The 56,923-nt window shown below is 63.4% G+C and carries 48 protein-coding genes (1 of these 48 running past the window's edge); 23 read left to right on the forward strand and 25 right to left on the reverse strand.

Annotated features, from left to right (window positions below; all coding sequences use genetic code 11):
* From AC1RT2_RS26575 to AC1RT2_RS26600, 6 genes are all read left to right on the forward strand, one after another.
* On the forward strand, nt 1-162 hold the final stretch of the coding sequence (locus tag AC1RT2_RS26575) for a LytR/AlgR family response regulator transcription factor (protein WP_493106824.1). Its footprint begins 618 nt before the window's first position; the window shows 162 of its 780 coding nt (coding positions 619-780); its start codon lies off the left edge, out of view; it ends in the stop codon at nt 160-162.
* On the forward strand, nt 138-1,178 hold the full coding sequence (gene bcsN / locus AC1RT2_RS26580; RefSeq protein ID WP_493106826.1) for a cellulose biosynthesis protein BcsN: 1,041 nt from the start codon (nt 138-140) through the stop codon (nt 1,176-1,178). The genes AC1RT2_RS26575 and bcsN overlap by 25 nt, the downstream gene beginning before the upstream one ends.
* 85 nt (nt 1,179-1,263) lie before the next feature.
* Nucleotides 1,264-3,432, forward strand: coding sequence for a UDP-forming cellulose synthase catalytic subunit (gene bcsA, locus AC1RT2_RS26585; protein WP_493106828.1), 2,169 nt, complete (start codon nt 1,264-1,266; stop codon nt 3,430-3,432).
* Nucleotides 3,432-5,792, forward strand: coding sequence for a cellulose biosynthesis cyclic di-GMP-binding regulatory protein BcsB (locus AC1RT2_RS26590; protein WP_493106830.1), 2,361 nt, complete (start codon nt 3,432-3,434; stop codon nt 5,790-5,792). Before bcsA ends, AC1RT2_RS26590 begins: the two co-directional genes overlap by 1 nt.
* 158 nt (nt 5,793-5,950) lie before the next feature.
* Entirely contained in the window at nt 5,951-8,101 is a 2,151-nt protein-coding gene (locus AC1RT2_RS26595) for a cellulose synthase (protein ID WP_493106831.1), read from the forward strand.
* A gap of 36 nt (nt 8,102-8,137) precedes the next feature.
* On the forward strand, nt 8,138-8,491 hold the full coding sequence (locus tag AC1RT2_RS26600) for a hypothetical protein (RefSeq protein ID WP_493106833.1): 354 nt from the start codon (nt 8,138-8,140) through the stop codon (nt 8,489-8,491).
* On the opposite strand, the gene AC1RT2_RS26605 is transcribed toward AC1RT2_RS26600, so the two are convergent.
* The gene (locus AC1RT2_RS26605; protein WP_069061329.1) at nt 8,488-9,147 is read right to left on the reverse strand and encodes a glutathione S-transferase family protein; all 660 of its coding nucleotides are present in this window, start codon (nt 9,145-9,147) and stop codon (nt 8,488-8,490) included. The two genes, AC1RT2_RS26600 and AC1RT2_RS26605, sit on opposite strands and share 4 nt — an antisense overlap.
* A gap of 295 nt (nt 9,148-9,442) precedes the next feature.
* On the opposite strand from AC1RT2_RS26605, the gene AC1RT2_RS26610 reads away from it, so the two are divergent.
* The 10 genes from AC1RT2_RS26610 to AC1RT2_RS26655 all read left to right on the forward strand — a co-directional run bounded on the left by AC1RT2_RS26610 (nt 9,443) and on the right by AC1RT2_RS26655 (nt 21,602).
* The gene (locus tag AC1RT2_RS26610; RefSeq protein WP_493106835.1) at nt 9,443-10,468 is read left to right on the forward strand and encodes a sulfate ABC transporter substrate-binding protein; all 1,026 of its coding nucleotides are present in this window, start codon (nt 9,443-9,445) and stop codon (nt 10,466-10,468) included.
* 5 nt (nt 10,469-10,473) lie between these two features.
* Nucleotides 10,474-11,337 (forward strand): sulfate ABC transporter permease subunit CysT, encoded by an 864-nt coding sequence (gene cysT, locus AC1RT2_RS26615; RefSeq protein ID WP_069058215.1) that lies wholly within the window; start codon nt 10,474-10,476, stop codon nt 11,335-11,337.
* Nucleotides 11,327-12,187, forward strand: a complete 861-nt coding sequence (cysW, locus tag AC1RT2_RS26620; RefSeq protein ID WP_069058216.1) for a sulfate ABC transporter permease subunit CysW — start codon at nt 11,327-11,329, stop codon at nt 12,185-12,187. The genes cysT and cysW overlap by 11 nt, the downstream gene beginning before the upstream one ends.
* Nucleotides 12,188-12,207: 20 nt before the next feature.
* A complete protein-coding gene (locus tag AC1RT2_RS26625) occupies nt 12,208-13,260 on the forward strand; it encodes a sulfate/molybdate ABC transporter ATP-binding protein (protein WP_493106838.1) in 1,053 nt (350 codons plus the stop codon).
* A gap of 406 nt (nt 13,261-13,666) precedes the next feature.
* A complete protein-coding gene (locus AC1RT2_RS26630; RefSeq protein WP_150129853.1) occupies nt 13,667-13,888 on the forward strand; it encodes a hypothetical protein in 222 nt (73 codons plus the stop codon).
* 92 nt (nt 13,889-13,980) lie between these two features.
* Nucleotides 13,981-15,372, forward strand: coding sequence for a sigma-54-dependent transcriptional regulator (locus tag AC1RT2_RS26635; protein WP_493106840.1), 1,392 nt, complete (start codon nt 13,981-13,983; stop codon nt 15,370-15,372).
* Nucleotides 15,365-17,380, forward strand: a complete 2,016-nt coding sequence (locus tag AC1RT2_RS26640; RefSeq protein ID WP_493106842.1) for a sensor histidine kinase — start codon at nt 15,365-15,367, stop codon at nt 17,378-17,380. The genes AC1RT2_RS26635 and AC1RT2_RS26640 overlap by 8 nt, the downstream gene beginning before the upstream one ends.
* A 240-nt stretch (nt 17,381-17,620) precedes the next feature.
* The gene (locus AC1RT2_RS26645; RefSeq protein WP_493106844.1) at nt 17,621-19,270 is read left to right on the forward strand and encodes an OFA family MFS transporter; all 1,650 of its coding nucleotides are present in this window, start codon (nt 17,621-17,623) and stop codon (nt 19,268-19,270) included.
* A 203-nt stretch (nt 19,271-19,473) separates the two neighbouring features.
* On the forward strand, nt 19,474-20,757 hold the full coding sequence (locus AC1RT2_RS26650) for an NAD(P)/FAD-dependent oxidoreductase (protein WP_493106846.1): 1,284 nt from the start codon (nt 19,474-19,476) through the stop codon (nt 20,755-20,757).
* A gap of 68 nt (nt 20,758-20,825) precedes the next feature.
* A complete protein-coding gene (locus tag AC1RT2_RS26655; protein WP_493106848.1) occupies nt 20,826-21,602 on the forward strand; it encodes an SDR family oxidoreductase in 777 nt (258 codons plus the stop codon).
* A 149-nt stretch (nt 21,603-21,751) separates the two neighbouring features.
* Here the strand turns inward: AC1RT2_RS26655 and AC1RT2_RS26660 are convergent, their stop codons facing one another.
* Nucleotides 21,752-22,006, reverse strand: coding sequence for a hypothetical protein (locus AC1RT2_RS26660; RefSeq protein WP_444796979.1), 255 nt, complete (start codon nt 22,004-22,006; stop codon nt 21,752-21,754).
* Between the two features lie 57 nt (nt 22,007-22,063).
* Entirely contained in the window at nt 22,064-22,921 is an 858-nt protein-coding gene (locus tag AC1RT2_RS26665) for a LysR family transcriptional regulator (protein ID WP_493106849.1), read from the reverse strand.
* A gap of 128 nt (nt 22,922-23,049) precedes the next feature.
* Here AC1RT2_RS26665 and AC1RT2_RS26670 point away from each other — a divergent pair, with 128 nt between their 5' ends.
* From AC1RT2_RS26670 to AC1RT2_RS26680, 3 genes are read left to right on the forward strand one after another with little or no spacing between them, the layout of a single operon-like run.
* Complete coding sequence (locus tag AC1RT2_RS26670; RefSeq protein ID WP_493106851.1) at nt 23,050-25,500, forward strand: GcvT family protein; 2,451 nt, start codon at nt 23,050-23,052, stop codon at nt 25,498-25,500.
* Entirely contained in the window at nt 25,497-27,944 is a 2,448-nt protein-coding gene (locus tag AC1RT2_RS26675; RefSeq protein WP_493106853.1) for a GcvT family protein, read from the forward strand. The genes AC1RT2_RS26670 and AC1RT2_RS26675 overlap by 4 nt, the downstream gene beginning before the upstream one ends.
* Nucleotides 27,941-28,786, forward strand: a complete 846-nt coding sequence (locus AC1RT2_RS26680; protein WP_493106855.1) for an isocitrate lyase/PEP mutase family protein — start codon at nt 27,941-27,943, stop codon at nt 28,784-28,786. The genes AC1RT2_RS26675 and AC1RT2_RS26680 overlap by 4 nt, the downstream gene beginning before the upstream one ends.
* Nucleotides 28,787-28,905: 119 nt before the next feature.
* On the opposite strand, the gene AC1RT2_RS26685 is transcribed toward AC1RT2_RS26680, so the two are convergent.
* Entirely contained in the window at nt 28,906-29,352 is a 447-nt protein-coding gene (locus AC1RT2_RS26685; protein ID WP_493106857.1) for an Lrp/AsnC family transcriptional regulator, read from the reverse strand.
* A gap of 110 nt (nt 29,353-29,462) precedes the next feature.
* Between AC1RT2_RS26685 and AC1RT2_RS26690 the strand changes: the two genes are divergently transcribed.
* A complete protein-coding gene (locus AC1RT2_RS26690) occupies nt 29,463-30,023 on the forward strand; it encodes a cysteine hydrolase family protein (RefSeq protein ID WP_493106859.1) in 561 nt (186 codons plus the stop codon).
* Here AC1RT2_RS26690 and AC1RT2_RS26695 read toward each other — a convergent pair.
* From AC1RT2_RS26695 to AC1RT2_RS26750, 12 genes are all read right to left on the reverse strand, one after another.
* The gene (locus tag AC1RT2_RS26695; protein ID WP_493106861.1) at nt 30,020-30,535 is read right to left on the reverse strand and encodes a hypothetical protein; all 516 of its coding nucleotides are present in this window, start codon (nt 30,533-30,535) and stop codon (nt 30,020-30,022) included. The genes AC1RT2_RS26690 and AC1RT2_RS26695 overlap by 4 nt on opposite strands.
* A gap of 58 nt (nt 30,536-30,593) precedes the next feature.
* Entirely contained in the window at nt 30,594-31,700 is a 1,107-nt protein-coding gene (locus AC1RT2_RS26700; RefSeq protein ID WP_493106863.1) for an ABC transporter substrate-binding protein, read from the reverse strand.
* Entirely contained in the window at nt 31,697-32,359 is a 663-nt protein-coding gene (gene fhuF / locus AC1RT2_RS26705; protein WP_493106950.1) for a siderophore-iron reductase FhuF, read from the reverse strand. Before fhuF ends, AC1RT2_RS26700 begins: the two co-directional genes overlap by 4 nt.
* A 100-nt stretch (nt 32,360-32,459) precedes the next feature.
* A complete protein-coding gene (locus AC1RT2_RS26710) occupies nt 32,460-34,640 on the reverse strand; it encodes a TonB-dependent siderophore receptor (RefSeq protein ID WP_493106865.1) in 2,181 nt (726 codons plus the stop codon).
* Nucleotides 34,641-34,782: 142 nt separating this feature from the next.
* Nucleotides 34,783-34,956: a DUF1328 domain-containing protein gene (locus tag AC1RT2_RS26715; protein ID WP_069058234.1), complete on the reverse strand. Its 174-nt coding sequence runs from the start codon at nt 34,954-34,956 to the stop codon at nt 34,783-34,785.
* A 125-nt stretch (nt 34,957-35,081) separates the two neighbouring features.
* Nucleotides 35,082-36,509 carry a gamma-aminobutyraldehyde dehydrogenase gene (locus AC1RT2_RS26720; protein ID WP_069058235.1) on the reverse strand — a complete coding sequence of 476 codons (1,428 nt, stop codon included), beginning with the start codon at nt 36,507-36,509 and terminating at the stop codon, nt 35,082-35,084.
* A 22-nt stretch (nt 36,510-36,531) separates the two neighbouring features.
* Entirely contained in the window at nt 36,532-37,347 is an 816-nt protein-coding gene (locus AC1RT2_RS26725; protein WP_069058236.1) for an ABC transporter permease, read from the reverse strand.
* Nucleotides 37,337-38,287: an ABC transporter permease gene (locus AC1RT2_RS26730; RefSeq protein WP_493106868.1), complete on the reverse strand. Its 951-nt coding sequence runs from the start codon at nt 38,285-38,287 to the stop codon at nt 37,337-37,339. Before AC1RT2_RS26730 ends, AC1RT2_RS26725 begins: the two co-directional genes overlap by 11 nt.
* Entirely contained in the window at nt 38,284-39,279 is a 996-nt protein-coding gene (locus AC1RT2_RS26735) for an ABC transporter ATP-binding protein (protein WP_493106870.1), read from the reverse strand. Before AC1RT2_RS26735 ends, AC1RT2_RS26730 begins: the two co-directional genes overlap by 4 nt.
* Nucleotides 39,280-39,528: 249 nt before the next feature.
* Nucleotides 39,529-40,689 (reverse strand): ABC transporter substrate-binding protein, encoded by a 1,161-nt coding sequence (locus AC1RT2_RS26740; protein ID WP_069058239.1) that lies wholly within the window; start codon nt 40,687-40,689, stop codon nt 39,529-39,531.
* 216 nt (nt 40,690-40,905) lie between these two features.
* Entirely contained in the window at nt 40,906-41,745 is an 840-nt protein-coding gene (locus tag AC1RT2_RS26745; protein WP_493106873.1) for a hypothetical protein, read from the reverse strand.
* Nucleotides 41,746-41,969: 224 nt separating this feature from the next.
* Nucleotides 41,970-42,878: a LysR family transcriptional regulator gene (locus tag AC1RT2_RS26750; protein WP_069058241.1), complete on the reverse strand. Its 909-nt coding sequence runs from the start codon at nt 42,876-42,878 to the stop codon at nt 41,970-41,972.
* A gap of 123 nt (nt 42,879-43,001) precedes the next feature.
* On the opposite strand from AC1RT2_RS26750, the gene AC1RT2_RS26755 reads away from it, so the two are divergent.
* From AC1RT2_RS26755 to AC1RT2_RS26765, 3 genes are all read left to right on the forward strand, one after another.
* Complete coding sequence (locus AC1RT2_RS26755) at nt 43,002-43,913, forward strand: alpha/beta hydrolase (RefSeq protein WP_493106875.1); 912 nt, start codon at nt 43,002-43,004, stop codon at nt 43,911-43,913.
* Nucleotides 43,910-44,326, forward strand: a complete 417-nt coding sequence (locus tag AC1RT2_RS26760; protein WP_493106877.1) for an ACT domain-containing protein — start codon at nt 43,910-43,912, stop codon at nt 44,324-44,326. Before AC1RT2_RS26755 ends, AC1RT2_RS26760 begins: the two co-directional genes overlap by 4 nt.
* A 62-nt stretch (nt 44,327-44,388) precedes the next feature.
* Nucleotides 44,389-44,676, forward strand: coding sequence for a PAAR domain-containing protein (locus tag AC1RT2_RS26765; protein WP_493106879.1), 288 nt, complete (start codon nt 44,389-44,391; stop codon nt 44,674-44,676).
* Between the two features lie 192 nt (nt 44,677-44,868).
* Here the strand turns inward: AC1RT2_RS26765 and AC1RT2_RS26770 are convergent, their stop codons facing one another.
* From AC1RT2_RS26770 to bcoG, 9 genes are all read right to left on the reverse strand, one after another.
* Nucleotides 44,869-46,500, reverse strand: a complete 1,632-nt coding sequence (locus tag AC1RT2_RS26770) for an ABC transporter ATP-binding protein (RefSeq protein ID WP_069058245.1) — start codon at nt 46,498-46,500, stop codon at nt 44,869-44,871.
* Nucleotides 46,493-47,320, reverse strand: coding sequence for an ABC transporter permease (locus tag AC1RT2_RS26775; RefSeq protein ID WP_069058246.1), 828 nt, complete (start codon nt 47,318-47,320; stop codon nt 46,493-46,495). The genes AC1RT2_RS26770 and AC1RT2_RS26775 overlap by 8 nt, the downstream gene beginning before the upstream one ends.
* Nucleotides 47,317-48,426 carry an ABC transporter permease gene (locus AC1RT2_RS26780; RefSeq protein WP_493106882.1) on the reverse strand — a complete coding sequence of 370 codons (1,110 nt, stop codon included), beginning with the start codon at nt 48,424-48,426 and terminating at the stop codon, nt 47,317-47,319. The genes AC1RT2_RS26775 and AC1RT2_RS26780 overlap by 4 nt, the downstream gene beginning before the upstream one ends.
* The gene (locus tag AC1RT2_RS26785) at nt 48,426-50,015 is read right to left on the reverse strand and encodes an ABC transporter substrate-binding protein (RefSeq protein ID WP_069058248.1); all 1,590 of its coding nucleotides are present in this window, start codon (nt 50,013-50,015) and stop codon (nt 48,426-48,428) included. The genes AC1RT2_RS26780 and AC1RT2_RS26785 overlap by 1 nt, the downstream gene beginning before the upstream one ends.
* Before the next feature lie 275 nt (nt 50,016-50,290).
* Nucleotides 50,291-51,073 (reverse strand): carnitinyl-CoA dehydratase, encoded by a 783-nt coding sequence (locus AC1RT2_RS26790; protein ID WP_493106884.1) that lies wholly within the window; start codon nt 51,071-51,073, stop codon nt 50,291-50,293.
* Nucleotides 51,070-53,130 carry an acetate--CoA ligase family protein gene (locus AC1RT2_RS26795; RefSeq protein ID WP_493106886.1) on the reverse strand — a complete coding sequence of 687 codons (2,061 nt, stop codon included), beginning with the start codon at nt 53,128-53,130 and terminating at the stop codon, nt 51,070-51,072. Before AC1RT2_RS26795 ends, AC1RT2_RS26790 begins: the two co-directional genes overlap by 4 nt.
* A gap of 7 nt (nt 53,131-53,137) precedes the next feature.
* Nucleotides 53,138-54,298, reverse strand: coding sequence for an acyl-CoA dehydrogenase family protein (locus AC1RT2_RS26800; protein ID WP_493106888.1), 1,161 nt, complete (start codon nt 54,296-54,298; stop codon nt 53,138-53,140).
* A gap of 130 nt (nt 54,299-54,428) precedes the next feature.
* Nucleotides 54,429-55,922, reverse strand: a complete 1,494-nt coding sequence (locus AC1RT2_RS26805; RefSeq protein WP_493106890.1) for a carnitine 3-dehydrogenase — start codon at nt 55,920-55,922, stop codon at nt 54,429-54,431.
* Nucleotides 55,919-56,830 carry a 3-dehydrocarnitine:acetyl-CoA trimethylamine transferase BcoG gene (gene bcoG, locus AC1RT2_RS26810; RefSeq protein ID WP_493106892.1) on the reverse strand — a complete coding sequence of 304 codons (912 nt, stop codon included), beginning with the start codon at nt 56,828-56,830 and terminating at the stop codon, nt 55,919-55,921. Before bcoG ends, AC1RT2_RS26805 begins: the two co-directional genes overlap by 4 nt.
* Nucleotides 56,831-56,923: the final 93 nt, after the last annotated feature.

Below are 56,923 nucleotides of genomic sequence, written 5' to 3' on the forward strand. Positions count from 1 at the left end.
GAGCAGTTCATCCGCGTGCATCGCAGCACGATCCTGCGCACAGAGGCGATCAAGGGGTTTCGCCGGGGGCGGCACGGAGCATGGGCGGCGGAGCTTCGAGACGGCAGCGAGGTGCGCATCGGTCGCAGCTATCTGTCTTGCATGAAGCTGGTGGCACCGTAGACTCGTTATTTCTGGGCATTCCTATTCGCGTCAGTGCGAAATATGAGTGCTGTATGGATGATTCGGCGGCGATTCGTTTTTTTGATCGTGGCGGCAGGGCGTTCCGTAGGGCGGCCCTTGTTGCAGCGACCGCGGCGGCGGCATTGGCCGGCGGCTGTGCAGCACGGCCGGGTGTCGGCGTTGCGACACAGTCTACGACGGTTCCGGCCACCAGCGCCCTGGTGCTTCCCGCGCCAGGGACGCTGTCGATCGTCAACGTGATCCAGCGCCAGTACACCAACGCGATCGAGCAGCAGGTCGCGCTTTCCACGTCGGCGGCGACATCGGGGCAGAATTTCCTGAGCATCCAGGCCTTCGGTCCGGCGGAGACGGTGGCGATGTCGGGCGGTACGCTTGCCTTCAAACCGGTCTTGCATTCAGCGATTCGGTCGGAAATCCGGCGCTATTTCGGGGGGCGTCCGATTGCGATCTCGTCCAATTTCGTGCGCAACAGCTACGGACCGTTCGGCTATGCCTACGGGCGCGGCGCCGGCGATGACGGCTGCCTCTACGGCTGGCAGCAGGTCCGCTCGGACGAGGCGGAACGCAACCGGATGAACAGTTCCGGGACGCTTCAGATTCGTCTGAGGGTCTGCCAGTCGGGCGCTTCGGAAAAAGACCTGGTCGAACTGATGTATGGCTACACCATCGTCGGCGGCTTTGCCGGCAAGACCTGGAACCCCTATGGCACGCCGGCTTCAGTCGATCGCCAGATCGGCGGCGGAGAACCGCTGCGGGTTGCTGTCGAGGACCGCAAGGTTCCGGTCGCCGTGCGCGTGGAGACGCCGCAGCGCAGTGTCAGGGAACGGCGGTTGCCGGAAGAAAAGCCTGTGCGGGCGGTGGACACAATCGATACGGACAAGGCCGTTCTGGTTCCCTCGCCATCCGGCGGCACAGCGGTGACGGGGGATGAAGCAGTGGTCGTGCCGTCACCCGTTTGTGTTGCTGATGCATCCGGATCGGCAACCTGTAATTGATTTTTTGGGCGCGGCGCCCTAATTTTTGCTTAACATAATGGTGCGTAAGGTTCCGGACAGGCGCTATGACGGCGAAGGACGGCATATGAGACATACCGGTACGATCATTCTTTGGGCGCTTGTCTCCGCCCTCGTGATCCTTGTGATCACCCTGCCGATCAATTTGCAGACGCAGCTCATTGCCAGCATTGCGGTTGTCACCTTCATGGCGGTGATCAAGGTGCTGCGCGCCGAGGGCATCTGGCGGCTGATTGCGCTCGCCTTCGGCACGGCCGTCGTGCTGCGCTACGTCTACTGGCGCACCACCAGCACGCTGCCGCCGTTGAACCAGCTCGAAAACTTCATTCCCGGTTTCCTGCTCTACCTCGCCGAAATGTACAGCGTGATGATGCTGGCGCTCAGCCTTTTCGTGGTCGCGATGCCGCTGCCACCGCGCAAAAGCCGGGCGGCAGGCGAGGGGCCACTTCCTTCGGTCGATGTCTTCGTGCCGAGCTACAACGAGGATACGGCCCTTCTCGCCAACACGCTCGCCGCTGCCAAGGCGATGGACTATCCGGCGGACAAGCTGACGATCTGGCTGCTCGACGATGGTGGCACGGAGCAGAAGCGCAATGCGGCCGCAGTGATTGAGGCGCAGACGGCGACCGCCCGCCATCGGGAACTTCAGGCGCTGTGCCGTGACCTCGACGTCAACTATCTCACCCGCGCCCGCAATGAGCATGCCAAGGCCGGAAACATGAACAACGGCATGCAACATTCGACGGGCGAGCTGATCGCCGTGTTCGATGCGGACCATGCCCCGGCACGGGATTTCCTGCGTGAAACGGTCGGCTACTATGCCGATGATCCCAAATTGTTCCTCGTCCAGACGCCGCATTTCTTCCTGAACCCGGATCCGCTGGAGCGCAATCTGCGTACGTTCGAGACGATGCCGAGCGAGAACGAGATGTTCTACGGCATCATCCAGCGCGGCCTCGACAAGTGGAATGCTGCCTTTTTCTGCGGTTCGGCCGCTTTGCTCAGCCGCCGTGCGCTGAACGAGGCCGGCGGCTTCAGCGGTCTTTCGATCACCGAGGACTGCGAAACGGCGCTGGCGCTGCATTCCCGCGGCTGGAACAGCGTCTATGTCGACAAGCCGCTGATCGCCGGCCTGCAGCCCGCGACCTTCGCCAGCTTCATCGGCCAGCGCAGCCGCTGGGCGCAGGGCATGATGCAGATCCTGCGTTTCCGTTTCCCGCTGTTCAAGCGCGGGCTCTCGCTGCCGCAGCGGCTCTGCTACATGTCGTCGATGCTGTTCTGGCTGTTTCCGTTTCCGCGCACGATCTTCCTGTTTGCGCCACTCTTCTACCTGTTCTTCGATCTGGAAATCTTCACGGCGTCGGGCGGCGAGTTCCTCGGCTATACGCTCGCCTACATGCTCGTGAACCTGATGATGCAGAACTATCTCTACGGTTCGTTCCGCTGGCCATGGATTTCCGAGCTCTACGAATATGTGCAGAGCGTGCACCTGTTGCCGGCCGTCGTCTCGGTCATGCTCAATCCGACCAAGCCGACCTTCAAGGTCACGGCGAAGGACGAGTCGATCAAGGTGGCGCGCCTGTCGGAGATCAGCCGACCGTTCTTCGTCATCTTCGGCATTCTGTTCATCGCCTTCCTGATGAGCATCTATCGTTTCTATTCCGAACCCTACAAGGCGGACGTCACCTTCGTCGTCGGCGGCTGGAACCTGCTGAATCTCATCATTGCGGGCTGTGCCCTCGGCGTCGTCTCGGAGCGCAGCGAGAAAGCATCCAGCCGACGCGTGACGGTCAAGCGCCGCTGCACCTTCGTGGCCGGCGAGCGCGAATATCCTTCGACATTGGAAAATGTCTCGGCGAATGGCGCGCGCGTGCAGGTCTTCGGGCTGGAGCCGGACATCGCGGTCGGTGAAAACTGTTTCCTCCGCTTCACGCCCTATGGCTCCGAACACGAAGAGGCGCTGCCGGTCGATGTGCGCAATGTCGAGGCGCTTGGCAGTGTCGTCGCCGTCGGCTGCCGCTTCATGCCGCAGGCTGCGCGGCACCATTCGCTCGTTGCCGACCTGATTTTTGCGAATTCCAACCAGTGGAGCGATTTCCAGGTGTCGCGGCGCTACAATCCCGGTCTCTTCCGCGGTTCACTGTGGTTTCTCGGCATTGCAGTCTTCCAGACCAGCCGCGGGCTTCTCTATCTGGTGCGCAGCATGCGAGGCGGGCGCAAGGGGGAGGCGGCGTGATGCCCGTGAGCGCAAAGGCCGTGCTCTTCGGCCTCGCCCTGTCTCTTTCCGCCTCGGTCGCCTTCGCACAGGAGGGATCGACGCCCTTCGACATGTCGGGGGAGCGCGGCCCGAGCGTTGAAAAGACGCCGGAGCAAGGTGGCGCCGGTGTCACGGCGAAGGATGTCGCCAAGGACGTAAAGGTGTCGGAAAAGAAGGCGGCCACGCCCGACCTTGCCACCCGGCGTTACATCATTCCCGCGAAGTCGCTGCTTCTCGAAGGCGAAACTGCCGGCCAGTCCTTCCCGGTCTTTCTGACCCCGCAACAGGCGGCCGGCGCGACGTCGATCAGCCTCGGCTACTCCAACGCCGTCGTGATCGCGCCCGAATCCTCCAGGCTCACCGTCATCGTCAACGACGTCATGGTGGGGGAGATGCCGGTGCAATCGGCGGAGGGGACGAAGGATGTCCGCTTCGACCTTCCGCCCGGCTTGCTGCGGCCGGGCGTCAACCGGGTCAGCTTCAACGCCATCCACCGTCATCGCACCGACTGCACGATCCGCTCGACCTATGACCTGTGGACGGCGCTCGATCCCGCGCGCACCTATCTCACCGTGCCGGCGGACACCAGTGGCCGGTTGCTGACGACGGACGATATCGCCGCCATCGGCCTCGGCCCGACCGGGCAAACGAAATTTGTCATGGTCGTGCCGGAAATGGGCCAGCCCGCCAGCACCAATGCGTTGATGCGTCTCAGCCAGGGCCTGGCGCTGATGGCAAAGATGCCGAACCAGACGTTTTCCGTCGTCAATGCACTGCCGGCGACGGCCGCCGCCGGCGAACTGACGGTGCTGGTCGGCACGGCCGGCGATCTCGCACCCCTTCTGCCGGGCCTGCCTGCCACGGCACGGACATCGGCCGTCGCCACCTTCGTGGATGCGCCGGCCGGCGACCGCAAGGTCTTCGTCGTCAGCGGCCCGGACTGGCCGTCGATCGAAGGGGCGGTGGAGGGCATGGTCTCGCCGATCGACCGTCCGCTTGGGGTTTCGCGCGAGGCCTTGAGCGTGCGCCAGCGCAATGCCAGCGAGATGCCGCTCCTGACCGGTGCCACCACGCGCACGCTGGCCTCCTTCGGCGCGCGCACCAGCGAATTCAGCGGGCGCCGTTTCCGCACCGGTTTCGATCTCGGCATTCCATCGGATTTCTACGCCGACGCCTATGGCGAGGCGACGCTGCTGCTCGATGCGGCCTATTCGCCAGAGGTGCTGCCCGGCAGCCATGTGGACATCTATGTCAATGGCAACATCGCCTCGACGGTGCCGATCACCAACCGCAATGGCGGCATCTTCCGCCACCTGCCGATCCGCGTGACCATGCGGCATTTCCGGCCCGGCCCGAACCGTATCGATATCGAGGCGGTTCTTATGACCCAGGCGGACACGGTCTGCGCGCCCGGCGCCAGCGCGCTGGCGGAGCCGCGCTTTGCGCTTTTCGATACGTCCGAGTTCAGGACGCCGCGCTTTGCCCGCATCGGGCAATTGCCGAACCTCGCCGCACTTTCGGGAACCGGCTTTCCCTACAATGGCCAGGCCGATCCGACCGCGCTCTATCTCGATCGCCTCGACGCCGCGACGCTGTCGACGGGCGCCACCTTCCTCGGCAAGATGGCGGTTGCGAGCGGGCGCGCGCTGCTGGTCCGGCCGGAAGCGTCGGCGCTGGCGATCGGTGAGCGCAACGCGGTCCTGATCGGCACCATTTCCCAGCTTCCGCCGCTGGTGCTCAGCCAGACCCATATCGCTGCCGAAAGCGCCTCCTCCTGGGGGGCACAGGTCGCGGGCGAGGGGCGCAAGGAAGCGACACGGGAGACGTTCGATTCGTGGCAATCACGGGTGCGGGAAGGCTCGTGGAACGGACAGATTACCGCGCTCGAAACCTGGTTGCAGGAGACGCTCGATATTTCGATTTCCTCGCTTCGCCTGCTGCCGGGCGAGGAGGCGCCGATCGAGCCTGACGATACCGCACGCTTCTTCATCGCACAGGGCGACAGTCCCGAGCGTACGGCGACTTGGACGGTGCTGTCGGCGCCGACCGGTGCGGATCTTGAGGCCGGCATGGCCGCCGTGGCGCAGGATCTTCGCTGGCAGCAACTCGACGGCCATGTCAGCCTGGACAGCAAGAGTTCGGAAGCGCTCGACACGCGGGCGGTAAGCCGCACCCGATTCGTCGCCACCCAGCCCTGGAGCTTTGCCAACATGCGGCTTGTCGCCGCGAACTGGCTCTCCTCCAACATTCTCGCCTATGCGGCGGTGTTCTGTGTCCTGTCGATCCTGCTCGGTATCGCCACGTCGGGGCTTTTGCGGCGCTTCGGACGAGAATCCTGATCGGCTTGTTTACCGGCGGTTAACCCTATCGCGCTTTTATCAGGGCTGGTTGGCTCTTCTTGGGGGACATGGCGACATGTCCCGGCGTTCCTGACGCATGGTGTCGTCGCGGTCCAAGCCGGAGTCGAATGTGAGTGATGTACCGAAGGAAATTCGGGATGAAGTCGATCCTTATGGCGCTCGTCCTCGTCTCCGCCGGCGCGGCCAGCGTCGCAGGCGTGTCCTTCGGCGTGCCTGACGATCTGGTGAAGGGCCTGCCGCGTCTCGGACCGGACACCCACGGCGTCGCCACCGGCGAGGACGATAAGCAACCCCTGTCGGCAAAGCGGCCGCGCGTGGAGCTGGCCCAGGCCGGAGCCGGGCAGGCGCAGACGACACCTGCGGTCGAGACCACGCAGAACAAGCCCGTCGTTGACGAAAGCGCGCTACGCTACTTCGCGGCGCGCGGCGATACGGCCCGGCTCAATGCCGAGATCGCCCGGCTGCGCACGCTCTATCCCACCTGGATACCGCCGGAAAACCCGCTCGCCGTGCCTGTCAACGAGGACAAGCAGCTTGAGGACATGTGGGCGCTGTACAGCCAGTCGCGTTATGCGGACGTGCGCGCGGCCATCGCCAAGCGCCAGCAGGAAGACCCGCAATGGACGCCGCCTGCTGACCTTGTCGACCGCCTCGCCGTGGCGGAAAAGCGTGCCGAGCTGGTGGCGGCCTCCAATGCCGGCCGCAGCGAGGACGTCGTGCGCCTTGGTGCTGAAACGCCAAGCCTGCTGACCTGCTCGGACGCGGATGTGCTGTGGCGCGTGGCCGAGGCTTTCGTGAAGACCGATCGTGTCCAGCGTGCGAAAGACGCCTACGGCTACATGCTGGCCAATTGCACGGATGGGCCGATCCGGCTTGCAAGCGTGCAGAAGGCCTCGACCTTGCTCAATTATGCGGACATGCAGGACCTGCTTGCCCTTGAACGGACCGGCGCTGACGGCGTCAAGGAATTCGACGCCATCCGTGCCGACCTCGCCCGCCGTTTCGTCGGCGACGGGGATGAGGACGCGACACTCACCGTAGCGCCCGCCTATCTGAAAATCGTCGAAAAGCTGGTGGCGGACGAGGGGCTTGCTTCCGACGCGCTTCTGCTCGGCTGGTATCATTTGCGCCGTGATCAGAATGCAGCGGCCGAACCGTTCTTCCGCAAGGCGCGTGCCGTCGAGGACTCCGCTTCGGCCTCGCAGGGCCTGGCGCTGATCCTGCTGGCGCGAAAAATGCCGGCCGAGGCCGAGGACGTGATGTATGCCTGGCGCACCAGCTCCGACCAGGCAATGCAGACCTACCTTGCCGCCACCACCAACCTCCTGGCGCTCGATCCGCCAAAGAAGATCGACGGCAAGGTGCTGAACCGCATCGCGCAGGTCACGCTCGAGGAAAAACATCCGGAGACCGGCGAGCAATTCGGCTGGTATGCACTCGCCATGGACCAGCCGGCCACGGCCGAGGAATGGTTCGCGCTGGTGCTGAAATGGAAGGCGGATTACGAACCGGCCGCCTATGGTCTCGGTGTCGCGCGGCTGCGGCTTGAGGACGAGGCCGGCCTCGCCGCGGTCAAGCAGGCATGGGCCGGGCGGTCGGAGCGCATCGCCCGGCTTGGCGAACGCGACACGACCGATGACACGGCGCCCGTCCTGCGTGAGCGTGAGCCGCGCATTGTCCGCACCCAACGCCACGTTCCCGTGCGGGAAATGGTCGAGGAAGTCTCCGAAAGGCCACAGCGCGCGGCGCGCACGACACGACGGGCCGGCGGCTCGACGGATTGCCGCAGCACGCGTGATCCGCGCGGCCTGGCGCCGGCAAGCGCATTGTCGCTCGGCTGGTGCCTGATGGAGATCAACCGGCCGCTGGAGGCAGCACAGGCCTTCGAGGCGGCATTGTCGGGGGAAGGGCGCACGCGCAGCGATGCCGCCTACGGCCAGAGCCTTGCCTACCTTCGCGCCGGCTTGACCAGCGATGCAGCCGTGGCTGCCACCAGGGCCAAGCTTGATCGCAGCCGCGGCGCCGAATTGCAGCTGGCGATCCTGTCCGACCGCGCGGTCAGCAGCTTCCGGGCCGGCCGTTATCGTGAAGCGCTGGTCTACCTGGATCAGCGGGCACACCTGCGTGCCGAGCCGACAGACCTTATGGTGATGCGCGGCTACGCCTACAAGAATCTCGGCCTGCGCGACGATGCGCTTCGCCTCTTCGAGGCCCTTGGCGAGACCGGCCAGCGGGATGCGGTCCGCGCACTTGCCGAAATGCGCAATGAGCGAGACGGCCGCAAGTAACGGCGATTTGGCCACAATTCCTGCGGAGGATGCCGCATGCGCCTGAAGCCTGTCATCGCCCTCCTGTTCCTGCTCGCTTCACCGCTTGCCGCGGCTGAAGGCAGATACATCGTCTGTGACAACGGCCTTCGGTGCTTCAAGGCGCCATGCCCATCCTCGACCGTATGGGAGCTGGCGACCGGGCAGGCGTTCAAAGGCAGTTACCCCGACATCAGCCGGCTTTCCGAGGCGGACCAGCAGCGCATCCGCGACACGGACGCGCTCTATTTCGGCCGTCTGGTTCTGGCCGGCCGTGTCGAACGTCGCGAGCAAAGCGGGTCGTCGCTCATCGTGACCGGCATCGAGCGCGCGGCAACAAAGGCCGAGCGCCGGCACTGCCCGGCGGGCTAATCCCGGTCGGGAGCCCCCAGCGGAAAGAACGATCGATAGGGCCGGCCCTCGTCCACGGCGCGGGCAAAGGATGGCCGCGCCAGCAGGCGTCTGCGATAGGCGTGCACGTGGGTGAAGGCCGGGTCGATGGCGTGCGTCCAGTCCGCGTAGAACAGGAAAGGGGCGGCGGCGCAGTCGGCGAGGGTGAAGGCATCACCGCAGGCCCAGAGCCGGTTTTCCATATGCCGGTCCAGCCAGGCATAGGCGCGCGCCAGCATTTCGCGTGCCTCGTTGTCGCCATAGGGGTCACGGTCCGTTTCCGGCCGGATCGAGTTGAAGACGATCCGCTGTTGCGGCGTCGAAATGTAGTTGTCGAAGAAGCGGTCGAGCATGCGCACCTCGATTGCCGCCTTCGGGTCGTCCGGAATGAGCTTGACCGGGCCGGGATAATACAGCCCGAGATATTCGATGAGGACGGTTGCCTCCATGAGCGTGCGATCGCCATCGACGAGAATGGGAAAGCGCTTGATCGGCCAGCGCGTCTCGAACTCGGCGAGCGTGTCGGGGTCATTGTGGTCGAGCATGCGATACTCGAATTCGGTGCCGTTTTCATAAAGCGCCGTCAGAACCTTCTGGCAGTAGCTCGAAAATGGGTGGGCATACAGAACGGGCTTCATGGTGATCTCCTCCATCCGGTTGGCCCTTTATCGCAATACCGATTGCATTTTGCAATCGGTTATTTCAGCGGAAACAGCGCCGCCACCGGACGGATTTCGTATTTATGCCGGAACGAATATACTCCGGGGAGCGCGTTTCCCCCCGATATCCGTTCCATGCGGCGGGTGTTTGGCGATGCGCGTTTTGCCGGTTTCGCACCGAAAGAGAACCTGTTTTGCGAACTATCCGGGCATTGTTGACTAACTCTACTAATTCAATAGGGTTTTAGACGGGATAAGCATCCAGGAGGTTGAGATGTCGATTTTGGTAAAACGGGTAGGGGCTTTGCTTCTCGGGGTCGGGCTTGCGCTCGGCAGCGTCACGACAGCGTTCGCGGAAACGACGCTGCTCAACGTGTCGTATGACCCGACGCGCGAACTCTACAAGGACTATAACGAAGCCTTTGCAAAGCACTGGAAGGCCGAGACGGGCGAAGACGTCACGGTGCAGCAGTCGCATGGTGGCTCGGGCAAGCAGGCCCGTGCGGTGATCGACGGCCTTGAGGCCGACGTCGTGACGCTGGCGCTCGAAAGCGATATCAACGCCATCGTCGAAAAGAGCGGCAAGATCGCCAAGGATTGGCGTGGCAAGCTGCCGAACAATTCCTCGCCCTATACCTCGACCATCGTGTTCCTGGTGCGCAAGGGCAACCCCAAGGGCATCCATAACTGGGGCGACCTGGTAAAGGGCGACGTGCAGATCGTCACGCCAAACCCGAAGACCTCTGGTGGTGCGCGCTGGAACTACCTTGCAGCCTGGGCCTGGGCGAACCAGGAATTCGGCGGCGATCAGGACAAGATCAAGGCTTACATCGCCGAGCTCTTCAAGCGGGCGCCGGTTCTCGACACGGGTGCACGCGGTTCGCTGACCACCTTCGCGCAGCGCCAGATCGGCGACGTTCTGCTCGCCTGGGAAAACGAAGCCTATCTCGCCGGTGCCGAATTCGGCGCGGACTCCTTCGACATCGTCGCGCCGCCGATCTCGATCCTGGCGGAACCGCCGGTCGCCGTCGTCGATGGCAATGTCGATGCCAAGGGCACCCGCAAGCAGGCGGAAGCCTATCTCGCCTACCTCTATTCCGAGGAAGGCCAGAACATCGCGGCAAAACACTTTTACCGTCCGTCGAAGCGGGAAGTGGTGAAGCCCGAGTTGCTGCAACAGCTTCCCGACATTAAGCTGGTGACGATCGACGATCCGATCTTCGGCGGCTGGGTGAAGGCACAGCCCGAGCATTTCGGTGACGGCGGCGTCTTCGACCAGATCTACAAGCCGGGGAACTGAGACCTTTGACGACATCTGCTGCTGCTTCGGTGCGGTGGCGACTGAGACAGCCGAGTGTCATTCCGGGTTTCGGACTGACGCTCGGCTTTTCGCTCGCTTATCTGACCCTCATCATCCTTATCCCGCTCGCCGGCCTCGTCTGGCGCTCCGCCTCCCTGTCTGGGGAGGAATTTTTTGCAATCCTTGCCGACGAACGCACGATCAAGGCGCTGGAGATTTCCTTCGGTACGGCCTTCATCGCAGCCCTCGTCAATGTCGTCTTCGGCGTCATCGTCGCCTGGGTCATCGTGCGCTACGAGTTCCCCGGCCGGCGTATCGTTGATGCGGTGGTAGATCTGCCGTTTGCGTTGCCGACGGCGGTTGCCGGTATCGCGCTTGCCGCGCTCTATGCGCCGAACGGCTGGATCGGCCAGCTGCTGAACGTTTTTGGCATCAAGGCGGCCTTCAACCCGACCGGCATCGTCATCGCGCTGGTCTTTATCGGCCTGCCCTTCGTGGTGCGCACGGTGCAGCCGATCATGGAAGAGATCGACCGTGAGGTGGAGGAGGCGGCAGCGACGCTTGGCGCCAACCGTTTCCAGACGGTGCGCCGCGTGCTGCTTCCGGGCCTCGCACCTGCGATCCTGACGGGCTTCGCCCTCGCCTTCGCCCGCGGTGTGGGTGAATACGGCTCCGTCATCTTCATCGCCGGCAACATCCCCTACGTTTCGGAAATCGCGCCGCTCCTCATCGTCATCCGGCTGGAGGAGTTCAACTACGGCGCTGCGACCGCGATTGCGACGATCATGCTGGCGCTGTCCTTCGTCATGCTGCTCGTCATCAATCTCATTCAGGCCTGGAGCCGCAGGAGGTACGGTCATGGCGCATAATCCCCGCCGCCTGCGCTCGCCGACCACCGAGGCACCCTTCGCCCGCTATACGCTGATGGCGATCGCCTTCCTGTTTCTGGCGCTCTTCCTGCTGCTACCGCTCGCCGCCGTCTTCATCGAGGCTTTCCGAAAGGGGAGCGGGGAGTTTTTCACCGCCTTCGGCGATCCCGATACGCTTGCCGCCATTCGGCTGACGCTTCTAGTGGCGGTCATTGCCGTGCCGCTCAATCTCGTCTTCGGCGTGGCGGCGGCCTGGGCCATCGCCAAGTTCGAGTTCAAGGGCAAGGCGTTCCTCACCACGCTCATCGACCTGCCGTTCTCGGTCTCACCGGTCATTTCGGGCCTGGTCTATGTTCTGCTCTTCGGTGCGGGCAGCGTGCTCGGCCCCTGGCTGAAGAGCCACGGCATCGAGATCCTGTTCGCCGTGCCGGGCATCGTGCTGGCCACCATCTTCGTGACCTTTCCCTTCGTTGCGCGCGAACTGATCCCGTTGATGCAGGAACAGGGCACCGGCGACGAGGAGGCGGCGCTGTCGCTTGGCGCCTCCGGCTGGCAGACCTTCTGGTACGTGACGCTGCCCAACATCAAATGGGGGCTGCTGTACGGCGTGCTGCTCTGTAACGCGCGCGCCATGGGCGAGTTCGGGGCGGTCTCGGTGGTCTCCGGCCATATCCGCGGGCTGACCAACACGATGCCGCTGCATGTGGAGATCCTCTACAACGAGTACAATTTCGTCGCCGCCTTCGCGGTGGCGTCGCTGCTCGCCGCGCTGGCCCTCGTGACGCTGGTCGTCAAGACGGCCCTCGAACTTCATTACGGCGCGGAAATCGCTGCCGGCCGCAAGCATTGAATTGAAAGGCAACGCCCTCAATGGACGTCAGTGTTAAAAACATCCGCAAGGAATTCGACCGCTACCCGGCGCTGAACGATGTCTCGCTCGACATTCGTTCGGGCGAACTGATCGCGCTGCTCGGCCCCTCCGGCTCCGGCAAGACGACGCTGCTCCGCCTCATCGCCGGTCTCGAAACGCCGACACGCGGCAGCATCTTCTTCGGCGCGGAGGATGCCTCGCATAGGACCGTGCAGGAGCGTCATGTCGGCTTCGTCTTCCAGCACTATGCGCTGTTTCGCCATATGACGGTTGCCGACAATATCGCGTTCGGCCTGACGGTGCGGCCGCGCGGGCAGCGGCCGCCGAAAACCGAAATCCGGCGTCGCGTCGCGGATCTTCTGGAGATGGTGCAGCTCTCGGGTCTCGAAAGGCGCTACCCGAACCAGCTTTCCGGCGGCCAGCGCCAGCGCGTGGCATTGGCGCGTGCCATGGCGATCGAGCCTAAGGTTCTGCTGCTCGACGAACCCTTTGGTGCACTCGATGCCAAGGTCCGGAAGGAACTGCGCCGCTGGCTGCGCGAATTCCACGACCGCACCGGTCATACGACGGTTTTCGTCACGCATGACCAGGAAGAAGCCCTCGAACTTGCCGACCGCGTCGTCGTCATGAGCCAGGGCAAGATCGAGCAGGTCGGCTCCTCCGACGATGTCTATGACCGGCCGAACTCGCCCTTCGTTTTCTCCTTCATCGGCGACAGCGCCCATGTTCCGGTCAACGTGGCGGACAACACGGTCCGCTTCCAGGACGAGCCCATCGGCATTGCCCCGCGCCCCAACGACATTGCGTCGGGAACTGGCACGCTGTTCTTCCGCCCGCAGGACGTGACGCTCGTCAGCGATCCGGCAGCACTCGCTCTGGAGGGCCGCGTCGCGACCTCCCGGCGCCTTGCCGGAACGCGTATTGCCGACCTTGACATTGGCAAGCCCGGCGAGCCGCATCATGTCGAGATCGAAGTGCCGCTCGACGCCCTGGCTTCGACCGGAACGACGATCCGTTTCCGGCCAACCCGGTGGAAGCTGTTTGCCGAGTAAGTCGCTGAGGGCCGGCAACTAGCCGGCCCAAAGCCACAGCACCTGCCGCAGGCTGTCGCCGTGCGGCCCGGCGGATCACGCCGGACGACTGCCTTGCCAGGTGCGGCAGTCTCCCTTTCCGACCTTCCTTGATGCTTACGCGGCCGATGCCAGCAGGTTTGTCCTGTCATCGGCCATGCCTCGGCATGTTGCCGCATTTCACACAGGCGTCACGGTCTTTGCCACAAGTTGGTCCAGAGGCGGTGCGCAGCCTGCTCCGTTTCGGGGCATGCTCATTTTCCAGCATTGCGGCGTGCAGGTGAGTATCTTCGTCACCCCATTTTTTTCCATTAGCATGTGAGAAAAGTGTGGCTTTTTGCATTCTTCTGTGGTTTTCTGTGGTTATAATCAAGAAGGAATGGGGAATATGGGTCGCAAACCGGAAGACTATGCGCAGCTACTTGCCAGTGCGCTTTGCAAGATTCATGCAGCGGAATGCCGTGATGTATCGCCGCTCATGTCGGATGACAGTGTTCGCATCATCAGCCAGACCATTGCCGTGGCGATGGAAGATGCGCGGAAAATTCAGATCGAACAGGAACTTGCGGCGATACGTGAACGCCGCGAGCGCATTCATCTGCACTCCTGAAACCTCCTCCAGTCTCGCCGCCGCGAGTGCCTTGTGCTCGTGGCGGCACCTTTTTATGGTAGATGCCCGAAGCGCTACCTGGGAGGAAGCTGGTGCCGACTGAAGCCGTGCGCGCTCTGCGCGATACGTCCGCCGATCCGGAGTTCGGACCATGGCTGGCACAAGCCTCGATTCTCGTCGTCGATGACGAACCGGGCATGCGCAACTTTCTCATGCGCACGCTCGGGCCACGCTGCAAACGTTTGGAACTCGCGGCCGATACGGACGAGGCCACGCGCAAGCTCGACCAGCATCATTTCGACGTGGTGATCCTCGACAACATCATGCCGCGCAAGAACGGCGTGGAGTGGCTTGCCGAACAGCGCGCCATCGGCTTCTTCGCCGATGCCATCCTGATGACCGCCTATGCCGATCTCGAAACCGCCATCCAGGCGCTCCGGGCGGGCGCGGTCGATTTCGTCCTGAAACCGTTCCGCTCCAACCAGTTGCTCAATGCCGTGGCGCGCTGTCTCGACCGTATTCGGCTGCAGCGCGAAAACTACGTGCTGCGCTACGAATTGAAGGCGACCTCCGACCATATCCTGCTGCGCGACCGGCTGATCGGCGAATCCGCCGCCATTGCCCGCGTGCGTGATACCATTGCCCGTGTGGCACCATTGCCGACCTCGGTCCTCCTTACCGGCCAGTCGGGCACGGGCAAGGAAGTGGCGGCGCGCTCGCTGCACACATTGTCCGACCGGGCGGCAAAACCCTTCGTACCGGTCAATTGCGGGGCGATCCCGGCGGACATGATCGAAAGCGAGTTGTTCGGCCACCTGAAGGGCGCCTTTACCGGCGCTGAGCGGGCGCGCGAGGGTCTGTTCCAGCATGCGCAGGGCGGCACGCTGTTCCTCGACGAGATCAGCGAAATGCCGCCGGCCACGCAGAGCAAGCTGCTGCGCGTGCTGGAGGATCGCAAGGTGCGGCCGGTCGGTTCGGAGCGCGAGGTGCCGGTCGATCTGCGCTTCATCTTCGCGACCAATGCGGAGCTGGAGAAGGAGGTGCAGGCCGGGCGTTTCCGCGCCGATCTGTTCTTCCGCATCAACGTCATGCAGATTCACCTGCCGCCGCTCAAGGAGCGGGAGGGCGACTCGGTGGAACTGGCGACGCTCTTCATGAAGAAGCTGTCGGCCCAGCTTGCCATGCCGGCCGTGCCGATCGATGCGGCGGCGCGCCGGGCGCTTTCCACTTATGATTGGCCGGGCAATGTGCGCGAGCTGCGCAACCTCATCGAGCGCACGCTGATCCTCGGCCGCTTCCCGGAGGGCTTTGGGCCGGGTGTCTCTGCTCCTGCGAGCGCGGAGGCTGGTTCGCTGGCGGATGTCGAGCGACGCCATATCCTTGCCGTGCTCGCCGCCTGTACCGGCCAGCGCGACGAGGCGGCGCGCCAGCTCGGCATTTCCCGCAAGACGATCGATCGCAAGCTGGCCGCCTGGGATGGCTGACAGCAAGCCAAGCGGCACCATCCGGCCGGCGCGCTCGGTGCGCTACCGGTTGCTCGCGATCGCGCTTCTTCCCATGCTGGTGATCCTGCCGCTGCTGCTCGGCGTCACGGTCTATCGCTGGAATGAAAAATTCGACGCGACGCTGATTTCCAAGGTCAATGGCGACCTGACGATCGCGCACCAGTACCTTGCCCATATCCTCGACAATACAGGCGAGCACATCACCGCGCTTGGCGCCTCGGCGCGCTTTCGCGATGTCGCGACTGATGGCGTCGCGCTGAAGACGCTTCTCGAAGAGTCGCGGGCGCGGCTGGAGCTGGATTTCCTCTATGTGATGGCGCCCGATGGTCGGCTCGTTGCGTCCGTCACGGAGGAGACCGCTGGCGCGCTCCGCACGGACTGGCCGGTGATCCGCGATGCACTCGCCGGCAAGCCAGCGACGGGCATCGACATCTTCGACAATGCCGACCTCGAAACGCTGTCTCCCGATCTCGCCGCCCGCGCGAAACTGCCGCTCGTGCAGACGCCCAATGCGGTGCCGACAGAGCGCACGGAGGAGGGGCGTGGCATGGTCGTACAGAGCGCCAGCCCCATCACGCTCGGTGATGGTGGCAATGCCGTGCTTGTCGGCGGTATCCTGCTCAACCAGAACCTCGTCTTCATCGATACGATCAACGACCTTGTCTATCGCGAGGCGAGCCTGCCGGAGGGCAGCCAGGGCACGGCGACGCTGTTCCTCGACGACGTGCGCATCAGCACCAATGTGCGCCTGTTCGAGGGGCGCCGCGCGCTCGGCACGCGCGTGTCCGCTGCCGTGCGTTCGGCCGTGCTGGGCGAGGGGCGCACCTGGCTCGACAGCGCCTTCGTCGTCAACGACTGGTACATTTCCGCCTACGAGCCCATCACCGACAGCCACGGCAAGCGTGTCGGCATGCTCTATGTCGGCTTTCTGGAGGCACCGTTCACGGCCGCGAAGTACCAGACGGTGCTGACCATCGTCGCCGCCTTCTTCGCGATTACGGCCGCCAGCGTGCCGATCTTCCTGCGCTGGGCACGCGGCATCTTCGAGCCGCTGGAGCGCGTCGATGCCACCATCGCGCGGGTCGAGAGCGGTGATCTCGGCGCGCGCACCGGGCCTGTCAACAGCCAGGACGAGATCGGCCGCGTCGCCGTGCATCTCGATGACCTCTTGAACCAGCTCGAACAGAACGACCAGGAACTGCGCCGCTGGAACGAGGAGTTGAACGCCCGCGTTGACGAGCGCACGCGCGAACTCCAGCTCGCCAACCGCCAGCTCGAAGCCACCACCAAACAGCTCATTCTCTCGGAAAAGCTCGCGGCCATCGGCGAGATCACTGCCGGCGTGGCGCACGAGATCAACAATCCGATCGCCGTCATGCAGGGCAATCTGGAGGTCATCCGCTCCGTGGTGGGCGACCGTGCGGAACTGGCGAAGGTGGAGTTCCAGCTTCTCGACGAGCAGATCCAGCGCATCAGCCAGATCGTCACGAAGCTCCTGCAATTTGCCAAGCCCGAGGAATTCGCCGGCTTCGTCGACCGCCACGCGCCGGGCATGGCGGTTGCGGATTGCCTGCCGCTCGTCCAGCATCTGCTGACACGGGCGGCGATCGAAGTCCGATTGGAAAACACGACCGGACGGCTGGTGCTAATGAACCGCACCGAACTTCAGCAGGTGGTCGTCAATCTTGTCGTCAACGCTATCCACGCCATGCCGGACGGCGGTCGTCTGACCATCGTGACCCGCGACCAGGACCGCGATGAGAGGCCGGGTATCGAGCTTGTCATCAGCGATACGGGTGTCGGCATGGATCCGGACCTGGCAGCGAAAATCTTCGATCCGTTCTTCACGACGAAGCGGCAGGAGGGCACCGGTCTTGGCCTTTCCATCAGCCAGACGCTGGTGACGCGGCAGGGCGGCGCCATCTCGGTGGCAAGCCGGCCGGGCGAAGGCGCGACATTTACGGTCTGGTTGCCCGAGGCCGACTGACCGGACAGTTTGTCCGTTGTAGCCGGACAAACTGTCCATTTTGATTCCGAAAATTTATTCAACTCACTGATTTCGAAGAGAAACCGCTTTGGCACGGGCCTTGCTAAGGTTCGGGCGGGAGGTTCGGCGGCTGGCGTCTTGCATGGAGGATGCAGGTATTCGGGTGCCGAAGGAGCGGTTTTCGCCGGCTCCCCATCACGAAAATCTTCGCACCGAGGGGTGCGTCGCGGAGGAGACCCAATGACTGCATCGACCGAGACCTATGCCGGGACATATTCCGGCGGCATCCTCGACCGGGAGCGCATCATCGCGAAACCCGGCTTCAACCGCTGGCTCGTACCGCCGGCAGCGCTCGCCATCCATCTCTGTATCGGCATGGCCTATGGCTTCAGCGTGTTCTGGCTGCCGCTGTCCAAGGCCATTCCGGCGGCCGATCCAACCTGTGCCGACCTCAATCTTCTGTCCGCGCTGTTCACGACGAGCTGCAACTGGCGCGTCGCCGATCTCGGCTGGATCTACACGCTGTTCTTCGTGCTGCTCGGCTGCTCCGCCGCCATCTGGGGCGGCTGGCTGGAACGCGTCGGCCCGCGCAAGGCGGGCTTCGTCTCGGCCTGTTGCTGGTGCGGCGGCATCGTCGTCGCAGCGCTCGGCGTCATGAGCCATCAATTGTGGTTGATGTGGCTTGGTGCCGGCGTCATCGGCGGCGTAGGCCTCGGCCTCGGTTACATTTCCCCGGTTTCCACGCTGATCAAGTGGTTTCCGGACCGGCGCGGCATGGCGACCGGCATGGCGATCATGGGTTTTGGCGGCGGTGCGATGATCGGTGCGCCTCTTGCGAACCTGTTGATGAACGCCTTCAAGACCGACATCAGCCCCGGCGTGTGGCAGACCTTCCTCGTCATGGCGGCGATCTATTTCTGCTTCATGATGGGTGGTGCTTTCGGCTACCGCATTCCACCGGCCGGCTGGCGTCCGGAAGGCTGGACGCCGCCAGCGTCCAAGTCGACCATGATCACCACCAAGCACGTTCACCTGCGCGACGCACACAAGACGCAGCAGTTCTGGCTGATCTGGCTGGTTCTGTGCCTGAACGTTTCGGCCGGTATCGGCGTGATCGGCATGGCCTCGCCGATGCTGCAGGAAATTTTTGGCGGTCGCCTGATCGGCCAGCCGGACCTGACCTTCAGCCAGCTCGGTACGGACCAGAAAGCGGCCATCGCCGCAATCGCCGCCGGCTTCACAGGCCTCCTGTCGCTGTTCAACATCGGCGGGCGGTTCTTCTGGGCGTCGCTCTCCGACAAGATCGGTCGCAAGAACACCTACTATACGTTCTTCGTTCTCGGCATCGCGCTCTATGCGCTTGCCCCGACGCTGGCGGACATGGGCAACAAGGCGCTCTTCGTGCTCGCCTTCGGCATCATCCTGTCGATGTATGGCGGGGGCTTTGCCACCATCCCGGCCTATCTTGCCGACATTTTCGGCACGCAGTTCGTCGGCGCCATCCATGGTCGCCTGCTGACGGCCTGGGCGACGGCCGGCATCGTCGGTCCCGTCGTGGTGAACTACATTCGCGAAGCACAGATCGCTGCCGGCGTCGAGCCGGGGCCATCGCTCTATACCGGCACGATGTACATCCTCGCCGGCATGCTGGCGCTGGGTCTCGTCGCCAATGCGCTGGTGCGGCCGCTTGCCGACAAATGGTTCATGTCGGACGCGGAAGTCGCCTCGTTGCAGGCCAAGACCGCGGCCGCGAATGCTGGCCCCACTGGGTCCTTCGGCATCGGCACCGGCGGGCTGGATGCCAAGGCGGCGATTGCCTGGACCGTCGTCGGTATCCCGCTCCTGTGGGGTATCTGGGTAACGCTGAAGAACACGGCCGCCCTGTTCTAGGTCTACCGCGGGATGCGCAGGGTGAAGCCCTGCGCGATCCTCCCAAGCGCGTCCATGCCGGCTTTCGTCGGCATGGACGTTTCTTTTTGCGCATGCGAACGGCGTCCGGCTTTTTGGTGGCACCGCAGCGCAAGAACGGCTAACGTCCGGCACCGGAAGGGCGCGCGCCTGACGCGTCGCCCCAGAAGGCGACGGAGCATCGGATGACGCCAAACGACGACCACCACCATATCGTTATCGTCGGGGCGGGCTTCGGAGGGCTTGAAGCAGCGCGCCATCTGGCCAAGGGCTCAGTGCGCATTACGGTCATCGACAGGCGCAACCACCATCTGTTCCAGCCCCTGCTTTACCAGGTCGCGACGGCCTCGTTGGCCACCTCCGAAATCGCCTGGCCGATCCGCTCGCTGCTGAGTCGCTTTCAGAACGTCGCCACGCTGCTTGCCACGGTCACCGGCGTGAACACGCAGGCAAAAACCGTGTCGCTGGATGACGAGCGTGCAATTGCCTACGACACGCTGATCATCGCTACCGGCGCGCGCCACGCCTATTTCGGCAATGACGCCTGGGAACCCTACGCGCCCGGTCTGAAGACGCTGGAGGACGCGACGACGATCCGCCGGCGCATCCTCGCCGCCTTCGAGCAGGCCGAATGGGAGCCGGACGCGGCCGAGCGCCGCCGCCTGCTGACCTTTGCCATCATCGGCGCCGGTCCGACCGGCGTCGAGCTTGCCGGCACGATCGCGGAGCTCGCCCACGAGACATTGCGCCGCGACTTCCGCAACATCGATACGCGGGAGGCGCGTGTGGTGCTGGTCGAGGCCGGCCCACGCATCCTGGCGGGTTTCACTCAAGACCTGTCGGCCTATGCGGAAGGGGCGTTGAAGCGGCTCGGCGTCGAGGTTCGCACCGGCAAGGCTGTCTCGCAATGCAGCGAGCAAGGCATCGAACTCGGCGACGAGCTGCTGCCGGCCGCGACGATCCTCTGGGCGGCCGGTGTGGCGGCGTCGCCCGCGGCCGAATGGTTGGGCGCACCGGCGGACAGGGCAGGGCGCGTTCTGGTCGCGCCGGATCTTACGGCACCCGGCCATCCGGATATCTTTGTGGTCGGCGACACCGCCCATGTGCCGACGAGCGACGGCAAGATCGTGCCGGGTGTCGCGCCGGCGGCCAAGCAGGAGGGGCGCTATGTGGCCGATACGATCGCGGCCCGTCTTGCCGGTAAACCGGCGCCGAAACCGTTCGCCTACCGCAGCGACGGCAATCTCGCGACCATCGGCAAGCGTGCTGCCATCGTCGATCTCGGCTGGATCAAGCTGAAGGGGCGACTGGCCTGGTGGACCTGGGGCATCGCGCATGTCTACTTCCTGATCGGCCTTCGCAATCGCCTCGCCGTCGCCATGAGCTGGCTCTGGATCTACCTGACCGGCCAGCGCAGCGCCCGGTTGATCACCCAGGCCGATGTGGCCAAACGCCGGGCCGAGGGCTGAGAGCCGCTTGCCTCCCAATGGATTTTCGTCGAAACCATCTGGCATCGGAAACAGGAGGATGACCCGGAATGACTGAATGGGGCAGGACCGGCAGGGACAGGATTGCGCTCGTGACGGGCGGCGGCACGGGCATCGGCCTGGCCATCGCGCGGGGTTTGAGCGCGGAGGGTTATGCGGTCGCCATCACCGGCCGGCGGGCCGCGGTGCTGGAAAAGGCGGCGGCAGAGATTTCCAGCGAGACCGGCAATCCGGTCAAGGCGATTGCCTGCGATGTCGGTGACCCGGCCCAGGTGGCGGCGGCCTTCGAGCAGGTGAAGCACGATTTCGGCCGGCTTGACGTGCTGGTCAACAATGCCGGCTCCAATGTTTCGCCGGCGCTCCTGGAAGACATTCCCTTCGAGGAGTGGACAAGCATTCTCGGCGCGAACCTGACCGGCGCCTTCCTCTGCACCCAGCAGGCCTTCAAGATCATGAAGGACCAAAACCCGCGCGGCGGTCGCATCATCAACAACGGCTCGATTTCCGCCAGCGCGCCGCGGCCAAACTCCGCGCCTTATACGGCGACGAAACACGCCATCACCGGTCTCACCAAGTCCACGGCGCTCGACGGGCGCAAATATGACATCGCCTGCGGCCAGATCGATATCGGCAATGCGGCGACGGACATGACGGCGCGGATGAGTGGCGGGGTACTTCAGGCGAACGGCGAAATCGCCAGCGAGCCGACCATGTCGGTCAAGCACGTGGCCGATGCGGTGATCTACATGGCAAGCCTGCCGCTCGATGCCAATGTGCTGACCATGACGGTAATGGCGACGACGATGCCGTTTGTCGGGCGGGGGTAGGGTCGATTACCCCCTAATCCGGCCCTCCCGTGCCACCTTCTCCCCGCTGGGGGAAGGGAAACGAGATGTTTGCGATCTTCCCCTTCTCCCCAGCGGGGAGAAGGTGCCGGCAGGCGGATGAGGGGGAAGCCTCTCTCCAAAGCTCTGGATTACCGCCGCGGCTCGCCGCCTTCGGCATAGACCGTCTTCTGCTGGAACTTGAAGACATGGCCGCACCGGCAGCGGATCATGTGTTTTTCGGGATATTTCGACGGGCGCTCGGTGAGGAAGCCGCGGGGCAGCGCATCGACCGTGAAATCCGGGTTCTTCCGGGTCGGCATGTCGTCCTCGGAGACTTCGGCATAGCCGGAGTTGCCGCACATGGCGCATTCGAGTTTGCGCGAGTAGCGGTCGCGGGCGGCCATGGGTGATTCCTTCATGAGATTCGGGTCCGCCGTTAATAGGCATGGCGCCGGGTGGTTTCAATGGCTCGGGGTGCCAAGCAGCGCCTGAAGGATCGCGATGATGCGCCGGTGCTGGTGTGCGTGGCGGGTGCGCACGTTGACGGCGGCGTAGACGGCCTGCGCAATCGGCTCGGCGCCGGCGACCAGGCTCGCCGCGCCGGTGCGTATCAGGCGCTGCGCATCCGCGGCCATGACGAAGGCCGAGCCACCGAGTTCTTGCATCAGCGCCAGGATGGCCGTCGTTTCGCCGCTGGCGATCGGCGCGGTGGAAAGGTCCGGATAGGCCTGCCGGTGCAGCCGGTCGAAGGCAGGAGAATAGACCGCCTGGATATAGTCCTCCGGCCTCACGTCCTCGATCCGCGTCGCCCTGTTGCTGACCATCTCGTAATGCACGTCGCCGATGCGCTCATAGTGCAGGTCCGGCAGGTAATGCGGGGTGAACAGGATGGCGAGGTCGAGGTCGCCGGCGCCGAGGTCGCGGTTCATCTGGTTGGAATAGTCGACCTCCAGATAGATCGAGGTGCCCGGCAGTTCCTTGCGCACCGCGGACAACCAGTCGCCGGCAAAATGGGCCGCGAGATCGTGTTGCAGGCCGATGCGCATGGAGCGTTCGTAGGCGCCTGCCGTCTCTACCGCACGCGTCGCCTCATGCCATTGATGTTGCAGGGCTTTGGCATGGTCGAGGAATCGCAGGCCGGCGGCCGTCGGCTGCGTGCCGCCCTTGTTGCGGGCGAAGAGTTTTCGCGCGAACTGTGCCTCCAATGCGTTGATGCGGTGGGTGACCGTTGATTGCGTGATGTTCAGCCGCTCTGCCGTGCGGTTGAAGTTCTTCGTTTCCATCAGGTCGAGGAATGTCTCAATCAGGATGATTTGCATGGAGGCGCCGTATTTCGTGAATGTTTGGCGCCAGTGTAATCGGCATCGTCGATTAATAAAGCGATTTCCGCGGCTTGCTGCGCGGCGTTTTGGTTGCCACAAATCCCTTCCAAATAAGAGGAACGAGAATGTCCGGACTGCCATCCCACGCGCGCGTCGTCATCATCGGCGGAGGTGCCGTTGGCGCATCCGCGCTCTATCATCTGGCCAAGGCCGGCTGGACCGACAGCGTGCTCCTCGAAAAGAACGAGTTGACGGCCGGTTCCACCTGGCATGCCGCCGGCAACGTGCCGACCTTTTCCTCCTCCTGGTCGCTGATGAACATGCAGCGTTATTCGGCCTCGCTCTATCGCGAACTCGGCGATCTGGTCGACTATCCCATGAACTACCACGTCACCGGTTCCATCCGCCTCGGCCACTCGAAGGAGCGCCTGCAGGAGTTCAAGCGCGTCGTCGGCATGGGCCGTTACCAGGGCATGGATCTCGACATCCTTTCGCCGGACGAGATGCGTTCGAACTATCCCTTCCTCGAAACGCACGACCTGACCGGCGCGCTCTATGACCCCAATGATGGCGACATCGACCCGGCGCAGCTGACGCAAGCCTTGGCCAAGGGCGCGCGCGACATGGGCGCAAAGATCTTCCGCTTCTGTCCCGCCACCGGCGTGCGCCGCGAGGGTGACGAATGGGTGATTTCCACGCCGCAGGGCGAGATCCGCTGCGAGAAGGTCGTCAATGCGGCCGGATACTATGCCCGCGAAGTGGGAAAATGGTTCGGTCGCGACGTGCCGATGATGGTGATGAGCCATCAGTACATGCTGTTCGAGGAAATCCCGGAACTCGCCGCCTGGTCGCGCGAAGCCGGTCACAAGCTGCCGCTGCTGCGCGACGTCGATAGCTCGTACTATCTGCGCCAGGAAAAGACCGGCATGAACCTCGGCCCCTACGAGCGCAACTGCAAGGCGCACTGGGTGACGCCGGATGATCCGATGCCGGATGATTTTTCCTTCCAGCTCTTCCCGGACGATCTCGACCGGCTCGAATGGTATCTCAACGACGCCGTCGAGCGGGTGCCGATCCTCGGCACGGCCGGCCTGTCGCGCATGATCAACGGCCCCATCCCCTACGCGCCGGACGGAAACCCGCTGCTCGGCCCCATGCCCGGCGTGCCGAACGCCTATGAGGCCTGCGTCTTCACCTTCGGCATCTGCCAGGCCGGCGGCGCGGGCAAGGTGCTGGCGGAATGGGTCACGGAAGGCGAGACGGAGTGGGACATGTGGTCCTGCGATCCGCGCCGTTACACCAGCTTTGCTGCAGACAAGGATTATTGCGTCGCCAAGGGCATGGAAATCTATGGCCACGAATATGCCATGCATTTCCCGAAACACGCCTGGCCGGCCGGCCGGGACCAGAAGCATTCACCGATCCACGACCGCATCAAGGCGCTGGGTGCGCAGTTCAAGCCCTATAACGGCTGGGAGCGCGCCAACTGGTATGCCCAGTCCGGCGATGACACGTCGGAAGAATCGACCCAGACGTGGAACCGCGAAGGCCCCTGGCGGTCGCGCATCGAGGAAGAATGCCGCGCTGTCACCGAGGCCGCCGGCATTCTCGACTTGCCGGGTTTTTCGCGCTTCCGCGTGAAGGGTGAGGGGGCGACGGCGTGGCTTTCGTCGCTCATCACCGGCAAGGTGCCGAAGCCCGGCCGCATCGGCCTCGCCTATTTCTCCGACGACAAGGGCCGTATCGTCACGGAAATGTCGGTCATGATGCTGGACGAGGACTTTTTCTTCCTGATCACAGCCGCCACCGCCCAGTGGCACGATTTCGAGTGGCTGCAAAAGCACGCGCCCAAGGATGCCGCCTTCACCATCGACGATGTCACGGAAAACTTCTCCTGCCAGATCCTCTCCGGCCCGAAGTCCCGCGCCATCCTCGCCGCGGTAGCGGATGCGGATCTCCAGAAGGGCTGGCTGACGCACCAGAGCTGCCAGATTGCCGGCCGTTGGTGCCAGCTTGTGCGTGTCTCCTTCGCCGGCGAACTCGGCTGGGAAATCCATACGAAGGTCGAGGACACTGCGGCGATCTTCGATGCCGTCTGGGAGGCGGGCCAGAAGCATGGCCTCAAACCCTTCGGCATGGAGGCGCTCGACAGTCTGCGCATCGAGAAGGGCTATCGTGCCTGGAAGGGCGACCTTTCGACGGACTACACGATCCTGCAAGGCGGGCTCGATCGCTTCGTCGATTGGGGCAAACCCGATTTCAAGGGCAAGGCAGCGCTGGAGCGGGAGAAGCAACAGGGCGTCACCAAGCGCTTCGTGACGCTGACGGTGGAGGCCGGCGACTGCGATGCGCCCTACATGTCGACGCTCTGGCACGCCGGGAAGGTCGTCGGCGAGACGACCTCCGGCAACTGGGGCTACCGCACCGGAAAGTCCATCGCGCTCGGTATGCTGAAGGCCGACCTTGCCGTGCCCGGCACGGAAATCGAGGTGGAAATCTACGGTGATCGTTTCAAGGCAACGGTCCAGCCGGACGGCCCACTGTTCGACCCCAACAATGAAAGACTGCGTGCATGAGCAAGCCCATTCCCTCCAAGGCGAGAGCCGTCATCATCGGCGGCGGCGTGTCCGGCTGTTCGGTCGCCTACCACCTCGCCAAGCTCGGCTGGACGGATGTGGTGCTTTTGGAGCGCAAGCAGCTCACATCAGGCACCACCTGGCATGCGGCGGGCCTGATCGGCCAGCTGCGCGCCTCGCAGAACATGACGCGCCTCGCGAAATATTCCGCTGACCTCTACACCAAGCTTGAGGCCGAGACCGGCATCGGCACCGGCATGCGCCAGTGCGGCTCGATGACCGTGGCACTGACCGAAGAGCGTAAAGAGGAAATCTACCGCCAGGCCTCGCTCGCCCGCGCCTTCGACATCGACGTGCGCGAAATCACCGTCGACGAGGTGAAGGCGATGTATCCGCACCTCAACACGGCGGATGTGAAGGCGGCCGTGCACCTGCCGCTCGACGGGCAATGCGATCCGGCCAACATCGCCATGGCCTTGGCCAAGGGCGCGCGGCAGAACGGTGCGACCGTCATTGAGAACGTCAAGGTCACCTCCGTCGTCACCAGGGACGGTCGCGTGGCAGGCGTCACCTGCGAGCAGAACGGCGAGACGTTTACGATCGAGACGGACAACGTCGTCAACGCCGCCGGCATGTGGGGGCGTACGCTCGCCGACATGTCGGGCGTCACCCTGCCGCTGCATGCCTGCGAGCATTTCTACATCGTCACCGAGCCGATCCCGAACTTGCAGCGGCTACCGGTTCTGCGCGTGCCGGACGAGTGCACCTATTACAAGGAGGATGCCGGCAAGATGCTGATCGGCGCCTTCGAGCTGAAGGCCAAGCCCTGGGGCATGGACGGTATCAGTGAGGACTTCTGCTTCGACCAGTTGCCGGAGGATTTCGATCACTTCCAGCCGATCCTGGAAAATGCCATCAACCGCATGCCGATGCTGGAAACCGCCGGCATCCACACCTTCTTCAACGGCCCCGAGAGCTTTACGCCAGACGACCGCTATTATCTCGGCGAGGCGCCGGAACTGAAGGGTTATTGGGTCGCCGCCGGCTACAATTCCATCGGCATCGTCTCCTCCGGCGGTGCCGGTATGGCGCTGGCGCAATGGATGAACGACGGTGAGGCGCCGTTCGATCTCTGGGAGGTCGATATCCGCCGCGCCCAGCCGTTCCAGAAAAACCGCGCCTATCTCAAGGATCGCGTGTCGGAAACACTTGGCCTGCTATACGCCGACCATTTCCCCTATCGCCAGATGGCGACCGCCCGTGGCGTGCGCCGCTCGCCGCTGCATGAGCACCTGAAGACGCGTGGCGCGGTGTTTGGCGAAGTAGCGGGCTGGGAGCGCGCCAACTGGTTCGCCAACGAGGGACAGGAGCGGGAATACCGTTACAGCTGGAAGCGGCAGAACTGGTTCGAGAACCAGAAGCAGGAACACCTTGCCGTCCGCAGCGGCGTCGGCCTGTTCGACATGACCTCCTTCGGCAAGATCCGCGTTGAAGGCCGCGATGCGCTCGCCTTCCTGCAACGCCTCTGCGCCAACCAGATGGACGTCGCCCCCGGTCGTATCGTCTACACCCAGATGCTGAACAACCGCGGCGGCATCGAGAGCGACCTGACGGTGACGCGGCTTTCGGAAACGGTTTTCTTCCTCGTCGTGCCGGGCGCGACGCTGCAGCGCGACCTTGCCTGGCTGCGCAAGCATCTGAAGGACGAGTTCGTCGTCATCACGGATGTCACGGCCGCCGAAAGCGTGCTCTGTGTCATGGGGCCGAAGGCGCGTGATCTCATGCAGAAGGTCAGCCCGAACGATTTTTCCAATGCGGCGCATCCCTTCGCGTCAGCGCGTCAGATCGAGATCGGCATGGGCCTCGCCCGGGCGCATCGCGTCACCTATGTCGGTGAACTCGGCTGGGAACTCTATGTCTCCACCGACCAGACGGCGCATGTCTTCGAGGCACTGGAGGAAGCCGGCGCCGATGTCGGCCTGAAACTCTGCGGCCTGCACACGCTCGATAGCTGCCGCATCGAAAAGGCCTTCCGCCATTTCGGCCACGACATCACCGACGAGGACCATGTGCTCGAAGCTGGCCTTGGTTTTGCCGTGCGCACCAAGAAGGGCGATTTCATCGGTCGTGATGCGGTGCTGCGCAAAGAAGAAGAGGGGCTGAAGCGCCGCATGGTGCAGTTAAAGCTTGCCGATCCCGAGCCGCTGCTCTTCCACAACGAGGCTTTGGTGCGCGACGGAAAAATCGTCTCGACCATCACATCGGGCAACTACGGCCACCATCTCGGCGGCGCAATCGGCTTGGGCTATGTGCCGTGCGAGGGCCAGAGCGAGGCGGATGTGCTGGCCTCCAGCTACGAGGTTGAGATTGCCGGTGTGCGGGTGAAGGCGGAAGCCTCGCTGGCACCGATGTATGATCCCAAGTCGGAAAGGGTACGCGCATGACCACGCTTACCGAACGCCACCGGCGGTTTCACGACCTCCACCAGTCGGGTTGCTTCGTCATCCCGAACCCCTGGGATATCGGCTCCGCCCGCATGATGGCGGCGTCAGGGGCCGTGGCGCTCGCCACCACCTCCGCCGGTTTCGCCTTCACGCTCGGCCGGCCAGACATGGGCCGGGTGACGCGCGATGAATCCTTGAAGCATGCGGAAGATTTCGTGCGTGCGACACCGCTCCCCGTCTCCGGCGATTTCGAGAACGGATTTGCCGATGCGCCGGAGGATGTTGCCGAGACCATCCGGCTTGCCGCAGACGTCGGCCTTTCCGGCTGCTCGATCGAAGACACGCAGATGGTCGACGGCAATCCGGCCTATGGCTTCGATCTGGCCGTCGATCGCATCCGCGCTGCCGCCGATGCGGCCCGGTCACTCGGCCGGCCCTTCATTCTCTGCGCGCGTGCCGACGGCGTGATGAACGGCGTCTACGATCTTGACGAGGCCATCCGGCGCATCCAGGCCTTCGAAAAGGCGGGCGCCGACCTGCTCTATGTGCCGGTGCCGCCGGGTGCCGAGGAACTGAAGCGCGTGGTGCAATCGGTCGCAAAGCCGGTCAATGCGCTCGCCGCCGGGCCGCTCCGCCAGCTGACCGTGCCGCAACTGGCCGCGATGGGCGTGCGCCGCATCTCGCTCGGCTCGATGATCGCCCGCGTCACCCATGCGGCCATTGCCGAGCAGATGGAAGCCATCGTGAAGGATGGCAGTTTCGCAAAATTGTCCGCCGCTGCGTCGGGTGACCGGATCAACCAGATGCTTATCACCGGCGCGGGGGAGAGGGACGATACGTGACCAGGCAGTTTCGTTGTCAGGCAATGCGGGAGAAGTTCAAGATCTACTTCCGAGCCGTTTGATAGTGATTCACGAGACGTCCCTATCTAATTGTTAAGGCGGGAATTTTCGGATCCGTGTCATCCGCCGCGACGGTCGAAATGGGTGCGCAGCGAGACGTGCGTCTGAACCGTTGCAATACCGGGCGTCGTTGCGATCTGCCGGCGAACGGTGTCGAGTTCGGCGTTTGACGTGCATTCAACGAGCAGCATCAGGTCCGTCTGGCCAGCGAGTGACCAGCATGTCACGACATTCGGAATGCCGGTGAGATGCGGCACGATATGGTCGCAGTTGCGGCCCTGCTGAAAGCCGATGGCGATCAACGCCTCCACGCCCGGCCGCTCCTTGTCGATGCCGAGCCGCACCGTGTAGCCGGTGATCACGCCCTTCGCCTCCAGCCGCCGGATTCGCTCGTGCACGGCGCTGCGGGAGAGCCCGGTATGGCGCGCAAGTTCCACGAGGCTTTTTCGTGCATCGGCGCGAAGGGCCGCCAGCAGCAGTTTGTCTTTCTCGTCCAGTTCGTTCATCCGGAATTTTCCCCACTCGACCGGATGATTGTCCGGCCACATGTCACCTTGCTGCGCGAAACCGGACAGAAAAGCAACTAATCGTCGGTTATCGTTTCAAGGAGAGACCGATGCCGACCATACCGGAAAATGCCGTCCTGATTCCGATCGACATGCAGCGTGCTTTCGATGCCGCGCCCTGGCCGCGGCGCTGGAACGACCAACTGGATGAAAACGGCCTTGCCTTGCTTGCCGCCTGGCGGGGCGCCAGGCGCCCGATCATTCATATCCGCCACGACAGCGTCGAGCCGGGCTCGACACTGCGGCCGGAGGCGCCGGGCAACGCGCTGCGACCCGGTTTTGCGCCGCAGGCCGGCGAACCGCTGGTGACGAAGACCGTCAATGCTGCCTTTATCGGCACCGATCTCGATCTGCGCCTGCGTCGTCTCGGCGCGGACACGGTGGTGCTGTTCGGCATTTCGACGGATATGTGTGTGTCGACCAGCGTGCGGGTCGGCGCCAATATGGGCTACCGCGTCATCCTGGTCGAAGATGCCTGCGACTGCTTCGACCTGCCGGACGGCGAGGGCGGCACGATCCCGGCAAGGGATGTCCACCGCGCGCATGTCGCGACGCTCCGGCACGAATTCGCCACCGTGTTGCGGACGGAGGACCTTATCGCGGCCGTCTAACGGATGACTGCGCGGACATCGCGGGCGCCGAAATCCCATTCGGGGGCCGTGACGGGGTTGAGGTCGCTGCCGGGGAAGACGGCGAAGGTGGTGAAGGGCTGGCTTTGGCCCGGCAGCACGCGCAGCACGATCAACGCGCTGTCGCGGCCGACCTCGCGGCAGGTGCCGTTCGGGCAATCCGAAAGCACGACGTCGAGCCGGAAGGACTGCATGGGCGACGTGCCCTTGTTGGTGATGTTGCCGGTTACGCGAAAACTCGTCTTCGTCTGGCCGGCAGCCGCCTGCATGTCCGAAAGTTCGACCGTGTCTTCCGTGAGGACCGGCACCGTGGCGTTCGGCGTCACGGGCTCGCCGGACGGCGCGCGTTCATCGACGAACCAGATGAGAAGGGCGCTCGCAAGGCCAAGGGCCACCACGATGGTGAGGGCCGGTTCGACCCAGCTTTGAAAACGCCGGAAACGCAATGCGAGATACAGAATAGCCGCCGCCGCGACTGCAAATGCCCAGATCATTCAGGTCCTCCTGAATATGCTATAGCGTGCGCAGCGGGTGGCCGGAAGGTCAGATGCTTCACTTTGACTTGAGACTGATCCAGTAGGCGCCGTCGAAGGGCACGGCGGCGAAACGTTCGTTGATTTCCTTGAGTGTCTGGTCGGGATCGATATCGGCAAAGATATCCGGGCGCAGCCAATGCGCGAAGGCTTCCGCGGCAAGGATGTTGAGCGGCACGGCATTGAAGAAGTTCCAGAGGCCGTAGACGCGCTGTTCCTTCACCGCCTTCAGGTTCGCCAGGAACGGGCTTGCGACGGAGCGGGCGAGTGTCTCGCGTGCTTCGTTCGGATCGACGCCGGGGCCGATCGAAAACGAGCTGTAGGTGCCGCCCGGCGAAGCGGTGGCGATATAGGCGTCCGGATTGGCCGCGACGATGAATTCCGCACTGACGATGCCGCCCTGCGCCGGCAGGCTTTCGGCAATGTTGCGGCTGCCGGTGATGGCGATGAAGGCGCCGAGACCGCCGGTGCCGTAGGCGTAGCAGCACTTTTCCGGGTTCGGGAAGGCGTCCATCAGCACGGTTGGGCCGGGCTCGGGGTGCTGGGCGACGCGCTCGCGGATGCGCCTGACGCGCGCCTCGTAGAAGTCGGCGAAGGCGTTCGCCTGTTCCTCTCGGTTCAGCACCTGGCCGAGCAGGCGCATGTTGCCGGCGGTGTTGTTCAGCGCGTCGCTGTTGAAATCGACGACGACGACAGGCACGCCGCTTTGCTCGAGATAGGTGATCGCCTGCTTGCCGAGTTCGGTTTCGGCCTGCCAGTTGGCGAGGATGGCGAGGTCCGCCTTGAGCGACAGCACGGTCTCGAACGACACCGTGATGCCGTCGCCGATGATCGGCACCTCCTCGATTTTCGGGAACTTGTCCTTGAAGCGCGCGTAGATTTCCGGGTTGTCGCCCTTCATGTCATTGGCCCAGCCGGCGAGCAGGCTCACCGGATCGGGATGGATAAGCGAGAGCGCGACGAGGTTGAAGCCGCTGCCGAGCAGGATCGCCTTCGGTTCGGCCGGGATGGTGACCTCGCGGCCGAGCGCATCCTTCACGGTCAACGGGTACTGCACGTCGGCGCGGGCGGGGAAGGCGACCCACAGCAGAATGGAGGCGAAGAGGGTGAAGAGGCGTAGGGTCATTGTTTTCTCAGTTCCGGCAGGGCACAGAGTTCGCCGCAGCCCGGAATGCCGGGCAGCATGTAGCGCAGGCAGCAGACCTTGCGGCGACAGTGGACGGCACCGGCCTCCAACTCCTTGCGCAGGCAGCCGTGGAAAGGGTTGCGGCTGCCGTTGGCAAGCAGCGGGCAGTCGAAAAGCGGGCGCGACGGCCAATGGTCGTCGCCTTCGGACGGCGACCGGTCGGTCGCGTTGAAGGCGTAGTCGATGTAGACGGCGGCGTTGTTCCAGGCAAGTTTCGGCGCGATGCCGGATTTTTCCTTGAGGAGGGCCACAGCGCGGGAAAGGTGGCAATCCACCAGCGGCGTGATGAGATCGACGAGGTTGCTTCCTTCGCTCCAGTCCCCCTCATGTGGCAGGCCGAAGGCGCGCGGCAAGCCGTCCTCGCCGATCGCGATGGTCATCTCCTCCAGGGCGATCGGCAGCGTCATCTCCGCCCGGCGCGCCACGACATAGGGGATCGTCAATGCGGAAAAATAGTAAAGCGACCAGAAGGAGGCCGCCGCCCGCCGGTCGGCATTGCCGTGGCTTGCCGCATAGCGGTCGAGCGTCTCGGCAAAGCCGTCTCCGGCCAGAAAGTCGCAAAGCGGCATGGCGCCCTCGAGGTCCGACGAGAGCATCATCTTCTCGCCGCACCAGGCATGTTCACCGGTAAAGACCGCCTTCAGGCTGTTGGGCCTGAAAGCGGTCTCGCCGTCCTGGGAGGAATGGATCGTCAAGGGCTTACCACGAATATTTCAGGCTACCGATGACCGTGCGGCCCTGGTCACGATAGCAATAGCCGGCCGAGCATACGGAGTCGCGGCGATTGAAGAGATTCGTCGCGTTCACTTGAAGTTTCAGGCCTTCGAAGTCCTTGTTGATCGCGGCGAAATCGTAGGAGATCGATGCATCGACGAGGGCGCGTGAACTGTTCGTGGTCTTGTTTTCGTCGTCACCGAAGCTCGAACCCAGGAAGCGCACGCCCGCGCCGATGCCGAGACCGGCCAGTGCACCGTCTTCCGGCATGTCGTAGTGTGCCCAGAGCGACGCCATGTGGTTCGGCACGGAAGAGACCTCTTTTCCGACGGTGCCGGTTGGGCCGTCGAGGATTTCGGTCTGCGTGTAGGTGTAGGACGCGATCAGCGAAAGGCCGTTGTCCAGCGAGGTGTTAGCCTCGAATTCGAAGCCGCGCGAGCGGATCTCGCCGCGCTGGACCTGTGCATTGGTGACGGTGCCGTCTGGCAGTGTCACGACTTCATAATACAGGCTGTTCTTCTGATCGATGTTGAAGAGGGCGGCCGTCAGCAGCGTGTTGCTGTTCGGCAGCAGATACTTCACGCCGATTTCCTGCTGTTCGCTTTCCGTCGGCTTGAAGGGATCGCGTGTTGCGACGTCCACGCCGCCATTCGGCGAGAAGGCGGTCGAGTAGCTGGCATAAGGCGTGATGCCCCATTCCGTTTCATAGGTCACGCCGGCACGCCACGTGAAGGCACGGTCCTTCTGGTTGGTCGTGCTCACGGCGCCGGAGGCCAGATCGGTATCGTCGGTATCCGTCGATACCCAGTCGTAGCGGCCGCCCAGCGTGAGGGTGAGCGCGTCGTAACGAATCTGATCCTGAAGGTAGAGGCCGGTGATGAACTGGTCCTGCACGGTCTTCGTCTGGAAGGCGATCGGATCAACGGGCCGGCCGGCCGTCGGGTTGTCGATGTCGATCGGCGGTGCGGTGCCGTAGCCGTTGAGCGACTTCCAGTAGATCTTGGTCAGATCGATGCCGCCCAGCATGGTGTGTTCCAGCGCGCCTGTCGCGAACTTCGCTTCGAGCTGGTTGTCGATCGTGTAGGTGTTCAGCCACTCTTCGTAGGTGCCGGCCGTGCCTTCGAGAAGGGTCGGGTCGTCCTTGTTCCGCTCGGACGCGAATGCCCAGTCGGCGTCGATGTTGAGCCTGGACGCACGGGCGTTCTGGCGGAAGACGAAGACATCGTTCAGGCGGTGTTCAAATTCGTAGCCGATGCGGCCCTGGTCCTGGATTGCTTCGTTGAAGTCCGGATTGCCAGCGAAGATGTCGGTGACCTTGCCGGCAGCGCTGTCGAAGAAGTAAGCGGCCGTGCCGCCGGTCTCGGTGCGGGAGTATTCGCCGAGGATGGTGAGCTTCGTGTCCTCGTCCGGCTTCCAGGTAAAGGCCGGTGCGATGTAGGCGCGATTATCCGGAACGCCGACCTGTTCGGTGTCCGAATCGCGGAGCAGACCGGTCAGGCGATAGTAGAATGGGTCTTCCTCGTTGACCGGGCCGGAAAAATCGAACTGGCCCTGGTAGCGATCGTGACTACCATATTGCACCTGTACCTCGCGCAAGGCCTCTTCCGTCGGGCGCTTGCTGATGAGGTTGTAGAGGCCGCCGGCGCCGGCAGGCCCGTACAGTGCGGAGGACGGGCCGCGCAGGATCGAGACGCCTTCGAGGCCGTAAGGCTCCGTCTTGAAGAGCGAGGAGCCAAAACCGGGCTGGCGCAGGTTGTCGCGGAAGATGCCGGTATAGGTCACGTCGAAGCCGCGCAGCGTGAAGCTATCGAAGCGCGGGTCGAAGCCGTAGCCGCCGACACGGGTGCCGGGCGTATAGGCGATGGTGTCGAGCAGCGTCTGGGGATTGCGGTCTTCCAACTGCTGCTTGGTGACCGAGGAGATCGACTGCGGCGTCTGGATGAAAGGCGTATCCGTCTTTGCGCCGGTCGCGCTGCTCTTGCCGACATAACCATCGGCCGTGATCACGCCGCCGCTGCCGCCGTCGATAACGATCTCCTCGAGAACGGTCGCGCCGCCATCCGTCGCGGGTGCTGCCTGATCCTGCGCCATAGCGACAGTGGCGAGCGTAATGAGCGAGGTGCCGGCGAGGGCCAGGCGGGACATCGTGCGGAAACGGTTGGGCATGCGGATCACTTTCTGACGGGACGATCAATAACATGACCGTTTTCATCAGGATTAAGGGCGTCCGCAACAAATTATATGACTAAACTACTCATGTTTAAGTCCGTGTTGCGTGATTGCAACACGGACTGTGGATGGCCTGCACTCAGAAGGCGAGGCTGCCCGCCATGAATGCAAGCACAACGAAAATGAAGAAGATGACGAGGGCGATCGCGAAAAGAACCTTGGCAATGGTGGCCGTCGCGGCCGAGACGCCGGAGAATCCCAGGAAGCCGGCGATCAGTGAGATAACGAGGAAAATCAGTGCCCATTTCAGCATGGCGGTGCCTCCGATGATGTCGGAAGAAGACGCGCGACGAGTGAAATTGTTCCAGAAATCGCAATCTCCCGGAGCGCGGAGAATACCCCGGGAGAGGCCGCGCGGGGCGGCCGACGGCTTGAGGGTCAGCCGTGATTGATCATGACGTGGCGCACGGCGGTGTAGTCTTCCAGCGCGTAGATCGACATGTCCTTGCCGTAGCCCGACTGCTTGACGCCGCCATGCGGCATTTCGGTCGTCAGCATGAAATGCGTGTTGATCCAGGTGCAGCCATATTGCAGGCGGGAGGCCGCCTTCATCGCCTTGCCGATATCCTTCGTCCAGACGGAGGAGGCGAGGCCGTAGTCGCTGTCGTTCGCCCAGGTGATCGCCTGGTCGGCTTCAGAGAATCGGGTGACGGAGACGACGGGGCCAAAAACCTCACGGCGGACGATCTCGTCGTCCTGTGTGGCACCGGCCACCACCGTCGGTTGGAAGAAATAGCCGTCGTCGCTGCCGGTTCGCCCACCCGCGGTGATCTCGATGTGCTTTACCTCTGCGGCGCGCTCGACGAAGCTAGCCACGCGGTCGCGCTGTCGCTTGGAGATCAGCGGGCCGATCTCGTTCAGTGTGTCGTCCGGGTCATTGTACTTGATGGTCGAAACGGCGGCGGAGAGGTCGGCGACGAGCTTTTCGTAGATGCCGTCCTGCGCGTAGATGCGGCAGGCGGCGGTGCAGTCCTGACCGGCATTGTAGTAGCCGAAGGCGCGGATGCCGGCGACGACGGCGTCGATATCCGCATCGTCGAAGACGACGACGGGGGCCTTGCCGCCGAGTTCAAGATGTGTGCGCTTGACGGTCTTCGCCGCCGCGGCCAGCACCTTTTTGCCGGTCGCGATGTCACCGGTGATCGACACCATGTTGATCTTCGGATGGTTGATCAGCGTGTTGCCGACCGTCTCGCCGCGGCCGAGCACGATATTGACCACGCCCTCCGGCAGGATGTCGGCCAAGAGCTTCGCCATCTTCAGCGCCGTCAGCGGCGTCTGCTCGGAAGGCTTGAAGACGACCGTGTTGCCGCCGGCAATCGCCGGTGCCAGCTTCCAGGCCATCATCATCAGCGGATAGTTCCACGGCGCAATCGAGCCGACGATGCCGATCGGGTCACGGCGGACCATCGAGGTGAAGCCCGGCAGGTATTCGGCGGCGACCGGCGCCTGCAGCGTGCGGATTGCACCGGCGAAGAAGCGCCAGCAATCGACGATGGCCGGCAGTTCGTCGTTGCGGGCCGCGTTGATCGGCTTGCCGCAGTTCAGCGATTCCAGCGCGGCAAAGGCATCGGCGTCCTTTTCGATGGCGTCGGCGATCCGCAAGAGATAGCCGGAGCGCTCGGCGGGCGTGGTGGTCGCCCAGGAGACGAAGGCCTTTTCGGCGGCGTCCACGGCAGCGTCGATCTGCGCGTAGGAAGCCTCCGGCAGGTCGACGATCTTGCCGCCGGTCTTCGGGTTCAGGATGTGCTCTTCCGCCTCGGTGCCGGCTTCGAAGCGCGAGCCGATCAGCATCTGGGTGTCCATCGTGGTTCTCCCTATCGTTGGTTCATTTGCCGGCGCCGGCAATCTGGTCGCCGTCGCGGGTGAGGTAGTAGGCGCCGAGGATCGGCAGGAAGGTGAGGAGCACGACCACCATGGCGACGACGTTGGTCACCGGGCGCTGCCGTGGGCGGACAAGCTCTTCGAGCATCCAGATCGGCAGGGTCGATTGCTGGCCGGCGGTAAAGGTTGTCACGATCACCTCGTCGAAGGAGAGCGCGAAGGCGAGCATCCCCCCGGCGAGCAGCGCCGTGCCGATATTCGGCAGGATGATGTAGCGGAAGGTCTGGAAACTGTCGGCGCCGAGGTCCATCGACGCTTCGATCAGCGAGCCCGAGACGCGGCGGAAGCGGGCAACGGCATTGTTGTAGACCACCACGACGCAGAAGGTCGCGTGGCCGAGCACGATCGTCCAGAACGAGAAGGGGATTTCCGCAAACGAGAAGGCGGAGCGTAGCGCGATGCCGGTGATGATGCCGGGCAGCGCGATCGGCAGGATGACGAGCAGCGAGACTGTCTCGCGGCCGAAGAATTTCGTGCGGCTGACAGCGGCGGCGCAGAGCGTGCCGAGTACCAGGGCGATGGCCGTCGAGATGGCCGCGACGCGTACGGACAGCCCCATCGCGGCCCAGACGTCCGGCCGGTTCCAGGTTACCGCGAACCATTGCAGCGTGTAGCCCGGCGGCGGGAACTGGTAGCTCTTCTCCTCCGTCGTGAAGGCATAGAGGAAGATCAGCAGGATCGGCAGGTGCAGAAAGGCGAGGCCGGCGCCGGCGGCGATCTTCAGGCCGAGGGGAGCGGAGGTGTTCTTGTCAGAGCGCATCGAAGGCTCCCTGTCGCTTGGCCATCCAGAGATAGAGGCCCATGATGACGATCGGCACGACGGTGAAGGCGGCGGCCAGCGGGATGTTGCCGGCCGTGCCCTGCTGGGCATAGACCGCCTGGCCGATGAACAGCCGCGACGAGCCGATGATCTGCGGAATGATGTAGTCGCCCAAAGTCAACGAGAAGGTGAAGATCGAGCCGGCGATGATGCCGGGCAGCGCCAGGGGGAACAGCACGTAGCGGAAGGTCTGGGAGGGTTTGCCGCCGAGATCGGCCGAGGCCTCGATCAGGTTGCCCTGCACGCGCTCCAGCGCCGCCTGGATCGGCAGGATCATGAAGGGCATCCAGACATAGATGAAGACGATGAAGGTGCCGGTATAGCTGATCGACAGCGACGAGCCGCCGACGACCGGAAGCGAAAGCCACGCCTCAAGCAGCCAGAGCAGGTGCAGCTTGGCGAGCGCCCAGGTGACGATGCCTTCCTTGGCGAGGATCAGTTTCCAGGCATAGACCTTGACCAGATAGCTCGACCACAGCGGCAGCATGACGCCGAGATAGAAGATGATCTTCCATTTCCCCTTGGCATAGCGCGCCGCGTAATAGGCGATCGGGAAGGCGATGATGGCGGAGGCGAGCGTCACCAGTGCGGCCATGACGACGGTGCGCAGGATGATGTCGAAGTTCGACGGGATGAGCAGCTGGCGATAGGTCGCAAGCGTGAACTGATAGTTGATGAGCCCCGAAAAATCGTCGATCGAGAAGAAGCTCTGCAGGAGCAGCGCGAAGAGCGAGCCGAGATAGATCACGCCGAGCCAGAGCAGCGGCGGCGTGAGCATCAGCAGCAGCAGGATCTTCGGGTTGCGCCAGAAGAAATCCGACAGCCGTCCGGTGGGGCCTTCGCGGCGCGCGAGGATGGAGGTTTCGGCCACGGTGCTCATGGGGTGGCGTCCATCTGGTGCAGGTCTTCCGGCAGGAAGGAGAGGGTGACCGTCTCGCCCTGCACTGGCACGGCAAGCGAGGCCGGCACCATGGCGGCGACGCGCGCACCCGCCGCTTCCACCGTCACGCGGTTCGCCGCGCCGAGGAAGCTGGTTGCGACCACGCGGCCGGAAAACGGCCTGCGGCCCGGGCCGTCGCCGAGTGTGACGTCCTCCGGCCGCAGGCTGGCGTGGCTGTTGCCGAAGCCGAGGCTTGCCACGAAATCCGGCGGCAGCACGTTGGAGGAACCGACGAAATCGGCGACAAACCGCGTCTTCGGCCGCTTGTAGACCTCTTCCGGCGTGCCGAGCTGCTGGATCTTGCCGTCGTTGAAGACCGCGATGCGATCCGCCATCGACAGCGCCTCGCCCTGGTCGTGCGTGACGAAGATGAAGGTGATGCCGAGCGACTTTTGCAGCGACTTCAGCTCTTCCTGCATCTGTTCGCGCAGCTTCAGGTCGAGCGCGCCAAGCGGTTCGTCGAGCAGCAGCACACGGGGGCGGTTGACGAGGGCGCGGGCCAGCGCCACGCGCTGGCGCTGGCCGCCGGAAAGCTGGCCGGGCCGGCGGGTGCCGTAGCCGGGCAATTTGACCATGGCAAGCGCCTCTTCCGCCGCCTTCAGGCGCTCCGCCTTGCCGACACCTTTGACCATCAGCCCGTAGGCGACGTTTTCGAGGATCGAGAGGTGCGGGAAGAGGGCGTAGTCCTGGAACACCGTGTTGACGTTGCGCCGGTAGGGCGGCACGCCTTCCGCCGTCTCGCCGAAAATCTCGATATGGCCTGATGTCGGCTGCTCGAAGCCCGCCATCAGGCGCAGGCACGTCGTCTTGCCGGACCCGGACGGCCCGAGCATCGCGAAGAACTCGCCCTCGGCAATGGCGAGGTCCACGCTGTCGACGGCGTGCACGGCGCCGAAATGGCGGGAGACTTGCTGGAAGAGGACGGCGGTCATGGGGAGCTCCCGGGGTTGTCTTGGGCGATGGGCGCCGAGCGTCCACCGCAAGAAGTCGTCATGGGCAGGAAAGCGGCGCAACTAGCCGATCTCCCCCCTTGTGGGGGAGATGCCCGGCAGGGCAGAGGGGGGTGTTTCCACCCGCTTCGTCAGATGTTGCCGTTCCGCGACCACCCCCCTCTGTCACCTTCGGCGATATCTCCCCCACAAGGGGGGGAGATCGGTTGGTGTATGCCTTACCGCTTTACTTCAGCGGCCGCCGATCACGCCGATATAGTCGGAGACCCAGCGGTGGTAGGGCACGCATTCGCCCTGGCTTTCGCATTTCGAGACCGGCGTGCGCCAGAAGTTGATCTTCTCGAAGTTGTCGAAGCCGTTGGTCTTGCAGCCTTCGTCGGTCAGGAGCGCGTTGCCCTTGCAGGCGGCCGGAACCGAGGGGACCGCGCCGAACCAGGCGGCCGCATCACCCTGCACCTTGGCGGACAGCGAATGTTCCATCCACATATAGGCGCAGTTCGGATGCTGGCTTTCGGCATGCAGCATGGTCGTGTCCGACCAGCCGGTGACGCCCTCTTCCGGGAAGGTCGAGGCGATCTTCTGCTTTTCCGCCTGCATAAGGTTGACCTGGAACGGCCAGGAGCCGGAAGCGACCACGCCTTCGTTCTTGAAGTCGTCGATCTGGATCATCGCATCGTGCCAGTAGCGGCCGACCAGCGTGCGCTGGACGCGCAGCAGGTCGAGCGCGGCCTTGTACTGGTCTTCGTTGAGTTCATAGGGGTTCTTGATGCCAAGTTCCGGCTTGTGCGCCATCAGGTATTGCGCGGCATCGGCAATGTGGATCGGGCCGTCATAGGCCTGTACGCGGCCCTTGTTCGACTTGCCGTCCGGCAGCGTCATTTCTTCGAAAACGACGTTCCAGCTCTTCGGCGCCTCGTCCTTGAAGGCGTCCGTGTTGTACATCAGCACGTTTGGACCCCAGAGATACGGCGTGCCGTAGTGAACGCCGTTCACCGTGTTCCAGGGCGCATTCTGCAGGCGCTCGTCGACGGTCTTCCAGCTCGGAATGAGGTCGGTGTTGATCGGCTGGACACGCTTGCCGGCGACCAGGCGCAGCGACGCGTCGCCCGAGGCGGTGACGAGGTCGAAGCCGCCTTCGTTCATCAGCGCGACCATTTCGTCGGAGGTCGCCGCGGTCTTCACGGAAACCTTGCAGCTCGTCTTCTTCTCGAATTCGGTGACCCAGTCGTAGTTCTTGTCGGTCTCGCCGCGCTCAATGTAACCGGCCCAGGCGACGATCGAAACTTCGCCTTCGCCAGCACCGAGTTCCTTCAGGGGCTCCTGGGCGAGGGCGGATGCGGTGAAGGCGAGCGAAAGGGTAAGCGCGGTGCAGGAATGCAGAAGTCGCTTCATGACAGTCTCCCGGTTTGATCCGCTTGGTGCGGTATTGTTCCCGAGAGAAAAGGTGCCGCGATTTCGCCGCTTTCGCAAATTCATTAATCAGAATGTCGCTATCGGAAATTCCGAATGATGGAGTTGCAACCCTTCCTGCACCGATGGGTTCTGAATTCTGGTACGAGCTTCCTTGTTGTGCCAACCTCATTCACTGTAATGAAGAAGAATTTAAAATTACTTCAGCGATGATTTCTGTGCCTGCATAAGGCGCCATTCGATGTAGGTTTCGTCACCGCATGCGCACGGCACGCGTAAGCTTGACCCTATCCTGAGTTCTTTTTCCATGTACCGAATTGGGATAAAATATTTTCCCCCGCAGGATTTGCACGTTACGTCGAATTTTCTCTTCTGAAATTCGTCAGTCTCGGTTATGTATGAGTAACTTTCATAGCATTTTGGATTAATGCAATTTATTACTTGCCGATCCCGCAGTAGGGCGTGTCTACGCTTATTTAGGGTTCCGCACGAACACTCAAAGGATATCGCAGACCCGTAGCCCCCTGAAGTGAGTGTGCCTTTGTCGATACGCTCGATCTCTTTCAGCGCGTCAACAACAGCATCACGTATCCGCTGCGGCTCACCGTATCTGCGGACCTCGTCTGAACTATTTTTCGGGATTACTACGTGTAGTGCGGTGTTGGCAAGTTTGTTCCACAGCCTTCCGAGCTTCTTTGGGTCAAAACCTACTTGGGTTCCCACCTCAACCCAGTTCATCTCCGAATATTCTTCAGTTGTAGGAGAATCAACATCCGGCCCTAGAGGGCTCTGTGATATGCTGAGCGTAAATGTAGAGCCAGCACGGGGATCAACGTCCTGTATCAAAGCATCGATAATTTGCCTTGGTTGCCACGCTCGTAGGTCATCATGTGAAATGTAGTCATGAGAAATCCTGAGATGAGCATAGCAGATAAGCTCTATAGCAAGCCTGCACTCCAAAGCCGCATACGTAAGACTTGCGTCCGTATTTTCGTGTAAGAGTCTCTTAATGTTCTCTATTGATTTCGAGTTATACATAAGCTGTATCCAGCTAAACCCCTGTTATTCGAAGCCATCACGTTAACGCCGCTTCCGCTCGAATTATAGAGGTGATTGCAATAAGTGCACGTATTTGTTGTGTGTCTTTTCCATCTCACGCGACACTTGGGCCAACAGGGAGGTGTCTCGTCTCCCCTGAGATGGTGGGCGATCCTCTAGAGCCATCACTCTATGTCCGTTTTCCGTCGAGGCCCATCACTACTCTACCGTCCCCGCCCACCCCGTAGCGCTTCCGCCAGCCCGACGAAATCCCGCGCCGCCTGCGGCAGGCTGGAGCCTTTGCGCCAGACCATGCCGACCTGCACGACCGGCAATGCGCCGGAGACGTCGCGGCTTTCGATGCGGTCGCCTTCCAGCGACCAGGGGCGGTAGACGAGGTCGGGCAACAGCGCGATGCCGGCGCCGGTGGCCACCAGGCTGCGCACCGCTTCCACCGAGCGCGTTCGGAAGGCGACGTGGGGGCGGGCGCCGAGGGCCGATAGGAGTTTGCCGGTATTCTCCTCGATTTCATCGACCGTCAGCATGATCAGCGGTTCCTTGGCGATGTCGCTGACGGAGATGATATCGGCAGAGACGAGGGGATGGCCGATCGGCAGCCAGAGCCGATAGGGTGACGTTTCGATGATTTCCGCCTGGAGCGCCATGCGGTCGCGCAGGTTCGAGATGACCATGACGGCGACATCCAGTTCGCCACCGACCAGCAGATGCTCCAGATAGGAGCCGTTGTCCTCGATGGCGCTGACGTCGATGCCGGGAAAGGCCCGGCGGTAGCGCGAGAGCAGGTCAGAGAGCACGTAGCCGGCGACGAGCGAGGTGACGCCGAGATTGAGCTGGCCCTTTTCGGCCATACGGTTGTCGGAGAAGGAACGGCGTGCATCCGAAACATCGGCGAGGATTTTCGTCGCGTGACGCAGGAACTGGTGGCCATTGTGCGTCGTCGTCAGGCCGCGCGGATGGCGATCGAAAAGCTCGACGCCGAGATCCGATTCGAGCTCCTTGATCGCCTCGGTGATCGAGGATTGCGAAATCGACAGGTTCTGCGCGGCGCGGGTGACGGAACCCTGCTCCGCGACGGCGACGAAATATTGCAATTGCCGGAAGGTGAATGCCATGCCGTCAGTTAATATGGCCAGCTCGAGCGAGGCAAGCGGCGAAAATTCCTTGGGAAAGCCGCGGACAAGACAGGCGCCGTCGCACGACCTTGTTATGGTAGCCGCAACTGACGAGGAGCCGCGATGACCGAACGCCCCATGCCGACCGAGGAGGGCATTCTGGCCTTCCACAAGCGTTGCGAGGATTTTTATCCCGCCGATGCCGTCGATGCGGACATTACCCAGCAACGCGCCTGGTATGATGCGCTCTGCGCTGCCTTCGATGCACCGCCGCCGGCGGGCATGGTCAAGGAGGATGACTGGGTGGCGGAGCGCATACCTGTGCGTCGCTATCGGCCGGCCACAGTCACGACGGCAACGCGGCTGTTCTATATTCACGGCGGTGGTTTTGTCGTTGGCTCGCTCAACAGCCACGATGCGATCTGCGCAGAGATTGCCGAGGCGGCGGGGGCGGAGCTTGTTTCCATCGACTATCGCCTGTCGCCCGAACATGTCTGGCCCGCCGCCTTCGATGATTGCTGGGCTGTCCTGATCGAGCTTTTGCTGGAGGAGCGCCGGGTTGTCGTGATCGGCGACAGCGCAGGTGGCAATCTTGCGGCCGGCATCGTGCTGAAGGCGCGGGACGAGGGGCTGAAGGGTGTCGTCGGTCAGGCGCTGATCTATCCCGGACTTGGCGGCGATCTTGTCTCCGGTTCCTATGAGGAGATGGCCAACGCACCTGGCTTATCGACCGCCGATACGGCCTATTACCGCACGATCTACCGGGCGCCGGAGGATGCAGCGCACGCCTTTCCGCTGCGGTCGGAAAATCTTGCCGGACTGCCGCCCGCCTTCATCACCGGCGCCTATTTCGATCCGCTGCGCGACGACGCGCGGGCCTATGCCGCTCGGCTGATCCTTGCCGGTGTGCCGGTGGAGCACCGCGAGGAGAAGCAGATGATCCATGCGTGGCTGCGCGCGCGCTTCATGAGCGAGGGTGCGAAGGCAGGCTTTGCCGCGCTCTGCGATGCCGTGCGCCGGATGGCGAAGCCATGAGCGGCGTTACCGACCTGGACGACCTGCTGGCGACCATGGAGCCCACCCTGGTCGAGGGCATTTTCGTCTATGCCAGTGTGCGGGCCGACGATCTGGCAAACCACCTTTCCCGCCGGCCGATCGGCCTCTTCCGCGAGGAGGAAGGTATCACGCTGATCCTGCCAGTCGACGCCGCCGAAGGGTTGGCGGCAAGCCCGCCGATGCGCATGATCACACTGACCGTGCATTCCTCGCTGGAAGCCGTCGGCTTGACCGCGGCCTTCGCCACGGCGTTGACGGTGGAGGGTATCAGCGCCAACGTGGTTGCCGGTTACCATCACGACCATATATTCGTTCCGGAGCGGGATGCCGAACGGGCGCTCGAAACGCTGAAAGGCTTGTCCCGGGCGGCGCGTGAAAAGGGAGATGCGTGATGAATGTTCTGCGCTTTGCAGGTGTCGCTCTGTCATTGGGACTATTGGCGGCGGGGCCATCAATGTCCTTTGCAGAAGATGCGGCAGTGCCCATCCCCGCCTGTGCCCTATCGGGCTCGAAGAGCGTCTTCATCGGCGGCGCGCCGGCTCTTCGGCTCTCCGATGTGGTGAATTGCCCGCCGGAACTCTACGAGATCGTACCGAGCATCATGATCGAGGGCCAGCCCATGGTGAAGTTCCGCACCGGTGTCGGCGAGAAGGGCAATTGCACAGCGCGGGGCGATGAGACGGTGAGTGTTGAAGGCGGGTCCGCCAACCGTCTTGGCGATGTGACCTGCACGCAGAATTGAGTGAAGGGCGAGCGGTTTGGCCGAGAAAGCCATCCTACCCTCGACGTCATCCTCGGGCTCGACCCGAGGATCCACGTCCCACTGCATAGCTTGAGTTTGTGGCATGGATCCTCGGGTCGAGCCCGAGGATGACGAGTAGAGAGGCTTTCGGCGCTTCAAAGAAAAACGGGCGACCGAGGCCGCCCGCATTTATCAGTTCCCGGCGCTTTCCATGCGTCGGGTCGTCAGCACCTTCTCCAGCCAGCCGATCTCCATCTCGGGGACGGATTTCAGGAGCAGGTCGGTGTAGTCGTCGAAGGGTGGCGAGAGCACCGTCGATTTCGGGCCGAAGCGGACGAGTTTTCCCCGGTGCATCACGGCCACGCTATCGGCGATGGCGCGCACGATGGCGATGTCGTGGGTGATGAACATGTAGGAGACGTGGGTCTCGTCCTGGAGTTTCAACAGCAGCTTCAGGATGCCTTCCGCCACCAGCGGGTCGAGAGCGGACGTTGGCTCGTCGCAGAGGATAAGTTCCGGCTTTGCCGCGAGCGCACGCGCAATTGCCACGCGCTGCTTCTGGCCGCCGGAGAGCTCGGCCGGGTAACGGTCGGCGAAGCGGCCGCCCATTTCGATCTGCTCCAAGAGTTCCTTCACCCGCTCGGTCTTTTGCTGGCCGCGCATGCCATAGTAGAAGGTGAGCGGACGGCCGACGATGTCGCGCACCGTCTGGCGCGGGTTCATCGCGGTGTCGGCCATCTGGTAAATCATCTGGACGCGGCGCAGTTCGTCGTTCGACCGGCCCTTCAGCGCCTTCGGCAAGGGCTTGCCGTCGAAGCTGATCGTGCCCTCCTGCGGGGGAAGCAGGCCGGTGATGACGCGGGCGAGGGTGGATTTTCCCGAGCCCGATTCCCCTACCACCGCCAGCGTCTGGCCCTTTGGCAGGTGCAGGGAAACGTTCTGCAGCACCTTGAAGCCGTTGGAATAGCCTGCGGTGATGTTGTCGACCTTCAGAAGCGTATCTGACTGGTCGGGTGCCTCCTCGCGTTTGGTGCCGCGCACATTGACCAGCGCGCGGGTATAGTCCTGCGTCGGCGCCTCGATGATCTGCTTTACCGAGCCGTATTCCACCATCTTGCCATGCCGGAGCACCAGGATGTCGTCCGTGATCTGCGCCACGACCGCAAGGTCGTGGGTGATGTAGAGCGCGGCCGTGTGGGTCTCTTCGATGGCATGCTTGATCGCGGCAAGCACGTCGATCTGCGTCGTCACGTCGAGCGCTGTGGTCGGCTCGTCGAAGACGATGAGTTCCGGGTTCGGGCAGAGCGCCATGGCGGTCATGGCGCGCTGGAGCTGGCCGCCGGAGACCTGGTGCGGATAGCGCTGGCCGAAGGTTTCGGGGCTCGGCAGGCCGAGTACCTTGAACAGGTAGAGCGCGCGCTTTTCCGCCTCCGCACGGGTCATGATGCCGTGTTTCAGCGAGGCCTCGATCACCTGCTCGCCGAGCCGGTGGGCGGGATTGAAAGCCGCTGCCGCCGATTGCGCGACGTAGCAGACCTTGCAGCCGCGCACTTTGCGGATGCCGTTGGGGCCGAGCTTCAGCAGGTCCTGCCCGTTGAGCAGCACCTCGCCGCCGGTTATGCGCACCCCGCCGCGCCCATAGGCGAGTGCGGTGAGGCCGATCGTCGATTTTCCGGCGCCGGATTCGCCGATGAGGCCGAGCACCTTGCCCTTCTCGACATTGAAGGACACGCCTTCGACGAGGGTGACGGTGCGCGGCGGCTCGCCCGGCGGGTAGCTGGTCGCTTCGATCTTCAGGTTCTTGACGGAAAGCAGATCAGGCATCGCCGCGCCCTCCCTTGAGGCTCGAGGTGCGTTTCATCAGCCAGTCGACGACGAGGTTGACGCAGATGGCCAGCCCCGCAATCGCACCGCCCGGAATGAGGGCGGCGGAAATGCCGAAGATGATGCCGTCCTTGTTGTCCTTTACCATGCCGCCCCAATCCGCCGCCGGCGGCTGGATGCCGAGGCCGAGGAAGGAGAGGGTGGAGAGGAACAGGATCGAGAAGGCGAAGCGCAGGCCGAATTCGGCCAAGAGCGGCGAGAGCGTGTTGGGCAGGATTTCGCGAAAAATGATCCAGCCGGTGCCTTCGCCACGCAGACGCGCCGCTTCCACGAACTCCATGACCGCGACATCGAGCGCGACGGCGCGGCCGATGCGGTAGACGCGGGTACTGTCGAGGACCGCCATCACGAGGATGAGGATCCAGAGCTGCTGGGGAAGAACGGCCAGCACGACGAGGGCGAAGATCAAGGTCGGGATCGCCATCATCAGGTCGTTGAAGCGCGAGAAGGCCTGGTCGATCAGCCCGCCCGTGACGGCGGCCGTGAAGGACAGGAGCATGCCGAGCGAGAACGAGAGCACGGTTGCGGCCAACGCCACGAAGATCGTGGTGCGGGCGCCGAAGATCAGACGCGAGAAGAGGTCGCGGCCGAGATTGTCGGTGCCGAGCAGGTAATCGCCGCCGATCGGCTCCCAGACGGAGCCGACGATCTGGCTTTCGCTGTAGGGGGCGATGATGGGGGCGAAAAGGGCGCAGAAGAGGGCAAGGGCGATGCCCAGAATGCCGACCCAGGCGCTGACGGGGATACTGGAAAGTCTCATCGCGGATGCCTCAATCTGGGGTTCGCGATGATCGCAAGGATATCGGCAAACATGTTGAGGAAGATGTAAAAGGCGGCGAAGATCAGGCCGCAGGCCTGCACCACCGGCATGTCACGCACCGTCACGGCGTCGACCATGTACTGGCCCATGCCGGGATAGACGAACACCACTTCCACGACGACGACGCCAACCACGAGATAGGCGAGGTTGAGCGCGATGACGTTGATGACCGGCGCCAAGGCGTTCGGTGCCGCATGTTTTGCGATGACGCGAAGGCTGCCGAGACCCTTAAGTTCGGCCGTCTCCACATAGGCGGACGACATGACGTTGAGGATGGCCGCGCGCGTCATGCGCATCATATGGGCAAGCACGACGAGGACGAGGGTCGCTGTGGGCAGGGCTATGGCGGAAAGCCGCTGGCCGATGGTCATGCTTTCATAGACCGTCGCCGGGAAGGTGGCGACGCCGAGCTGCACAGCGAAGAACAGGATCAGCAGGTAACCGACAAAGAACTCGGGAAGCGAGATCGCCGCCAGTGAGATGACGTTGATGATCTTGTCCGGCAGGCGGTTTCGGTACTGCACCGCGAGCATGCCGAGCCCGACCGCGAGCGGAACCGAGATGATGGCTGCAAAGAAAGCGAGGAACAGCGAATTGCCGAGGCGCTTGCCGATCTGTTCGCTGACCGAGTTTTTCGAGGCCCAGGAACTGCCGAAATCACCCTGGATGGCGCCGCCGAGCCATTTGAAGTAGCGGGTGGTGGCCGGCTGGTCGAGGCCGAGATCCTTGCGGATGTTCTCGATGGCCTGTGGCGTGGCGGACTGGCCGAGATAGGTGGTGGCGAAGTCGCCGGGCAGGGCTTCCACGCCCCCGAAGATCATCAGGGACACGGCGAAGAGCAAGGCCACGCTGAGCGCAAGGCGTTGCAGGATGAGTGCAGCGAGCGGGCTGCTCTTGCTGAGTTTCGCCCAGAACGAAGGGGTCGCTTCGTTGATGGGGGCTCCAGTGGACGCAACCGACCCGGCAACGCCGACAGACTGCGGGGCTTCGCCCGCAGCCGTCGTTGCTGTCAGCTCCGGACCGTGCGCCGGTCCGCGGCCGGTCATCAGGCGTCGAGCCACACGCGGGTTGCGACGAAGCCGTTCGACATGTCGTTGCCGATATCGTGCACGTAGCCCTTCACCTGCTTGCCGCAGGCGTTCACGAAGTCGTTGAACATCGGCAGGATCAGGCCGCCCTCGTCACGCACCATCATGGCCATGGCGCGGTACATGTCCTTGCGCTTGGCTTCGTCGAGTTCCGAACGGGCTTCGAGCACCATCTTGTCGAAGTCTTCGCGCAGGAAGCGGGTGTCGTTCCAGTCGGCCTTCGAGAGATAGGCGGTCGAATACATCTGGTCCTGCGTCGGACGGCCGCCCCAATAGGACGTGGAGAAGGGCTGCACGTTCCAGACGTTCGACCAGTAGCCGTCGCCGGGTTCACGCTTCACTTCGATCTCGATGCCGGCCTTCTTGGCGCTCTCCTGGTAGAGAACGGCCGCATCCACGGCACCCGGGAAGGCGACATCCGAGGTGCGAAGAAGGACCGAGCCGCTGTGGCCCGACTTCTTGTAGTGGAAGGCGGCCTTGTCCGGATCGTAGGCGCGCTGCTCGATGCCTTCCGGGAAGAGGGCATAGGTCTCGTTGATCGGGAAGTCGTTGCCGACCTTGCCGTAACCGCCGAGCACCTTTTCCAGCATCGTCTCGCGGTCCATCGCGTATTTCAGGGCGAGGCGGAGATCGTTGTTGTCGAACGGCGCCGTGTTGCAATGCATGATGAACACGTAGTGGCCGCGGCCGGAGGTGGAGAGGATTTCCACGGTCGGCGCACGCTTCAGGAGATCGACGGTCTTCGGGTCGACGCGGTTGATATAGTGGACCTGACCGGAGGAGAGGGCGGCGATACGGGCCGTCGCGTCGTTCATCGCGATCATTTCGACCGTGTCGACATAACCGCGGTCCTGGCGCCAGTCATCCTTGTTGCGCTCGAAGGTGGCGCGCACGCCGGCTTCGAAGCTGGTGACCTTGAAGGGGCCGGTGCCGATCATCGCGTTCGGATCGTCGAGACCGCCATTCGGCTGGATGACGAGGTGGTAGTCGGTCAAAAGCAGCGGCAGGTCGGCATTGCCTTCCGACAGCACGAGGACAAGCTTGTCGCCGTCGGCCTTGATTTCCTTGATCGACTTCATGACGCCGAGTGCGCCCGATTCCGACTTCTCATCGGTGTGGCGCTGCAGGGTCTTGATGACGTCGTCGACCGTCAGCTCCTTGCCGTCATGGAATTTCACGCCCTTGCGGATGGCGAAAGTCCAGGTCGAGGCGTCGGCGGACGGTTCCCAGGATTCGGCGAGCGCCGGAACCGGCTTGCCGGTCAGCGGCTCGGATTCCACGAGCATGTCGCCCCAGTTGCGGTTCACGACGAACATGAACTGCGAGAGCGCCTTTGCGGGGTCCTTCGAGTCGGTCGCGGCAGCGCCTTCGAGGCCGAGCTTGAGGTTGCCGCCACGCTTAGGCTCCTGCGCCTTGGCGGCGGTGTCGAACATGGTGCCGGCGACGGCAAGCGTGATGCCGAAGGCAGCAGCGCGGCCCATGAACTCGCGGCGGTTCATCTTGCCGAGCGTGACCTGGCTGGTGAGGTAGTTGGTGTAATCAGTCATTCCCCTGTTCCCTTTGCTCGCCCTGAAGTGGGCATTTGTCGTTGTGATTGGCAGAATTTCTGTTTTTGGCCTGTAAGGCAACCTCCAGGCCGGCTTTTCTTGCCGGCGGCGGCGCATTTCCCGTTTTCCCGAATGCCTCCTTCATTCGCCGCATGGCGGCTCGTCTATTATAAACTATTCACGTATCAGACGCGTGTAACGCCCTAATTTACCTATTTCTTCCACAAGCCAAACTTATGGAAAGATGCGGACTTTGCCCGATGCAGGGGCGTATCCTATCGTCCCTTCCAGACGGGATCGCGCTTTTCCGCGAAGGCGCGGGCGCCCTCGAGTTGATCCTCGCTGGAATAGAGAACGTCGACCGTCGGAAATTGCCGGCGGGTGATCTTGTTCATGGTCGTCTGGAACGCCTCGCCCTCGGCGGCGCGCACCACTTCCTTGATGGCGGCGTAGACGAGCGGCGGGCCGCTTTCGAGCAGGTGGGCGAGTTCCCAGGCGCGGTCGAGCAGCTTGTCGGCCGGCAGGATCTCGTTGACGAAGCCCCAGCGGTGCGCCTCCTGCACGTCCAGCCAGCGGCCGGTCAACAGCATGTCCATGGCGATGTGGTAGGGAATGCGCTTCGGCAGCTTGATCGAGGCGGCATCCGCCACCGTACCGGAGCGGATTTCCGGCAGCGCGAAGGTCGCGTGTTCGGCGGCGAGGATCAAGTCGGTGGACAGCGCGATTTCGAGCCCGCCGCCGCAGCAGATGCCGTTGACGGCGGCGATGATCGGCTTGTTGAGGTCACGCAGTTCCTGCATGCCGCCGAAGCCGCCGACACCGTAATCGCCGTCGACCGCATCGCCCGCGGCCGCCGCCTTCAAGTCCCATCCTGGACAGAAGAATTTCTCCCCCGCACCGGTGATGATGGCGACACGCAGGGTGTCGTCGTCGCGAAAGTCGGCAAAGATCTTGCCCATGATGCGGCTGGTCACGAGGTCGATGGCGTTCGCCTTGGGGCGATCGATCGTGACTTCCAGAATGCCACCTTCGCGGCGCTGTCGTATCGGTCCGGTCATGGGTTTTTCCTCAGACGGATCAGCGCATCGGCCGCGACGACACCGTCGCCAGCTGGCAGCACCATTAAGGGATTAACGTCCAGTTCTTCGATTATTGAAGCGTTTGAAACGACATAGGATGCCGCTGATGCGACGGCAGCGACAAGCGCGTCGATATCGCCCTTCGCCGCGCCGCGATAACCGTCCAGAAGCTTTGAAATCTTAAGTCCGGCGATGGCCTCGCGGATGGTTTTCTCATCCGTCGGCAGGGTCAGAATGGCGGAATCTTCGAGCAATTCGACCAAAATACCGCCTGCACCGATGGTCAATACCGGCCCGGCGACCGGGTCCCGCATCGCGCCGACGATGAGTTCGGCGACGGGTTTTCCCACCATCTTTTCGACGAGGAAGCCGGAGGCGACGCCGGCCATGGCCTCGGCGGCCTCCAGCACGGCCTCACGGCTGGCGAGGTTGAGCTTGACGGCGCCGGCCTCGGTCTTGTGTGCGACGCCCAACCCCTTGAGCACGACGGGAAAGCCGAGGCTTTGTGCCGCTTCGGCCGCAGCATCCGCCGTCTCCGCCGTGATGCCCTTCGGCACCACGAGACCATGGGCGGCGAGCGCCAGCTTGGCCTCATGCTCTGTCAGCGTGACCGCCTCGCCTTCGCCAGCCGTGGTCTTGAGGAGTGGCGCGGGCAGGGGTTTTGCCCAGATTTCACCGATACCGGCGGCGGTTTCGGCGGCGGCGAGCGCCTCTTCGATGCCGTAGAAGGGCACGACGCCGTTCTGCATCAGCATCTCGGCGGTCGCTTCCGGCATGTTCTCACCCATGCTGGCGACGATGCCGGCATTCGCGCCCGTCGCCTTCGACGCATCGATGACGGCGTGGCAGGTGGTGATCCAGTCGGCGGCGTCACAGCGGTCGAGCCGGGGGAAATCCAGCACGACGAGGTTCAGGGCGTAGCCGCCCTGCATCATGGTCGTGAAGGCCTGCGTCTGCTTCTCGTGATTGCCCCAGACGAAGGTGTGATAGTCGAGGGGATTGGAGATCGTCACCATCTGGCCGAGCGTCTCGCGCAGCGGCTGGCGCTGCTCCTGCCGGAGGTCGCGGTAATTCACTTTCCGCTTCACGCCGGCATCCGCCATCAGCGAGGCTTCGCCGCCAGAGCATGACATGGAGGAGATGTCGTAGTTCGGCAGCGGGCCGGCAACATGAAGCAGCTTCAGCGTTTCGAGCAGTTCCGGCAGCGTTTCGACGCGGCCGATACCGAGGCGGGCAAGCAGCGCGGAAGAGACCGCGTCATTGCCGGCGAGCGAGGCGGTGTGCGAGACGGTGGCGAGTTGCGCCTGCTCCGACTTTCCTACCTTCAAAGTCACGACCGGTTTCTTCAGCTCGCGCGATCGCAAACCCAAGCGTTCGAGGGAGTCGAGGCTATCGAAACCTTCGATATGCAGGCCGACGGCGGTGACGCGCGGGTCTTCCAGCACGGCGCAGGCGAGGTCGGCGAGACCGGTCTGCGCCTGGTTGCCGGCCGTCAGGATATAGGCGAGCGGCAGGCCGCGCTGCTGCATGGAAATGTTGCAGGCGATGTTGGAGGACTGGGTTAGGACGGCGACACCCTTGTCGATGCGCAGCATGCCATGCTGGTCGGGCCACAGCAGGGCGCCGTCCAGCATGTTGATGAAGCCGTAGCAATTCGGCCCGAGCACCGGCATGTCGCCGGCCGCCTCCACCAGCGCCTTCTGCAAATCGTCGCCATCGGCAAGCTCGCTGACGGCCTCGCGGAAACCGGAGGCGTAGCAGACCGCGCCGCCGGCGCCACGCGCTGACAGATCACGGATGATGCCGATGGTGAGTTCCCGGTTGACGCCGACGAAGGAGGCATCCGGGGCGCCCGGGAGATCGGCGACGGAGCGGTAGCATTTGCGCCCGAGGATTTCCTCCTCGCGCGGATGCACCGGCCAGATCTCGCCGGTAAAGCCCATCTTGTCGCACTGGAAGATGACGCGGCGCGCCTCCTTGCCGCCGAAGACGGCGATGGAGCGCGGCCGGATGAGGCGGTCGAGGGAATGTGTCATATCGACATTACGCTCCGAGCGGCCTGAGCAGATCACGGCTGATGATGTGCCGCTGGATTTCCGACGTGCCGTCCCAGATGCGCTCGACGCGGGCATCGCGCCAGAAGCGGGCGAGCGGCAGGTCGTCCATCAGGCCCATGCCGCCGAAAATCTGGATCGCCTCGTCGGTGACGCGGGAGAGCATTTCCGTGGCGTAGACCTTTGCCGAGGCGATTTCGCGGTTCGACGGCAGGCCCTGATCGAGCCGCCATGCGGCGTTGAGCGTCAGAAGGTCGGCGGCGTCGATCTCGGTGATCATGTCGGCGAGCTTGAAGGAGACGCCCTGGTTCGCGCCGATCGGTTTGCCGAACTGTTTGCGCTCGGCGGCATAGTTCAGCGCATAATCGAAGGCGCGGCGGGCGCGGCCGACGGAGGTCGCGGCGACCGTGATGCGGGTCGCGTAGAGCCAGTCGTTGGCGATGTCGAAGCCCTTGTGGACTTCGCCGAGGATCTGCGAGGAGGGCAGGCGGCATTCGTCGAAGTTGAGAATGCAGTTCTTGTAACCGCGGTGCGAGACCGACTCGTAACCGCTGCGGATCTCGAAGCCGGGCGTGCCCCGGTCGACGAGGAAGCAGGTGATGAGCTTCTTCTTGCCGCGCGGCGTGTCTTCCTCGCCCGTCGCGATGAAGACTATGACGAAATCGGCGATGTTGGCATGGCTGATGAAATGCTTCGTGCCGTTGACGACCCAGTCGTCGCCGTCCTTGCGGGCGAAACATTTCATGCCGCGCACGTCGGAGCCGGCATCCGGCTCGGTCATGGCGAGCGCATCGAACTTTTCGCCGCGTACGGCGGGCAGAAGGTACTGTTCGCGCTGCTCGTCGTTACAGGCCATCAGGATGCCGGAGGGGCGACCGAAGAAGACGGTGAGCGCCATCGAGCCGCGGCCGAGTTCGCGCTCGACCAGCGTAAACGAGGTGTGGTCGAGGCCGGCACCGCCCACTTCTTCCGGCATGTTGCAGCCGAAGAAGCCGATTTCCTTGCACTTGCGGGCGATTTCCTGGCCGAGTTCCGGCGGCACGTGACCGGTGCGCTCGACCTCGTTTTCGTGCGGATAGATTTCCGTTTCGACGAAGGAGCGGACCGTATCCACGATCATCTGCTGCTCGTCGGTCAATGCGAAGTTCATGGCATTCCCCCTCGAATTCTTTTGGGGCCGCGTGGCGGCCATCGCCCTTTGCGGGGCATCTCCCCCAATGAGCGGGGGAGATTGTGTTCTGCGTCGGGCGGCGTTCCTCTCCGGCGCTTCGACGGTTTCGTCAGGCGCGCTTTTGCCCGACGCTGCGGCCGGCACTTTCCGGTGTCGGCAGCTTGGCATGGGCGTCCGCGATCGGCTTGATCTTCGCCAGCACGTCCGCAGGCGCATCGACGCTCTTGCCGGCCTTCGAGTCGACATGGAGCATCATCTGCTCGGCCGTCGCGATGACATCGCCGGTCGCGGCGTCATGGATGCGGGTGAAGTAGTGCAGCCGCTTGTCGTCGGAGGCAAGAAGCTGAAGCGTCGTGTAGAGCGCCTGGCCGAGCTTGGCTTCGCCGATGTGGCGGATGTGGGTTTCCACCGTGTAGTAGCTGTGGCCGGCTTCGACATAGGCGAAGTCGACGCCGATCAGCCGCAACAACGCGTCCGACGTGTCGCCGAAGAGCTGGAGGTAACGGTGCTCGGTCATATGGCCGTTGTAGTCGACCCAGGCGGCGTTGACCTTGGTATCGACGAGGCGCAGGGGCTCGGCTTCCGAAACCTCGACCTTGGCCTTGCCGGCCTTGGCCCAGAGATGTTCCTCGAATTCGGCGAGCAGCTTGCCGGAGCCCCAGCCCTTGCCGTCGTCGCCGGCCTTCAGCGCATGCATGATGCCGACGAGGTTCTGGTCGCGGATGCGCTCCAGATCGCGGATGCCGCGAGCGCCGGACTGGGCGTCCGACTGGTTGGCGATCTTTTCCACCAGCTCGTCGTTGAGATCGACGACGTCGGTGAGCTTGGTCCAGGGCCAGGAGAGGCAGGGACCGAACTGGGCGAGGAAATGGCGCATGCCGGCTTCGCCGCCAGCGATGCGGTAGGTCTCGAACATGCCCATCTGCGCCCAGCGCATGCCGAACGAGTAACGGATCACGTCATCGAGCGTCTCGGTGTCGCAGATGTCGTCCTTGATGAGCCAGAGGCCTTCGCGCCAGACGGCTTCGAGCAGGCGGTCGCCGACGAAGGCCTCGATCTCCTTCTTGATGATCACGCCCTTCATGCCGATCGGCGCGAGCTTGGCCTTGGCGTCTTCGAGCGTCGCCTTGCTGGTCTTTTCGCCGCCGACCAGTTCTGCGAGTGGCAGCAGGTAGACGGGGTTATAGGGATGCGCGACGAACAGGCGTTCGGGGTGTTTCATGTCGCGCTGCAGGTCGGTCGGCATCAAGCCTGACGTGGACGAGCCGATCAGCGCATCGGGCTTTGCGGCCGCATCGATCTGGGTCAGCACGCCGCGCTTCAATTCGAGGCGCTCGGGAACGCTTTCCTGAATCCAATCAGCGTCTTTGACGGCGTCTTCCAAGCTCTTGCAGAAGGTGACTTTGCCCTTCGGCGGCAGCGGCGCCATGGTGAGCATGCCATAGGCGCGCTCGGCATTGGCCATCACTTCGCCGATGATGCGCTCGGCTTCCGGATGCGGATCGAAGATATTGACGTCGATGCCGGCGAGCGCGAAGCGCGCCACCCAGGCGCCGCCGATGACGCCGCCGCCAACACAGGCTGCTTTCTGGATCTGGCTCATTTCGGCGCCCGCTTCTGGAGTTTCAGCTTTTCGCGCACTTCGGCCGGGCCGATGATGCGGGCACCCATGCTTTCAACCACGTTCACGGCCTTTTCAACGAGCTGGGCATTGGTCGCGAGCTGGCCCTTGCCGACATAGAGATTGTCTTCAAGCCCGACGCGCACATTGCCGCCGGCCAGTATGGACGCGGCCGGATATGCCATGGCGTTGCGGCCGATCGAGAAGGCCGAGAACGTCCAGTTGGCCGGCACGTTGTTGACCATCGCCATGAAGGTGTTGAGGTCGTCGGGCGCGCCCCACGGAATGCCCATGCAGAGCTGGATGAGTACCGGATCCTCGATGACGCCCTCCTCAACGAGCTGCTTGGCGAACCACAGGTGGCCGGTGTCGAAGGCCTCGATTTCCGGGCGGACACCGAGGTCGGTCATCATCCTGCCCATGGCGCGCAGCATGGACGGCGTGTTGGTCATCACGTAGTCGCCGAGCGAAAAATTCATCGTGCCGCAGTCGAGCGTGCAGATTTCCGGCAGGCATTCGGCGACGTGGCTGACGCGCTCGGTGGCGCCGACCATGTCGGTGCCTTTGGGGTTCAGCGGCAGCGGCTGTTCGGTGCCGCCGAAGATAATATCGCCGCCCATGCCGGCGGTGAGGTTCAGCACAACGTCCACCTCGGCATCGCGGATGCGCTCGGTTACTTCGCGGTAGAGATCGTTGCGGCGGCTCGGTGCGCCGGTTTCCGGGTCGCGGACGTGGCAATGCACGACGGCGGCGCCAGCCTTGGCGGCGTCGATGGCCGATTCGGCGATCTCTCTGGGCGAACGCGGCACGTGGGGTGATTTGCCGGCGGTATCGCCGGAGCCGGTGACGGCGCAGGTGATGAAGACATCACGGTTCATGGCTAAGGGCATTCGATCTCTCCCAGTATTCTCATTGGGTCCATTACGAGCCAAGAGACGATGCAATGCTTTCACTTTTCGGATCCATTCTTGACAATTCGAGAG

The sequence above is a fragment of the Shinella sp. GW821-FHT11G07 genome (assembly GCF_058808115.1).

What these genes read in the sequence shown, in the direction of transcription:
- bcsA (WP_493106828.1), top strand. Translation starts at nt 1,264, where the DNA reads ATGAGACATACCGGTACGATCATTCTTTGGGCGCTTGTCTCCGCCCTC.
- AC1RT2_RS26590 (WP_493106830.1), top strand. Translation starts at nt 3,432, where the DNA reads ATGCCCGTGAGCGCAAAGGCCGTGCTCTTCGGCCTCGCCCTGTCTCTT.
- AC1RT2_RS26595 (WP_493106831.1), top strand. Translation starts at nt 5,951, where the DNA reads ATGAAGTCGATCCTTATGGCGCTCGTCCTCGTCTCCGCCGGCGCGGCC.
- AC1RT2_RS26600 (WP_493106833.1), top strand. Translation starts at nt 8,138, where the DNA reads ATGCGCCTGAAGCCTGTCATCGCCCTCCTGTTCCTGCTCGCTTCACCG.
- AC1RT2_RS26605 (WP_069061329.1), bottom strand. Translation starts at nt 9,147, where the DNA reads ATGAAGCCCGTTCTGTATGCCCACCCATTTTCGAGCTACTGCCAGAAG.
- AC1RT2_RS26610 (WP_493106835.1), top strand. Translation starts at nt 9,443, where the DNA reads ATGTCGATTTTGGTAAAACGGGTAGGGGCTTTGCTTCTCGGGGTCGGG.
- cysW (WP_069058216.1), top strand. Translation starts at nt 11,327, where the DNA reads ATGGCGCATAATCCCCGCCGCCTGCGCTCGCCGACCACCGAGGCACCC.
- AC1RT2_RS26625 (WP_493106838.1), top strand. Translation starts at nt 12,208, where the DNA reads ATGGACGTCAGTGTTAAAAACATCCGCAAGGAATTCGACCGCTACCCG.
- AC1RT2_RS26630 (WP_150129853.1), top strand. Translation starts at nt 13,667, where the DNA reads ATGGGTCGCAAACCGGAAGACTATGCGCAGCTACTTGCCAGTGCGCTT.
- AC1RT2_RS26640 (WP_493106842.1), top strand. Translation starts at nt 15,365, where the DNA reads ATGGCTGACAGCAAGCCAAGCGGCACCATCCGGCCGGCGCGCTCGGTG.
- AC1RT2_RS26645 (WP_493106844.1), top strand. Translation starts at nt 17,621, where the DNA reads ATGACTGCATCGACCGAGACCTATGCCGGGACATATTCCGGCGGCATC.
- AC1RT2_RS26650 (WP_493106846.1), top strand. Translation starts at nt 19,474, where the DNA reads ATGACGCCAAACGACGACCACCACCATATCGTTATCGTCGGGGCGGGC.
- AC1RT2_RS26655 (WP_493106848.1), top strand. Translation starts at nt 20,826, where the DNA reads ATGACTGAATGGGGCAGGACCGGCAGGGACAGGATTGCGCTCGTGACG.
- AC1RT2_RS26660 (WP_444796979.1), bottom strand. Translation starts at nt 22,006, where the DNA reads ATGGCCGCCCGCGACCGCTACTCGCGCAAACTCGAATGCGCCATGTGC.
- AC1RT2_RS26665 (WP_493106849.1), bottom strand. Translation starts at nt 22,921, where the DNA reads ATGCAAATCATCCTGATTGAGACATTCCTCGACCTGATGGAAACGAAG.
- AC1RT2_RS26670 (WP_493106851.1), top strand. Translation starts at nt 23,050, where the DNA reads ATGTCCGGACTGCCATCCCACGCGCGCGTCGTCATCATCGGCGGAGGT.
- AC1RT2_RS26675 (WP_493106853.1), top strand. Translation starts at nt 25,497, where the DNA reads ATGAGCAAGCCCATTCCCTCCAAGGCGAGAGCCGTCATCATCGGCGGC.
- AC1RT2_RS26680 (WP_493106855.1), top strand. Translation starts at nt 27,941, where the DNA reads ATGACCACGCTTACCGAACGCCACCGGCGGTTTCACGACCTCCACCAG.
- AC1RT2_RS26685 (WP_493106857.1), bottom strand. Translation starts at nt 29,352, where the DNA reads ATGAACGAACTGGACGAGAAAGACAAACTGCTGCTGGCGGCCCTTCGC.
- AC1RT2_RS26690 (WP_493106859.1), top strand. Translation starts at nt 29,463, where the DNA reads ATGCCGACCATACCGGAAAATGCCGTCCTGATTCCGATCGACATGCAG.
- AC1RT2_RS26695 (WP_493106861.1), bottom strand. Translation starts at nt 30,535, where the DNA reads ATGATCTGGGCATTTGCAGTCGCGGCGGCGGCTATTCTGTATCTCGCA.
- AC1RT2_RS26700 (WP_493106863.1), bottom strand. Translation starts at nt 31,700, where the DNA reads ATGACCCTACGCCTCTTCACCCTCTTCGCCTCCATTCTGCTGTGGGTC.
- fhuF (WP_493106950.1), bottom strand. Translation starts at nt 32,359, where the DNA reads ATGATGCTCTCGTCGGACCTCGAGGGCGCCATGCCGCTTTGCGACTTT.
- AC1RT2_RS26710 (WP_493106865.1), bottom strand. Translation starts at nt 34,640, where the DNA reads ATGCCCAACCGTTTCCGCACGATGTCCCGCCTGGCCCTCGCCGGCACC.
- AC1RT2_RS26715 (WP_069058234.1), bottom strand. Translation starts at nt 34,956, where the DNA reads ATGCTGAAATGGGCACTGATTTTCCTCGTTATCTCACTGATCGCCGGC.
- AC1RT2_RS26720 (WP_069058235.1), bottom strand. Translation starts at nt 36,509, where the DNA reads ATGGACACCCAGATGCTGATCGGCTCGCGCTTCGAAGCCGGCACCGAG.
- AC1RT2_RS26725 (WP_069058236.1), bottom strand. Translation starts at nt 37,347, where the DNA reads ATGCGCTCTGACAAGAACACCTCCGCTCCCCTCGGCCTGAAGATCGCC.
- AC1RT2_RS26730 (WP_493106868.1), bottom strand. Translation starts at nt 38,287, where the DNA reads ATGAGCACCGTGGCCGAAACCTCCATCCTCGCGCGCCGCGAAGGCCCC.
- AC1RT2_RS26735 (WP_493106870.1), bottom strand. Translation starts at nt 39,279, where the DNA reads ATGACCGCCGTCCTCTTCCAGCAAGTCTCCCGCCATTTCGGCGCCGTG.
- AC1RT2_RS26740 (WP_069058239.1), bottom strand. Translation starts at nt 40,689, where the DNA reads ATGAAGCGACTTCTGCATTCCTGCACCGCGCTTACCCTTTCGCTCGCC.
- AC1RT2_RS26745 (WP_493106873.1), bottom strand. Translation starts at nt 41,745, where the DNA reads ATGTATAACTCGAAATCAATAGAGAACATTAAGAGACTCTTACACGAA.
- AC1RT2_RS26750 (WP_069058241.1), bottom strand. Translation starts at nt 42,878, where the DNA reads ATGGCATTCACCTTCCGGCAATTGCAATATTTCGTCGCCGTCGCGGAG.
- AC1RT2_RS26755 (WP_493106875.1), top strand. Translation starts at nt 43,002, where the DNA reads ATGACCGAACGCCCCATGCCGACCGAGGAGGGCATTCTGGCCTTCCAC.
- AC1RT2_RS26760 (WP_493106877.1), top strand. Translation starts at nt 43,910, where the DNA reads ATGAGCGGCGTTACCGACCTGGACGACCTGCTGGCGACCATGGAGCCC.
- AC1RT2_RS26765 (WP_493106879.1), top strand. Translation starts at nt 44,389, where the DNA reads ATGTCCTTTGCAGAAGATGCGGCAGTGCCCATCCCCGCCTGTGCCCTA.
- AC1RT2_RS26770 (WP_069058245.1), bottom strand. Translation starts at nt 46,500, where the DNA reads ATGCCTGATCTGCTTTCCGTCAAGAACCTGAAGATCGAAGCGACCAGC.
- AC1RT2_RS26775 (WP_069058246.1), bottom strand. Translation starts at nt 47,320, where the DNA reads ATGAGACTTTCCAGTATCCCCGTCAGCGCCTGGGTCGGCATTCTGGGC.
- AC1RT2_RS26780 (WP_493106882.1), bottom strand. Translation starts at nt 48,426, where the DNA reads ATGACCGGCCGCGGACCGGCGCACGGTCCGGAGCTGACAGCAACGACG.
- AC1RT2_RS26785 (WP_069058248.1), bottom strand. Translation starts at nt 50,015, where the DNA reads ATGACTGATTACACCAACTACCTCACCAGCCAGGTCACGCTCGGCAAG.
- AC1RT2_RS26790 (WP_493106884.1), bottom strand. Translation starts at nt 51,073, where the DNA reads ATGACCGGACCGATACGACAGCGCCGCGAAGGTGGCATTCTGGAAGTC.
- AC1RT2_RS26795 (WP_493106886.1), bottom strand. Translation starts at nt 53,130, where the DNA reads ATGACACATTCCCTCGACCGCCTCATCCGGCCGCGCTCCATCGCCGTC.
- AC1RT2_RS26800 (WP_493106888.1), bottom strand. Translation starts at nt 54,298, where the DNA reads ATGAACTTCGCATTGACCGACGAGCAGCAGATGATCGTGGATACGGTC.
- AC1RT2_RS26805 (WP_493106890.1), bottom strand. Translation starts at nt 55,922, where the DNA reads ATGAGCCAGATCCAGAAAGCAGCCTGTGTTGGCGGCGGCGTCATCGGC.
- bcoG (WP_493106892.1), bottom strand. Translation starts at nt 56,830, where the DNA reads ATGCCCTTAGCCATGAACCGTGATGTCTTCATCACCTGCGCCGTCACC.